At 64.1% G+C, this 55,718-nt stretch carries 53 protein-coding genes and 1 pseudogene (1 of these 54 running past the window's edge); 31 read left to right on the top strand and 23 right to left on the bottom strand.

Annotated features, from left to right (window positions below; translation table 11 throughout):
- Positions 1–439, bottom strand: partial view of a PQQ-dependent sugar dehydrogenase gene (locus tag ACK41V_RS00270; protein ID WP_409776446.1) — the 5' portion only. Its footprint begins 680 nt before the window's first position; only the first 439 of its 1,119 coding nucleotides appear in the window; the start codon lies at positions 437–439; its stop codon lies off the left edge, out of view.
- Positions 440–697: 258 nt separating this feature from the next.
- Between ACK41V_RS00270 and ACK41V_RS00265 the strand changes: the two genes are divergently transcribed.
- Positions 698–1,288 (top strand): C40 family peptidase, encoded by a 591-nt coding sequence (locus ACK41V_RS00265; RefSeq protein WP_409776136.1) that lies wholly within the window; start codon positions 698–700, stop codon positions 1,286–1,288.
- 38 nt (positions 1,289–1,326) lie between these two features.
- Here ACK41V_RS00265 and ACK41V_RS00260 read toward each other — a convergent pair whose 3' ends face one another.
- Entirely contained in the window at positions 1,327–1,707 is a 381-nt protein-coding gene (locus tag ACK41V_RS00260) for a hypothetical protein (protein ID WP_409776133.1), read from the bottom strand.
- Between the two features lie 150 nt (positions 1,708–1,857).
- Between ACK41V_RS00260 and ACK41V_RS00255 the strand changes: the two genes are divergently transcribed.
- The 3 genes from ACK41V_RS00255 to ACK41V_RS00245 all read left to right on the top strand — a co-directional run bounded on the left by ACK41V_RS00255 (position 1,858) and on the right by ACK41V_RS00245 (position 3,540).
- The gene (locus ACK41V_RS00255; protein ID WP_409776130.1) at positions 1,858–2,538 is read left to right on the top strand and encodes an adenylate/guanylate cyclase domain-containing protein; all 681 of its coding nucleotides are present in this window, start codon (positions 1,858–1,860) and stop codon (positions 2,536–2,538) included.
- Between the two features lie 148 nt (positions 2,539–2,686).
- On the top strand, positions 2,687–2,935 hold the full coding sequence (locus ACK41V_RS00250; protein WP_409776127.1) for a GlsB/YeaQ/YmgE family stress response membrane protein: 249 nt from the start codon (positions 2,687–2,689) through the stop codon (positions 2,933–2,935).
- 68 nt (positions 2,936–3,003) lie between these two features.
- Positions 3,004–3,540, top strand: a complete 537-nt coding sequence (locus tag ACK41V_RS00245) for a hypothetical protein (RefSeq protein ID WP_409776124.1) — start codon at positions 3,004–3,006, stop codon at positions 3,538–3,540.
- A gap of 104 nt (positions 3,541–3,644) precedes the next feature.
- On the opposite strand, the gene ACK41V_RS00240 is transcribed toward ACK41V_RS00245, so the two are convergent.
- From ACK41V_RS00240 to coxB, 4 genes are read right to left on the bottom strand one after another with little or no spacing between them, the layout of a single operon-like run.
- Positions 3,645–4,484, bottom strand: a complete 840-nt coding sequence (locus ACK41V_RS00240) for a cytochrome c oxidase assembly protein (protein WP_409776121.1) — start codon at positions 4,482–4,484, stop codon at positions 3,645–3,647.
- Positions 4,475–4,834, bottom strand: coding sequence for a hypothetical protein (locus tag ACK41V_RS00235; protein ID WP_409776119.1), 360 nt, complete (start codon positions 4,832–4,834; stop codon positions 4,475–4,477). Before ACK41V_RS00235 ends, ACK41V_RS00240 begins: the two co-directional genes overlap by 10 nt.
- Entirely contained in the window at positions 4,831–7,341 is a 2,511-nt protein-coding gene (gene ctaD, locus ACK41V_RS00230; RefSeq protein WP_409776118.1) for a cytochrome c oxidase subunit I, read from the bottom strand. Before ctaD ends, ACK41V_RS00235 begins: the two co-directional genes overlap by 4 nt.
- A gap of 59 nt (positions 7,342–7,400) precedes the next feature.
- Positions 7,401–8,111, bottom strand: a complete 711-nt coding sequence (coxB, locus tag ACK41V_RS00225; protein WP_409776116.1) for a cytochrome c oxidase subunit II — start codon at positions 8,109–8,111, stop codon at positions 7,401–7,403.
- 33 nt (positions 8,112–8,144) lie between these two features.
- Here coxB and ACK41V_RS00220 point away from each other — a divergent pair, with 33 nt between their 5' ends.
- Positions 8,145–8,609, top strand: coding sequence for a DUF2231 domain-containing protein (locus tag ACK41V_RS00220; protein ID WP_409776113.1), 465 nt, complete (start codon positions 8,145–8,147; stop codon positions 8,607–8,609).
- Positions 8,610–8,671: 62 nt separating this feature from the next.
- Here ACK41V_RS00220 and ACK41V_RS00215 read toward each other — a convergent pair whose 3' ends face one another.
- From ACK41V_RS00215 to ACK41V_RS00205, 3 genes are all read right to left on the bottom strand, one after another.
- Positions 8,672–9,085 (bottom strand): CopD family protein, encoded by a 414-nt coding sequence (locus tag ACK41V_RS00215; RefSeq protein ID WP_409776110.1) that lies wholly within the window; start codon positions 9,083–9,085, stop codon positions 8,672–8,674.
- A 190-nt stretch (positions 9,086–9,275) separates the two neighbouring features.
- Positions 9,276–10,301 (bottom strand): Bug family tripartite tricarboxylate transporter substrate binding protein, encoded by a 1,026-nt coding sequence (locus ACK41V_RS00210; protein WP_409776107.1) that lies wholly within the window; start codon positions 10,299–10,301, stop codon positions 9,276–9,278.
- 78 nt (positions 10,302–10,379) lie between these two features.
- Positions 10,380–10,853: a DUF3237 domain-containing protein gene (locus ACK41V_RS00205; protein ID WP_409776104.1), complete on the bottom strand. Its 474-nt coding sequence runs from the start codon at positions 10,851–10,853 to the stop codon at positions 10,380–10,382.
- A gap of 161 nt (positions 10,854–11,014) precedes the next feature.
- Here ACK41V_RS00205 and ACK41V_RS00200 point away from each other — a divergent pair, with 161 nt between their 5' ends.
- The 6 genes from ACK41V_RS00200 (at position 11,015) to alkB (ending at position 18,538) form a co-directional block, all read left to right on the top strand.
- Positions 11,015–11,905: a helix-turn-helix transcriptional regulator gene (locus ACK41V_RS00200; protein ID WP_409776101.1), complete on the top strand. Its 891-nt coding sequence runs from the start codon at positions 11,015–11,017 to the stop codon at positions 11,903–11,905.
- A 45-nt stretch (positions 11,906–11,950) separates the two neighbouring features.
- Positions 11,951–12,685 carry a hypothetical protein gene (locus tag ACK41V_RS00195; RefSeq protein WP_409776098.1) on the top strand — a complete coding sequence of 245 codons (735 nt, stop codon included), beginning with the start codon at positions 11,951–11,953 and terminating at the stop codon, positions 12,683–12,685.
- Between the two features lie 84 nt (positions 12,686–12,769).
- Positions 12,770–15,595, top strand: coding sequence for a DEAD/DEAH box helicase (locus ACK41V_RS00190; RefSeq protein WP_409776096.1), 2,826 nt, complete (start codon positions 12,770–12,772; stop codon positions 15,593–15,595).
- 245 nt (positions 15,596–15,840) lie between these two features.
- Positions 15,841–16,974 carry a bifunctional DNA-binding transcriptional regulator/O6-methylguanine-DNA methyltransferase Ada gene (ada, locus tag ACK41V_RS00185; protein ID WP_409776443.1) on the top strand — a complete coding sequence of 378 codons (1,134 nt, stop codon included), beginning with the start codon at positions 15,841–15,843 and terminating at the stop codon, positions 16,972–16,974.
- A complete protein-coding gene (locus ACK41V_RS00180) occupies positions 16,971–17,726 on the top strand; it encodes a 2OG-Fe(II) oxygenase (RefSeq protein WP_409776093.1) in 756 nt (251 codons plus the stop codon). Before ada ends, ACK41V_RS00180 begins: the two co-directional genes overlap by 4 nt.
- Positions 17,727–17,884: 158 nt before the next feature.
- Positions 17,885–18,538, top strand: a complete 654-nt coding sequence (gene alkB / locus ACK41V_RS00175; RefSeq protein ID WP_409776090.1) for a DNA oxidative demethylase AlkB — start codon at positions 17,885–17,887, stop codon at positions 18,536–18,538.
- A 167-nt stretch (positions 18,539–18,705) separates the two neighbouring features.
- On the opposite strand, the gene ACK41V_RS00170 is transcribed toward alkB, so the two are convergent.
- On the bottom strand, positions 18,706–19,089 hold the full coding sequence (locus ACK41V_RS00170) for a hypothetical protein (protein WP_409776087.1): 384 nt from the start codon (positions 19,087–19,089) through the stop codon (positions 18,706–18,708).
- 194 nt (positions 19,090–19,283) lie between these two features.
- Here ACK41V_RS00170 and ACK41V_RS00165 point away from each other — a divergent pair, with 194 nt between their 5' ends.
- Positions 19,284–19,961, top strand: coding sequence for a response regulator transcription factor (locus ACK41V_RS00165; RefSeq protein ID WP_409776084.1), 678 nt, complete (start codon positions 19,284–19,286; stop codon positions 19,959–19,961).
- The gene (locus ACK41V_RS00160; protein ID WP_409776081.1) at positions 19,958–21,430 is read left to right on the top strand and encodes a sensor histidine kinase; all 1,473 of its coding nucleotides are present in this window, start codon (positions 19,958–19,960) and stop codon (positions 21,428–21,430) included. Before ACK41V_RS00165 ends, ACK41V_RS00160 begins: the two co-directional genes overlap by 4 nt.
- 8 nt (positions 21,431–21,438) lie before the next feature.
- Here the strand turns inward: ACK41V_RS00160 and ACK41V_RS00155 are convergent, their stop codons facing one another.
- Both ACK41V_RS00155 and ACK41V_RS00150 read right to left on the bottom strand, forming a co-directional pair.
- The gene (locus ACK41V_RS00155) at positions 21,439–23,202 is read right to left on the bottom strand and encodes a DUF3592 domain-containing protein (protein ID WP_409776078.1); all 1,764 of its coding nucleotides are present in this window, start codon (positions 23,200–23,202) and stop codon (positions 21,439–21,441) included.
- Between the two features lie 112 nt (positions 23,203–23,314).
- On the bottom strand, positions 23,315–25,666 hold the full coding sequence (locus ACK41V_RS00150; RefSeq protein ID WP_409776075.1) for a diguanylate cyclase: 2,352 nt from the start codon (positions 25,664–25,666) through the stop codon (positions 23,315–23,317).
- Between the two features lie 135 nt (positions 25,667–25,801).
- On the opposite strand from ACK41V_RS00150, the gene ACK41V_RS00145 reads away from it, so the two are divergent.
- The 3 genes from ACK41V_RS00145 (at position 25,802) to ACK41V_RS00135 (ending at position 28,014) form a co-directional block, all read left to right on the top strand.
- The gene (locus ACK41V_RS00145; protein WP_409776072.1) at positions 25,802–26,290 is read left to right on the top strand and encodes an EVE domain-containing protein; all 489 of its coding nucleotides are present in this window, start codon (positions 25,802–25,804) and stop codon (positions 26,288–26,290) included.
- Between the two features lie 138 nt (positions 26,291–26,428).
- Positions 26,429–27,220 carry a hypothetical protein gene (locus ACK41V_RS00140; RefSeq protein ID WP_409776069.1) on the top strand — a complete coding sequence of 264 codons (792 nt, stop codon included), beginning with the start codon at positions 26,429–26,431 and terminating at the stop codon, positions 27,218–27,220.
- A 290-nt stretch (positions 27,221–27,510) separates the two neighbouring features.
- Complete coding sequence (locus ACK41V_RS00135; protein WP_409776066.1) at positions 27,511–28,014, top strand: flavodoxin family protein; 504 nt, start codon at positions 27,511–27,513, stop codon at positions 28,012–28,014.
- Between the two features lie 40 nt (positions 28,015–28,054).
- On the opposite strand, the gene ACK41V_RS00130 is transcribed toward ACK41V_RS00135, so the two are convergent.
- A complete protein-coding gene (locus tag ACK41V_RS00130; protein ID WP_409776064.1) occupies positions 28,055–29,383 on the bottom strand; it encodes a patatin-like phospholipase family protein in 1,329 nt (442 codons plus the stop codon).
- 162 nt (positions 29,384–29,545) lie between these two features.
- Positions 29,546–30,226, bottom strand: coding sequence for a GntR family transcriptional regulator (locus ACK41V_RS00125; protein ID WP_409776061.1), 681 nt, complete (start codon positions 30,224–30,226; stop codon positions 29,546–29,548).
- A 112-nt stretch (positions 30,227–30,338) separates the two neighbouring features.
- On the opposite strand from ACK41V_RS00125, the gene ACK41V_RS00120 reads away from it, so the two are divergent.
- From ACK41V_RS00120 to ACK41V_RS00100, 5 genes are all read left to right on the top strand, one after another.
- Positions 30,339–31,253 carry a fumarylacetoacetate hydrolase family protein gene (locus ACK41V_RS00120; RefSeq protein WP_409776058.1) on the top strand — a complete coding sequence of 305 codons (915 nt, stop codon included), beginning with the start codon at positions 30,339–30,341 and terminating at the stop codon, positions 31,251–31,253.
- Positions 31,250–32,284 carry a TRAP transporter substrate-binding protein gene (locus tag ACK41V_RS00115; RefSeq protein WP_409776055.1) on the top strand — a complete coding sequence of 345 codons (1,035 nt, stop codon included), beginning with the start codon at positions 31,250–31,252 and terminating at the stop codon, positions 32,282–32,284. Before ACK41V_RS00120 ends, ACK41V_RS00115 begins: the two co-directional genes overlap by 4 nt.
- Before the next feature lie 101 nt (positions 32,285–32,385).
- Positions 32,386–33,819, top strand: coding sequence for an FAD-binding oxidoreductase (locus tag ACK41V_RS00110; protein ID WP_409776052.1), 1,434 nt, complete (start codon positions 32,386–32,388; stop codon positions 33,817–33,819).
- A 15-nt stretch (positions 33,820–33,834) separates the two neighbouring features.
- Positions 33,835–34,365, top strand: a complete 531-nt coding sequence (locus tag ACK41V_RS00105; RefSeq protein ID WP_409776049.1) for a TRAP transporter small permease — start codon at positions 33,835–33,837, stop codon at positions 34,363–34,365.
- The gene (locus ACK41V_RS00100; protein WP_409776046.1) at positions 34,362–35,642 is read left to right on the top strand and encodes a TRAP transporter large permease; all 1,281 of its coding nucleotides are present in this window, start codon (positions 34,362–34,364) and stop codon (positions 35,640–35,642) included. The genes ACK41V_RS00105 and ACK41V_RS00100 overlap by 4 nt, the downstream gene beginning before the upstream one ends.
- 18 nt (positions 35,643–35,660) lie before the next feature.
- Here ACK41V_RS00100 and ACK41V_RS00095 read toward each other — a convergent pair whose 3' ends face one another.
- The gene (locus tag ACK41V_RS00095) at positions 35,661–36,638 is read right to left on the bottom strand and encodes a class I SAM-dependent methyltransferase (RefSeq protein ID WP_409776042.1); all 978 of its coding nucleotides are present in this window, start codon (positions 36,636–36,638) and stop codon (positions 35,661–35,663) included.
- Positions 36,639–36,888: 250 nt separating this feature from the next.
- Between ACK41V_RS00095 and ACK41V_RS00090 the strand changes: the two genes are divergently transcribed.
- The gene (locus ACK41V_RS00090; RefSeq protein ID WP_409776040.1) at positions 36,889–37,140 is read left to right on the top strand and encodes a GlsB/YeaQ/YmgE family stress response membrane protein; all 252 of its coding nucleotides are present in this window, start codon (positions 36,889–36,891) and stop codon (positions 37,138–37,140) included.
- A gap of 251 nt (positions 37,141–37,391) precedes the next feature.
- Here the strand turns inward: ACK41V_RS00090 and ACK41V_RS00085 are convergent, their stop codons facing one another.
- The 3 genes from ACK41V_RS00085 to ACK41V_RS00075 all read right to left on the bottom strand — a co-directional run bounded on the left by ACK41V_RS00085 (position 37,392) and on the right by ACK41V_RS00075 (position 41,605).
- Positions 37,392–38,015, bottom strand: a complete 624-nt coding sequence (locus tag ACK41V_RS00085) for an NUDIX domain-containing protein (protein ID WP_409776037.1) — start codon at positions 38,013–38,015, stop codon at positions 37,392–37,394.
- Between the two features lie 261 nt (positions 38,016–38,276).
- Positions 38,277–39,800, bottom strand: a complete 1,524-nt coding sequence (locus ACK41V_RS00080; protein ID WP_409776034.1) for a sigma-54-dependent transcriptional regulator — start codon at positions 39,798–39,800, stop codon at positions 38,277–38,279.
- On the bottom strand, positions 39,752–41,605 hold the full coding sequence (locus ACK41V_RS00075; protein ID WP_409776031.1) for an ATP-binding protein: 1,854 nt from the start codon (positions 41,603–41,605) through the stop codon (positions 39,752–39,754). The genes ACK41V_RS00080 and ACK41V_RS00075 overlap by 49 nt, the downstream gene beginning before the upstream one ends.
- A gap of 235 nt (positions 41,606–41,840) precedes the next feature.
- Between ACK41V_RS00075 and ACK41V_RS00070 the strand changes: the two genes are divergently transcribed.
- Positions 41,841–42,608, top strand: coding sequence for a DUF4166 domain-containing protein (locus ACK41V_RS00070; RefSeq protein ID WP_409776028.1), 768 nt, complete (start codon positions 41,841–41,843; stop codon positions 42,606–42,608).
- Positions 42,609–42,617: 9 nt separating this feature from the next.
- Entirely contained in the window at positions 42,618–44,111 is a 1,494-nt protein-coding gene (locus tag ACK41V_RS00065) for a TIGR01777 family oxidoreductase (protein WP_409776025.1), read from the top strand.
- Between the two features lie 458 nt (positions 44,112–44,569).
- On the opposite strand, the gene ACK41V_RS00060 is transcribed toward ACK41V_RS00065, so the two are convergent.
- From ACK41V_RS00060 to ACK41V_RS00045, 4 genes and pseudogenes are all read right to left on the bottom strand, one after another.
- Positions 44,570–44,842: a DUF3850 domain-containing protein gene (locus tag ACK41V_RS00060; RefSeq protein ID WP_409776022.1), complete on the bottom strand. Its 273-nt coding sequence runs from the start codon at positions 44,840–44,842 to the stop codon at positions 44,570–44,572.
- A complete protein-coding gene (locus ACK41V_RS00055; protein ID WP_409776019.1) occupies positions 44,839–46,881 on the bottom strand; it encodes an NAD(P)-binding protein in 2,043 nt (680 codons plus the stop codon). Before ACK41V_RS00055 ends, ACK41V_RS00060 begins: the two co-directional genes overlap by 4 nt.
- A 124-nt stretch (positions 46,882–47,005) precedes the next feature.
- Complete coding sequence (locus ACK41V_RS00050) at positions 47,006–47,614, bottom strand: hypothetical protein (RefSeq protein WP_409776016.1); 609 nt, start codon at positions 47,612–47,614, stop codon at positions 47,006–47,008.
- A gap of 184 nt (positions 47,615–47,798) precedes the next feature.
- Positions 47,799–48,461 (bottom strand): annotated as a pseudogene (locus ACK41V_RS00045) (substrate-binding domain-containing protein); the annotation flags it as partial.
- Between the two features lie 29 nt (positions 48,462–48,490).
- Between ACK41V_RS00045 and ACK41V_RS00040 the strand changes: the two are divergent.
- Both ACK41V_RS00040 and ACK41V_RS00035 read left to right on the top strand, forming a co-directional pair.
- Positions 48,491–49,663: a DUF4332 domain-containing protein gene (locus tag ACK41V_RS00040; RefSeq protein ID WP_409776013.1), complete on the top strand. Its 1,173-nt coding sequence runs from the start codon at positions 48,491–48,493 to the stop codon at positions 49,661–49,663.
- Positions 49,660–50,145, top strand: coding sequence for a hypothetical protein (locus ACK41V_RS00035; protein ID WP_409776010.1), 486 nt, complete (start codon positions 49,660–49,662; stop codon positions 50,143–50,145). The genes ACK41V_RS00040 and ACK41V_RS00035 overlap by 4 nt, the downstream gene beginning before the upstream one ends.
- A gap of 136 nt (positions 50,146–50,281) precedes the next feature.
- Here the strand turns inward: ACK41V_RS00035 and ACK41V_RS00030 are convergent, their stop codons facing one another.
- Positions 50,282–51,388: a LacI family DNA-binding transcriptional regulator gene (locus tag ACK41V_RS00030; RefSeq protein WP_409776007.1), complete on the bottom strand. Its 1,107-nt coding sequence runs from the start codon at positions 51,386–51,388 to the stop codon at positions 50,282–50,284.
- 259 nt (positions 51,389–51,647) lie between these two features.
- On the opposite strand from ACK41V_RS00030, the gene ACK41V_RS00025 reads away from it, so the two are divergent.
- The 5 genes from ACK41V_RS00025 (at position 51,648) to ACK41V_RS00005 (ending at position 55,547) form a co-directional block, all read left to right on the top strand.
- Positions 51,648–52,331: an amino acid ABC transporter permease gene (locus ACK41V_RS00025; protein WP_228895255.1), complete on the top strand. Its 684-nt coding sequence runs from the start codon at positions 51,648–51,650 to the stop codon at positions 52,329–52,331.
- Positions 52,328–53,014, top strand: coding sequence for an amino acid ABC transporter permease (locus ACK41V_RS00020; protein ID WP_409776005.1), 687 nt, complete (start codon positions 52,328–52,330; stop codon positions 53,012–53,014). Before ACK41V_RS00025 ends, ACK41V_RS00020 begins: the two co-directional genes overlap by 4 nt.
- A gap of 14 nt (positions 53,015–53,028) precedes the next feature.
- Positions 53,029–53,841, top strand: coding sequence for an amino acid ABC transporter ATP-binding protein (locus tag ACK41V_RS00015; protein ID WP_409776002.1), 813 nt, complete (start codon positions 53,029–53,031; stop codon positions 53,839–53,841).
- Between the two features lie 273 nt (positions 53,842–54,114).
- Positions 54,115–54,912 (top strand): transporter substrate-binding domain-containing protein, encoded by a 798-nt coding sequence (locus tag ACK41V_RS00010; protein ID WP_409776000.1) that lies wholly within the window; start codon positions 54,115–54,117, stop codon positions 54,910–54,912.
- 92 nt (positions 54,913–55,004) lie between these two features.
- Positions 55,005–55,547 (top strand): VOC family protein, encoded by a 543-nt coding sequence (locus ACK41V_RS00005; protein ID WP_409775997.1) that lies wholly within the window; start codon positions 55,005–55,007, stop codon positions 55,545–55,547.
- Positions 55,548–55,718: the final 171 nt, after the last annotated feature.

Raw genomic sequence — 55,718 nt, 5'->3', positions numbered from 1 at the left:
TTTCGACCTTGGGGCGCTGGCTGAAGAGGATATGCACGTTTTGCAAGCTGCGCGCATCGGCCGACAACGTTGCCCGCGCAAGCGCCGTGCTGTTGCCACCACCACCACCACCACCGCCTGCCGAAGCAGCGGGTTCAGAAAAGCAAAAGAAGATGCGGCGGTTGCGCGCAAAGTCCGTATCGGTCACCACGTCCAGCAAACCGCCCTGCCCGCCCGTCGCCACCGCGGGCAGGCCTGTCAGCGCGGGGCCAACCTGCCCGCTGGCGCTGACGGTGCGCATGCGGCCCCCCCGTTCGGTAACCAGAAACTGGCCGTCCGGCAGAAAGGCCAGAGCCCAAGGGTTCACCAGCCCGGTCGCGACAGGAACGAGTGAAACGGGCGCTGAAGCCGTGTTTTGAGCCACGCTGTTTGCAGTGGCGCCAATCGCTACCAAAAACATAGCTACTTGCGCTTTATTGGTAAGCGCCAGAGGCCATTTTCTTGCAAATTTCATGACAAATATCTCCGCCAGATGAGGGGTAAAGACCCGTGGATTGACACCCACCCGCCGTGGGCAAAACTGTGCGCCTCACAGCAAGCAATGCACTTGCGCCCAGCCTGCCTGCAAGCCCGCAATGCGGTTTATCTGAAGCAAATCAACAGCTTGCAATCGCGCCGGTTTTTGGTAAGTGAGCGTAGCGTGTTACCCTTCGCCCCCATGTCCCGATGGTTTTGTGTCCTTTTACTGGCCTGTGCCACCGCCGCCCAAGCTGCGCCCCAGGCGTCGACGCCTGACGAGTTTGATCGTTTTGTCGCCGACAAAGGCTTGCTGACACGGCTGGAAGACGCCAGTCACAAAGTCGCCGACAAGGTGGCTGACAAAGCCCATACCGTGGCCGACCAAGCCTCCCATTTGGTGGTCAACGCCATGGGATTTCTGGGTGTTCCGTACAAGCGTGGCGGCAACAGCGCCGACACCGGGTTTGACTGCAGCGGCTTTGTGCGCGCCATCTACGAGCAGACCGTAGGCCTGTTGCTCCCCCGCCGCGCCGACCAGCAGGCTGCGGCCACCCAGGTCATCGACAAAAAAGAACTTCAACCCGGCGACCTCGTGTTCTTCAACACCATGCGCCGCAATTTCAGCCACGTGGGCATTTACGTGGGCGATGGCAAATTCATTCACGCCCCGCGCAGCGGCGCACAGATCCGTGTGGAAGACATGGGCGTGTCCTATTGGGCACGCCGTTTCAACGGCGCGCGCCGCGTAGCCGCTTCAGCGGGCGAAGACACGGCCTCGGCCAAGCAGTAAGCGGTCAGCAGGTCGCTCGGCCCGCTCCGCTCCTCGCATTACTTTCGGATCTCGTACACCGTCTCGGTGCTGCGGATTGGCCCACCCACCACGTTGACTGGCCCTGCCGAAGGGTCGCGGAGCATGGCTTTGGCCGCAGCCATGTCGGCTTGGTAGCGTGATCGTGCCTGGGACTCGCACGCTCTGCGCTCTGCCGTCACCATCGCGCGGCACTCTTCCAGACTCACTTTGAGCCCGCCACCGGCTTCGCGGATGGCGGATTGGTAGCGCTGCTGTGGCGTCACATCGGGCACTGTGCCCCGCTGCAGCGAGGCTTCTTCGCTCTGCGCCAGTGCAACAGAGGGCGCAACGGCCAAACCGCCCAAAGCCAGCGCTGCGGCGAACACGAGGGAACTGCGGCTAAAAATGATTTTTGTCATGGGGTGCCTTTTCGGGTCGCTTGCGGGAGTGTGAGCGGCTGCAGCTTCAGCGTGCAGCCAATCAATCGGCCGATGATGGTCCAGCTTGGGGCCATAAGCCGCAAGCAGCTGCCGCGCTACGATGTCAGATACCTCCCACAAGCCGCCGCCATGCACGCCCCTACGCCCATGCCCGCTGACGTGAACTCGACACACCCCGCCTCCAACGCCCACAACAAGGCGTTCTTGCGGCAATTGCTGTCGCAACGCAACCAGGCACCGTCGAACGCTGCGGCGATTGATACGGCCATCGCGCAGGCGTTTGTGCGGGATGTCGCGATTCTGGTGCTGGACATGTGCGGCTTCTCGCGCATCACGCAAAGCCACGGCATCATCCATTTTCTGGCGATGATCCATCAAATGGAGCAGGCCGCCTGCCCCGCCATCACGGGGAACGGGGGCGAAGTCATCAAGCAGGAAGCCGACAACCTGTTCGCAGTTTTCAGCACGCCGGAGCAAGCCCTCGATGCGGCCCTGGACACGCTGCGAGCGCTCGACGCCATGAACGCCGTGTTGCCACCCGAGCGCGTACTGAACGTGAGCGCGGGCATTGGCTTTGGGCCCACGCTGGTGATCGCCAACGAAGACCTTTTCGGCGCAGAAATGAACTGTGCGTGCAAGCTGGGCGAAGACATTGCGGTAGCGGGCGAAATTTTGCTGACCAGCGCCGCGTACGCCGCGCTGCCAGCGGGCAGGTATGCATGCGCGTCCAGCCGCTACCAGGTGTCGGGACTGACACTGGACTCACACCGGTTTGAACGGTGCCTGTACAACCGTCCTCTGGGCCCTTGAATTGAGCGCAGCTCAGTCGCACAGCGGCTGCAAAACCATCCGCCGCATCGGACTGCGGGACGCCTTCTAAGGGTTTTGTCTGACAGGGGCGTGACCCCTTGATCCGTAAAGTGACTTCATCGTCATCACTACAAAAAAGGGAAACAACATGCTGTCACTGTTGGGAATGTTATTAATCGGTCTGGTGGTGGGGTTCATCGCACGGGCCGTCAAACCCGGAGATGACAAACTGGGTTGGATCATGACCTCGCTGTTGGGTGTGGCGGGGTCTTTTCTTGCCAGCTACGTGGGCATGGCCATGGGCTGGTACCAACAAGGTGACGCAGCGGGCTGGATTGCATCGGTGATCGGCGCCATTGTTCTGCTGGTACTTTTCAGCCTGATCAAAAGCAAGTGAAACCCCGTAGAAACCAGCGTCGAAAGACCGCGGCAACGGGAGCAACGAGGTACAAAGGGTAAAAAACCATGGTTGAATCCACGCCTTCGTTTGCCGGGGAAAACGCCAGCCGCGCGTCCGACGACCACATTCATTCAGCCAGGCAACGCAGCAACCGCCTTCTGCATCGGCGGGCTTTGGTAGCGGCTGTCGCGAGCGCTGTGCCAGTGCCCGGTCTGGATTGGGCGGTAGACGCAGCCCTGCTGTCGCGATTGTTGCCACAGATCAGCGCGGAGTTTGGTCTGTCGGCCGAGCAAATCGACCGCCTGGATCCGGGCGCACGCGAGCGCGTGCAAAAAGCGGTGGGTCTGGTGGGATCGGTGCTGATTGGCAAACTCATCACGCGGGACGTGGTTTTGCGGCTCGCGCAAACGGTGGGAGTGAGGCTTACCACCAAGCAGATCGCCAAATACGTGCCCCTTGCGGGGCAGGCGGTGTCTGCGGCTTTGGGCTATGCCATCTTGCGGTATTTGGGCAACCAACACATACGGGATTGCGAGAGCGTGTGCCGGGCAGCGCGACTGCAACCACCCACCTCCTCGGCTGCCCGAACAACTGGGACGTAAACGCCCTCAGAAGGCTCCATCGAACGCGTCAAGGCGCCCGATGCGTCGACTCGGACCGGCTGCAAGCCAAAAATCGCAGCCCACACCGCCCCCGATCGCCCACATCACGGGGACTTGCTCGTGTGTTCAGGCTGCGTGAACTTTGGAGGCAACGCCGTGCTTCCCAGCCAGCCAAAACCCACCCGCACGGCAGCCAATAGATAGACGACGCCGCCAGGAATCCACATCACCAAACCCGCAAGCTGCTGGTCCCACAGCTCGCGCGACTCGCCCGCATACAGCACCACGGGCGCAAAGGTCAGCAGTGCACCCAACAGGCCGGTGTGCATGACCGTAAACAACAGTGCCAACGTGGCCTGAACGGCCCCAGTCGTTCCCGGCCGCAATACCGACCACCAAAAGAGCCATCCGGTAAGAAGAAAACTGGCGTGCTCCAGCACATGCCAGCCGTTGGACAACACTGCTGCCATGTAAGGCCCCGGTGCATGCCATATCCAGATGGCGGCTGCGTGAAGCAGCGCGCAGGCCATGGGGCGGCGCGTGAGCCGCTGAACCCCGCGCCAGACCACATCCACCGACGGGCCCGCACAAGCGCGCCACTGTGGCAAGGGGCGCGCAAGCACCGCCAAGGGCGCAACCACGGTGATCAGCAACATGTGCTGCACCATGTGCCAGGCCGTACTGCTGCCCGCCATGTCGTCGAAAGGCCCGAACAACGCCAAGCCCGCGACCAACATGGCAGTGTGAAAGAGCGCCCGTCGGAGGGGTTCAGGTCGCCTGCGAATGGCTCCGAACAAATAGCCGAACCATGCGGCGACAAACAGGATTTGCGAGGCCCAGATGGGTGCGTGCGCCCCTTCGCCGGTCAACACGTTGCCGTGCGCAGCGGCTGGGCCCGCAGCCACCTCCAAGATGCCGACCGCGAACAGGCGCGCTAAATGCACGGCGCCAGCACCAGCAAGGGCAGCGCCACCACTACGGTAGACACCGCAGCCACACCATGCAGCACTGCCGCCGCTGACGCAAAAAACCGCTGTCGCACCACGCCCTGCTCTGCCCCCGCCAAGGCAGCCGCTGCGCGTGCCGACCGCCGTGCGGCCACCAGAAACCCCGCAGCGAACAACACCGTCAGGGCCAGCAGGGCACCGTTCACCCAGTTCCACGGCCCCGCTTGCGCAGGGGGCGGAGCCACCGCGCAAGCAACCGCCGAGCCGCCGTAAACAAGACACAGCCACACAAACCAGAGCGTCAGCCCGGTGAGCAATTGCGCCGGATGACCCTGACCAACCCTCATGCAGCCCCCGCCCGGAAAGCCAGTGGCAGCAGCGCCATCACCAGCCATGCCACCACCGCAGCACCCGTGGTGAAACGCCACCACAGCGCAACCACCAACGGCTCGTAAGGCGCATGCACGCCCACGTAGCCCAATCGCACCCGCCATGCCTGGAGCCCAGCCAACACCGTTGCCACCGCCGCATGCACAAGCAGGAAATACAGCGTAAATGTCAGCACCGCATCGTGTGCCAGCCGTGTGGGTTCCAGCGGGGCCAGCGCCAGCAGCGCAACCAGCCCTGCACTGGCACACGCCCCGAAGGCTGCCGCCAGGCCCAGGCGCGCGGCCAGGCCCGCCGCGCAGGCGGCTTTCAAGCCCGCCACCGCACGTTGCATGCACCAGGTGCCTGCGCCCAATACCACCGCGATGGCAGCCAGCGGCCAAACACCCAGGGGCGACTGGGCAGGTGGCTCCCAATGGGGGGCCACAGTCCACAGATAGACCCAGCCAAAAAGCAGCGACGTGAACAGCGCCGCATCCGCCAGCAAGGTCAACCCCATGCCCCACAGGCCGGGCCCGTCAAAAGTGCGCGAGTGCAGCTGGAGGCCCGCTGGCAGGTCATGCGCCTCGCCCGCCGCGGCAGCGGGATGCGCGCCGTTTTCCCACGACCATCGCAACAACACCACCACAGCGGCCAACGCCGCCCCGGCGGCGAACCCATACGCTTTGAGCAGCAAGAGAATGCACAGCAACGCCAGACACAAGCCCGCAATCAGTGGCCACCAGGAATTGCCCGGCAGATGAATGACCTCGCGCGGGCGCCCGGTGACCGGGTCGCTGCCCAGCGTTTCCCGCCGACCGTGGTGCGCACGGGGCAAGGCGTGCTGCCCGGCTGCAATCGTGTGCGGCAGGTTGGGGTCATCCCACAGCGGATGTCGGGTAGACAGCGGGGGCTGGCTGGCAAAGTTGTAAGAGCGTGGGGGTGTTCCGGAGGCCCACTCCAGCGTGTCAGCGCCCCAGGGATTGAGGGGTGCACGACGGCCTAACTTGAAATGCAACACGACATCCAGGATGACGGTAGCCACCCCAAAGGCCATGACAAAGCTGAAGATGGACGACACGAGGTTGGGAAGGTCCCAGCCCAGCCCGGCCTCGTAGGTGTAGACACGCCTGGGCATGCCCAGCAGCCCCGTCCAGTGCATCACCAGAAAGGTGCCGTTGAACCCGATGAAGCTCAACCAGAAACCCACCTTGGACAAGCGATCAAAAGGCATGCGACCGCTGAAATGCGGCAGCCAGTAATAAACACCCGCCACCAGCGGAAACAGCATGCCGCCGATCAACACATAGTGAAAATGCGCGACCACAAAATGGGTGTCGTGGACCTGCCAGTCAAACGGCACAAAAGCCAGCATCACGCCGGTCAAACCGCCCGCCACAAAGATGAACAAAAAGCCCGCCACCCACAGCATGGGCACAGACCAGACGGGCCGCCCGGTCCACAGCGTGGCAATCCACGCAAAAACCTGTACGCCCGTCGGTATGGCCACCAGCATGCTCGCCAATGAAAAGAAAGCCATCGCCATCGCCGGGATGCCGACCGCGAACATGTGGTGCACCCACAGCCCAAAGCTGAGAAAACCAATGCTCACCAGCGAGATCACCACCCAGCGGTAGCCCACCAGCGGGCGCCGCGCAAACACCGGCACGATGGTCGACACAATGCCCGCGGCGGGGATAAAGATGATGTAGACCTCCGGGTGGCCGAACAACCAGAAAAGGTGCTGCCAGAGCACGGCGTCCCCGCCGCGCGTCGGGTCAAAGAATGCCCATCCTGCAGCACGCTCCAGCTCCAGCAGCATCGAGCCGAGGATGAGTGGTGGGAAGCCCGTGATGATCATCATCGAGGTGACCAGCATCGCCCAGGCAAAAATGGGCATCTGGTGCAAAGCCATGCCCGCCGCCCGTGTGCGAAGGATGGACACCGCGATCTCGATGCCGGCCGCCATGGTGGATATCTCCACAAACGTCACCCCCAAGAGCCAGAAATCAGAGTTAAGCCCCGGCGAGTAATGGCTGCTGGACAGCGGCGTGTACATGAACCAGCCCGCGTCCGGTGCCAGCCCAAAAAGCAGGCTGCTCGTAAAAATGATGCCGCCAAACACGTAGCACCAATAGCCAAACGCCGACAGCCGAGGAAAGACCAGATCACGCGCGCCGAGCATCTTGGGCAGCAGATAGGCGGCCAGCCCCTGCAGGATGGGCACGGCAAACAGAAACATCATCATCGTGCCGTGCATGGTGAAAGCCTGGTTGTAGGCTTCCGACCCCATGAAAGTCTGCCCCGGGCGGGCCAACTGGGCGCGCAGCAGCATGCCCAGCAGCCCAGCCAGAAGAAAGAACACCCCTCCGGTCAGCAAAAATCGCGCGGCAATGCTGCTGTGGTTGACCATGCTCAGCGCGCGCCAGCCCGTGGGGTTGCCCCAGACGGCTTCGAACTCTGCGTGCAGGGCCTCTGGGTCGCTCACCGGCGGGTGCGCGGTCGTTGGGGTTGAAGGCTTAGACGGCGTAGAAGGCGTTGGATGGGTCATTGCGAAGCTGCTGCAGCAGGAGCGGAGACGGGAGCGGGCTGGCGTGAAGCTGCGGAGGCGAGCCAGGCCTCGAATTCGGCGGCTTCCATGGCAATCACCGTCATGGTCATGTGCGCATGGTCCCGGCCGCAAAACTCGGCACATTGGCCGCGGTAGACACCGGGTTTGTCGGCCTGCAGGCGCACGCGAAAGGTCCGCCCCGGAACGGCATCCAGCTTGCCGCCCAGCCGCGGTACCCAAAACGAATGAATCACATCTGCGCTGCCGGTCAGCACATCCACTGGCCGTCCGGCAGGGATGCGCATCTCGTTGCGCAGCGTCACACCGCTGGCCGGATAGGTTAGCTCCCACCACCACTGGTGCCCGATGGCCTGAATCTCCAGCGGCGCGGGTGCGTCGCGCAGGCCACCTGGCAAGGGCAACTGGTGCAGACCTGCAGGGGACCCGAACGCCACCAGCGCGGCAATGCTCACACCCGGCAACACCAGGCCACCCCACACCAGCCAACGCCGCTCCGAGCGTGCCCCATCAGGCTGCAGGGCTGACGTTGACGCAGCGCCGCGGCGCATTGCCAGCAGCCACGCAGCCACCACCCCAATAAGCACCAGCACCGCCACGGCAAACATCCACCACCACACCGTTGCAATGGCTTGCGCAGAGGGACCGGCCGGGTCCAGCGTGGATTGCGGCCCTTTGCAGCCCGCCACCGACAACACAACCAGCGCAGGCAGAATGACTGAATGAACCCGACACCCGAGCCCATCCTGAGCCGCGCCGCCATTGCTGGGCACCCGCTTCACCCCATGATGATTCACTTCCCTGTGGCGGCACTGATCGGGCTGGTGGCGGCCGATGGCGGCTTTGTCTACACCGGTGATCCCTTCTGGGCGCGGGCGGGTGTCTGGCTGGCCGGGGTGGGCGCCCTGGGCGGCTGGGGCGCCAGTCTGGCGGGTTTGGTGGATCTGTTGACGGTCGGGCGCATCCGACGCCTCATCACGGCCTGGGGACATGCCTTGATCGCGGTCATGATGCTGTCGCTGGCTACGCTCAACTGGATGCTGCGGCTGGGGGATGACCCCGGCGCGCTTGTCATGCCCTGGGGCCTGGGGTTGTCGATACTCACCGCCGGTTTTATCGGGCTTGCCGCCTACCTGGGCGGGCGACTGGTGTACGAACACGCAGTCGGCGTCGACACCAGCGAATAAGGGACCTCGCGTGCGTTGCGTGTGTCGGGTGCGGTAAGAAAGCCGTTTCGCGCGCGTTCGCATCAGAACGGCTTTCTCAGCACCAGCCAGGCCACCAGCGCAATGGCGGCCATGCTGAACACAGTGACTGCTGTGCAAAGGCCCGCCAGGCGGGTTTCGCCCCGTTCAGCCTTCAGCACCAAAAGACCACAGCTGGCATGCGCCAGCACCAATAGCCCCACCACGGCAAGCTTGGCAATCAGCCAGAGCGTGAGCGGCCCCATGAACACAAAGATGGCCGTGCCCGATGCAATGGCGATCAGCGCAGCGGGCGTGACCACCAGCATGAACAGGCTGCGAAGCAGCCGCTGGTGCGCGTGCTCGAACACAGGGGCCTGCCGCGACCCCGTGGCCGATGCGATCAGTGTGGGCAGGTACAGCAGGGTGCCGCACCAAACGATGACCGCGCTGATGTGCAACAGCTTCAGCCACGGCATCCGCAGGCTCCCCTGTGCCCGCGGGCGCTTGTTGTTTGACAGTCGTTTGGGGTTTTCGTCACGGTCCGCACAAGCTCTTTCATCATGGAGGTGTGGTGCCTTGCGGCCGTGACGATGATAAAGACGGTAGTCCCCCTTCCCGTCAATTGGCGAATCTGTCTTACGCGGCAGTCAAACGGCTCATTTCCCGTTAATCCGCCTTGAACCCCGTGGCGGCCACTGCTTTGCCCCAGGTCACCGTGTCGGCCGCAATGATTCGGCTGAACTCCTGCTGGCTGGTGCCTGTCACCCGAAAGCCCGCTTCTTCCATCTTGGCCTTGCCCTCTGGCGACTGCACGGCTTTCAGGATGTCTGCATTGAGCCGCGCAATGATCTCGGGCGGGGTCTTGGCAGGGGCGACGATGCCAAACCACGACGAAAACTCCAGGTTGGCGTAGCCCTGCTCCTTGATGGTGGGCACATCGGGCAGCGTGGGCGTGCGTGTGGCGCCGGTAGCGCCCAGCGCAACCAGCTTGCCCGTCTTGACCTGGGGCGCGGCCAGGCCCACGCTGGCAAACACGCCGTGCACATCCCCGCTGAACAACCCGCCCAAGGCGTCGGCGGTGTTCTTGTAATGCACTGGTTCGGGCTTGAGCTTGACAGCATCCCCAAACATGAAGGCGCCAAAATGGCCCGGGGTGCCCGCCCCAAAGGTGGCCAAAAACAAGCCCTTTTGCTGCTGGGTCCATTCCACAAACTCTTTGACATTGCGCGCAGGCACTTTTTGCGGGTTGACCAGCAGCACAAAGTCCGACGTGACGACCTGGCTTACCGCGGCAAAGTCCTTGGCCGGGTCGTACGGCAGCTTGTTGTAGCTGCTGGGAGCAATGCTGAGTTGGCCGGTTTCGCCCAGCATGATGGTGTAGCCGTCTGGCACAGCCCGTGCGGCCTCGCCCGCAGCAATCAAGCCGCCTGCACCGGGTTTGTTGTCCACGATCACGCCCAGGTTGCCCCAACCTTCAGACAACTTTTGCGCCAGCAAGCGCGCGACGATGTCTGGCCCTGTGCCAGCCGGGAAGCCCACGATGATGCGGACCGGCTTGTTGGGGTAGGCCGCACCGCCAGCGGTCTGTGCCTGCGCGGCTGCCCACGGTGTGGCCAGGGTGGCGGCCACAGCGGCGGCCAGCAGGGCGCGGCGCCCGTGGGATGCGAAGGGGGCGTTGAAAAGAGGCTTCATGTTTGTCTCCGGGTGGTTGTTGTGAAGGAAATCAAGAAAGGGAGAAAAGAAAGCAGGCAGGCAGGCAGCGAGTCAAACTCAAGCCAGTTCAAAGAACCGCATGGCGACGGCGTCCGGGTAGCGCGCGCCGGAGCCCACAAACATGCGTTCTGCGATCCAGCCCAGCGATGGCGATGCGGTCTCAAAACTTGGGCTGCACCGGAAATAGATGTGCGCCGGGTCCACCGGCTCGCCGCGCACCAGCCGCGCGATCAGCTCCGGCTGCCCCGAGCGCACCGCCCGGTTCTGCACATAGATGAAATCACCGCCATCGGTTTCAAGCACGTAGCGCGCATCCAGCTCAGAAAGCCGGTCGTTCACGATGAGCTGAAAATCCGCCCCCCCGGGCAATACCCGGGCGCTCCAGCCATCGCCCGTGGCTGTGCCGCCGGTGATGGGGATCAGCCTGCGCAGTCCATGGGCGGTCTGGCCCACCTCCTGCGGCACGCCCACCTGCACGCGCAGGTCGGCAAAGAATTTCAGGCGGGGTTCGGGCAGTGAAGGGTCGGACATGGGAGGCAAGGCACCACAAAATTAGTTATGAAACTAGCGTAAATCCGGTTGCACCAGAGGCCTGTCATCCCAGAGGATGACAAGGCCATGAACCAGCGCTCCACCGCCCACCCCCTCGCTTGCCGCCACCGCTACCGGTACGGCGGCCCCCGGATTCACCCATGAGGCAATGGCTCCCCTCCGCTCGCCCCGCTTCCGGCCCGCAGTCCACCTCGGGCCCTGCGGGCCAGGCCTTGGCAGGCATGGTCCATCGGCTGGGCGAGCCCGGTTTTGCGCCGGGCCTGCTTGAAGACCTGGCGCCCGTGCTGCCCGCCGCGTCGTGGTCGGTGTACCGCACCGGCCAGCGCTGCAAACCCACGCTGTTCATGTCCGCCAGCCGGGGCGTGCCCGACACCACCCAAGACTGCTGGTGGGCGTACCTCTCGGGCCCGTACCGCAAGGACCGCACCTGGGGCCGGGCGTTTGACGACCACACCCCCATCGAACCCCTCACCCGCCTGTGCCACGTGACGGCGACCGAGGTCGAGGGCGAGCACCGCGCCCGCGTGTATGACGCGCATGGCGTGGCCGAGCGGGTCTCTGTGGTCGACTATGAAAGCGATGGCTCGGTGTTTGCGGTCAACTTCTACCGCCACCAGCACCAAAAGCCGTTTCGCGATGGCCAGATCGGTGACTTCGAGGCGGTTGCGCCCGTGTTGCTGGCGCTGGCCCGCAAACACATCCGCCTGGCGCGCCCGTTGGCCTGGCCGATGCACGACGGCGGACAGCAGGTGCTGCCCGCAGCCGACGACCGAGAGGCCGTTTTGCCCGCCCTGGCGGCCCTGCCCCAAGGCCTGCCCGCTCTGCGCGAACGCCTGCTGCGCCTGCACCACGACCTGACGGACCGTGAACTCGACGTGTGCGCCCGCGTGCTGCAAGGCATGACGCACGAAGGCATAGCCAGCGACCTGGGCCTGGGGGTGCCGACCGTCAAGACCTACCGCAACCGCGCCTTTGCGCGCATGGGCATTCACTTTCGCAACGAACTGTTTGCGAAGGTGCTGCGCGGGTAGGCTTCAGGGTTGCCATATCAAAAAAATGTTGGCTACCGAAACACCATGTCCAAGACAACCACTTCTACACCCACCCCCAAACCCTCCCGAATCGCCCCGCTGTGTATTGCGGCGCTGTCGGGCCTGACGATTGCATTGCCGGCCCACGCCGAAGCCCCCATGTCCACGGACGATGCCGGGACGCTTAGCCAAGGCACCATGAAACTCGAAACCGTGTTCAGCCGTGACCACAAAACCCACGGTGCGGCGCTGTTGTTCGGCGCCGGGGTTTGGCCCCAGCTGGAGATGGAAGTGTCACTGGCCAGAGCCAGAGACTCGCACCCCAGCCCGTCCACCACCTTGCAGGCACAGGGCCTGGGCGTGAAATGGGTGCCGTACCAGAACGAGCTGGGTTGGTCCCTGGGCGCACGGTGGGACCTGGGCAGATTGCAGGTGCGGGACCGGGTCACCCCCAGTCACTTCACCGAACGCGGCTACCACCTCACCGCCCTGGCCAGCTATCGGCGGGCCAACGATCAGGTGCTGCATCTGAACGCGGGCCACAAGACGGTTCATTCGCCGGGCGCCCGTCACCGCGCCGCCACTTGGGCTGCGGGCTACGAAGTGCCTTTGGCAGACGCCCTGCAGCTCACGATGGAAGTGGTGGGCGCACAAAGATCACGCCCCGACAAGGCGGTCGGCGTGCGCTACGCCATCAACGACCAGATCAAGGCCTCTGCTGCCATCGGCCGCGGCAACGGCCGGTCGTTTGGGCAAGTCGGCGCCGCCTGGGAGTTTTGAGGCGGGCCCTGGCCGATGGGTGGTCCGCAACCCCGCGAGGCACGCGCACCGGCGTTCGCGGCGCCACGGCACAATCTGCGGCCTATGCCCGCACCCGGTGACCGACCTTCAGAACCCCAGCCCCCCCGGTCCGACCGCGCAGCGCTGATCGCTGCATGGGTGCACGCCCTGCGCACGCGCGCCGATGCGTCCCGGCTCAAGGCACTGGCGCCCCTGACCGATGCCGAAGCCGCGCGCGTGATGGCTTTGCTGCGCGAAGAGACACCCCCACCCGACTCCGCCAAGCGCCCGGCAGCGGACACACCCGGCATCACCACCGGCCACTTTCGCCCGCGCATCACGCTGATGACCCTGGGCCGGGGCGATGGTCTGCTCGGTCTTAAACCGCAAGGCAAGATGGGCCCGCGCGGCGACAGCGTGACGCTGGCCCAGATCGACTGGACCTACCGCACCGACGATGGCGCCCACAACACCGTGGCTTGGCAAACGCCTGCGCCCACGTCCATCCTCAACTCCCGCCCGGCTCCGCTCCAAGACCTTTACGACACCGGTGGCCCCGTGGTGCGCATGCAGCGCGACCTGGCGGCCGAGTCCGACGCCATGGACCTGGTGTGGGACCTGGGCTTGCTGCCAGTGGACGCACGCTCGCTGCAGTGGCGCAACCGCGATGCCGCCGCCAGCCTGGGTCCGCTCTGGACCTTGGCGCAGGAGGCATTTTTTGGTGACTTCTGGGCCGAACAGGTGCCGCGTTTACAAGCCAAGGGCTGGAGCGTGGTGGTGCAGCCCGGCTTTGCGCACGAAAGCGTGCCGGTATCGCGCTGGAAGCTGCTGATTGCCCCGGACACAGGGGAATTGCTGGGCAAAGAGGTGGATGGGCCGCTTGGCCCCAAAGAGCGCCCCGTCCAAAAGCTGCAACTGCCTGAAAGAGAAGGCGCCTGGCTGCTCAGCCTGGGGATCGAGATCGACGGCGAAACGCTGGACCTGGCCCCCATGCTGGCCGACCTGCTGCGCCGCGACGCGCGCTGGCTCAACGCCCGGCAGATGGCGTGCATCGACGACATGGCCATCATCTCGCTGCGCGCCCCGGGTGGCAAGCGCATCGACGCACCCGCTGGGCCACTCAAGGCCATCGTGGGGGCTATGGTTGACCTGCTGACCGACCCGACCCGTAACCAGCGCAAGGACGGCGACCCGCTGCACCTGGGCGCGTGGGAGGCCCGCCGGATCGAAGCCCTGCGTGTCGGGCTGGTGTTGGCCCACCGCGTGGGCACGGTCAATGGCTGGAACAACGACTGGCAACTGCAGGGCGATCTGGGTCTGTCGCAACTCGCAAAGCGCCTGCGCACCATCGGCACGCCCCAGCCCGTGGCCGCACCGCAGGGCTTGCAGGTGCAACTGCGCCCCTACCAGCTCGAAGGCCTGGCCTGGCTGCAGTACCTGCGTGCCCAGGGCCTGGGCGGCATCCTGGCCGACGACATGGGCCTGGGGAAAACCGCGCAGGCCCTGGCCCATGTGCTGCTCGAAAAGGAGGCCGGTCGCCTGACCCGCCCCGCCTTGGTCGTGCTGCCCACCTCGCTGCTCTTCAACTGGCAGGCCGAGGCCGCGCGCATGGCCCCCGGCCTGCGGGTGCTGGCGCTGCACGGCGCCAGCCGGGGCCAGCGCTATCTGCAGATTGCCGACCACGATCTGGTGCTGACCACCTACCCGCTGCTGTGGCGCGACGTGGAGGCACTGGCCGCCGAGCCATTCCACCTGCTGATCCTGGACGAGGCCCAGATGGTGAAAAACGCGGGCAGCCGCAGCGCCCGCGCCTTGCGCAAGCTGCAGGCCCCGCACCTGCTGTGCCTGACGGGCACGCCGCTCGAAAACCACCTGGGCGAGCTGTGGGCGCAGTTCGACTTCTTGATGCCCGGTTTTCTGGGCGACGTGCGCAGCTTCAACGCCCGCTGGCGCAAACCCATCGAAGAAAACGGCGAAACCCTGCGCGCCCAGTTGCTGTCCCAGCGCGTGCGCCCCTTCATCCTGCGCCGCCGCAAGCAGGACGTGGCGACAGAACTGCCCCCACGCACCGAAGTCATTCAGCGCGTGCAATTGCAAGGCAAACAGCGCGAGCTGTACGAAGCCGTGCGCACCACGGCCGACAAGCATGTGCGCCGCGCGCTGGAGCGCCAAAGCTTCGAGGGCTCGCAGATCACCATCCTGGACGCACTGCTGAAACTGCGCCAGGTCTGCTGCGACCCGCGCCTCGTCAAAGGCACCACGAAAACAGCGCAAACGATGGAGCGCGCCAAGCTGGAGTTGCTGGCCGACATGCTGCCCGCGTTGGTCAATGAAGGCCGACGCGTGCTGGTGTTCTCGCAGTTCACCGAAATGCTGGGCCTGGCGGCCGAGCTGCTCGACACCTTGGCCCTGCCCTACCTCACCCTCACGGGCCAGACGCCGCCGCGCCAGCGCGGTGCGGTGGTGCGCCAGTTCCAGGCGCAGGACGAGACCAGCGCCTCCATCCTCCTCGTCAGCCTCAAGGCCGGCGGCCTGGGCCTGAATCTCACGGCCGCCGACACCGTGATCCACCTCGACCCGTGGTGGAACCCCGCCGTGGAAGAACAGGCCACCGCCCGTGCCCACCGCATCGGGCAGGACCAGCCGGTGTTTGTCTACAAACTGGTGGTGGAAGGCAGCATCGAAGAACGCATGCTGGAACTACAAGCCCGCAAGGCGGCACTGGCCCAGGGCGTGCTCGGCCACGACGCCGAGGGTGCCATCAAATTCAGTGAGGCCGACCTGCGCGCACTGCTGGCGCCACTCACCGAACCAGCCAACAACCCGCTGGGCATTCCGGGCGAAGACGCGCTGCGCTGGGGCGGCACAGGCAAACGGCGGCCTCGGCCGCTGCAGCCGCCCGAAGTTTGAGTGTTTTTGGCTTCTAGCGCTTATCTATCAAGCGCTAATAGCTATTAATTTAGTAGTGAACTGAGTCTGAGACCCTTGCCCCCGAAAAGCGCAGAATTCAAAAGCAAGCTTCGGAGTGCGCCCCACACCCTCCGTCCCTAGAGTGCATGGCATCGCAACCCCCTTGTGAGCCATGCACCATGAACCTGAACGCCATTCCCAGCAGCGCCAACGACCTGGCCCGCCCTTTCACCACCGTTGTTGCCATGCCCAACCGCGCCACACCGTCTGCAAAAGCCGCACAGGCCGCCACCACCCAGGCCGACCCACGCTGGGCAGCAGTGGCGGCGCGCAGTGCGGCGGCAGACGGCAGCTTCTGGTATTCGGTGCAGACCACGGGCGTGTACTGCCGCCCCAGTTGCGCGGCGCGCGCGCCCCGGCCCGAGAACGTGCGGTTTCATGCCAGCTGCGCAGAGGCGGAAGCCGCCGGATTTCGGCCCTGCCAGCGATGCAAGCCGCAGCAGCCCACAGCGCTGTCGCACCACACTGCCCTGGTTACCGAGGCCTGCCGCATCATCGAAGGCGCTGCGGCGGACGGCGTGCCCACCCTTGATGCACTGGCGGCACAAGTGGGCCTGAGCGCATCGCACCTGCACCGCGTCTTCAAGCAGGCCACGGGCCTCACGCCCAAGGCCTACGCGGCAGCCCAGCGCGCACATCGCCTGCGCAGTGCGCTCGGCAACGCGCCCACGGCCTCGGTGACGGACGCGATTTACAGCGCGGGCTACCAGTCCAGCAGCCGCTTTTACGAACAGTCGACCCAGGTGCTGGGCATGACGCCCAGCCGCTACCGCGCAGGCGGCGCGGCGCAAGACATCCGGTTTGCCATTGGCCAATGTTCGCTGGGCGCGATTCTGGTGGCGCAAAGCGACCGGGGCATCTGCGCGATCTTGCTGGGTGACGATGCCGACACCCTGGTGCGCGATCTGCAGGACCGGTTTGCGCAGGCGAACCTGATCGGCGGCGATGCCGCGTTTGAAACCTCGGTCGCACAGGTGGTGGCTTTTGTCGAGGCACCCGGCCTGGGGTTGAACCTGCCGCTGGACGTGCGCGGCACCGCGTTTCAGCAGCGGGTGTGGCAGGCGCTGCAAGCCATCCCTGCCGGGCAAACCGTCAGCTATGCCGAGGTGGCCCGGCGCATGGGCGCGCCCACCGCCGTGCGCGCCGTGGCGCAGGCCTGTGCGGCCAATGCGCTGGCGGTGGCCATCCCCTGCCACCGGGTGGTGAAAAGCGATGGCGCGCTGTCAGGCTACCGCTGGGGCGTGGAGCGCAAACGTGCGCTGCTCATGCGCGAATCCGTCGCAGACCTGGCGCCACAACCGGTGGAGAAAGCGGCATGAGTGCAGTCCCTCTGATGTCCCAACCTCCCCTGCAAACCACAGGCTGGGCGCAGCGCGCGGCGGCCATCGACTGGAGCGAAACCGCCGAGGCCCTGCGCCAGCAAGGCAATGCCGTTCTGCCGCAACTGCTCAGCACCACCGAATGCGCTGCGCTGGCCCAGCTGTACAGCGACGCGGATGGGAGCACCTTCCGCAGCCGCGTGGTCATGCAACGCCATGGCTTTGGACAGGGCGAATACCGCTACTTCAGCTACCCGCTGCCCAGCGTGGTAGCCGGGTTGCGTGAGGCGCTGTACCCCCACCTGGCCCCCATCGCCAACCAGTGGAACGCCGCCATGGGCATTGACGTGCGCTACCCCGCGCAGCATGCCGACTTCATCGCCCGCTGCCACGCCGCCGGCCAAGTTCGCCCCACCCCGTTGCTGCTGCAGTACGGCCCCGGCGACTACAACTGCTTGCACCAGGACCTGTACGGAGAGCACGTGTTTCCGCTGCAGGTCGCGGTGCTGCTGTCAGAGCCCGGGCGCGACTTCACGGGCGGTGAATTCGTGCTGACAGAACAGCGCCCCCGCATGCAGTCGCGGGCCGAGGTGGTGCCGCTGCAGCGCGGCGATGCCGTGGTGTTTGCCGTGCACCACCGTCCCGTGCAAGGTACGCGTGGGCCGTACCGCGTGCAGATGCGCCATGGCGTAAGCAGGCTGCGCAGCGGGCAGCGTCACACGCTGGGCGTGATCTTTCACGATGCTGAATAGGTGTTCACCCCCGGAGTCGCCTTCGGCGCCTTCACCCCTCTCTCGCTGCGCGGGAGGGGGACGCACCCGATGGCCTGGCAAAGCCAGTTCCACGGGTGCACTCGCTCAGATCGCGCCCACTGCCTCGACATGGGCGACCACGTTAGATGGATAGCGCCATGAACCTCGGTCTTTTTGATGACCTGCCTGTCACGCCCCAGCCGCCCGAGGTGCTGGAGCCTGGCGCCATGGTGTTGCGCGGCTTTGCGCGGGAAAAGGCGACGGACCTGCTGCAAGCGGTGCAGCAGATCACCGCCCCGGCGCCCTTCAGGCACCTCATCACCCCCGGCGGCCTGCGCATGTCGGTGGCCATGACCAACTGCGGTGCGCTGGGCTGGGTCAGCGACCGCAGCGGCTACCGTTACGACCCCATCGACCCCGACAGCGGCCAGCCCTGGCCAGCCATGCCGCCGCTGTTTCGTCAGCTGGCGCTCGACGCCGCTGCGGCAGCAGGCTTCCCCGGCTTTGCGCCCGATGCCTGCCTCATCAACTGCTACGCCCCCGGCACGCGGCTGTCGCTGCACCAGGACCGGGATGAGGGCAACTACGCGCACCCCATCGTGTCCGTGTCGCTGGGCATTCCGGCGGTCTTCCTGTGGGGTGGCGCCCAGCGGGCCGACAAGGCGCGGCGCATTGCGCTGATGCATGGCGACGTGGTGGTGTGGGGCGGCCCGGCTCGGTTGCGGTTTCATGGCGTGCTGCCGCTGCCCGAGGCCAACCACCCGCTGACGGGGGCGCACCGGATCAACCTCACGTTTCGCAAGGCGGGCTGACGGCGCGGACGCGCGGAGATCGATGCGCAGGCCGTTGGCCCCCGCGCATCAAAAACGAAGGACACAGCCACCAGAACCGTGTCCGATACCCCCAGCGAAAAAGCGATTTCTGCGCAGATTACTTGGTGGCAGAACCTGCCCCCTTCTTGCGCACCGGCTTCAATGCCTCATCGTTCGATCACATCGTTGTTGTTGCCATTGCGCGAGATGCGTGATTTGAAACCCACAGGCACATAGACAGTGTTGCCGCTACCGTCCAAATCGATGCGCTCCACTGTGGCGGTCTTGAGGACATAAATGCGGTTGTTAAGGCCCGCCACGCTCAGTCGCAGCACGGTGTTGCCCGCAGAGACCGTCACTTCGTTGCGCGCGCCCGTCACTTCCAGATCGTAGGGGCCGGTCTTATCGATGGTTTTGTCCATGCTGATGCCGTCCACGGTAACCACGTGCCCATCGTCCGAGCTGCCGCCGCAGGCCGACAGGGCTGACATGAACAGGGCGCACAGCAGATTGCGCGGCGTAAACAAGGTGATGGCGGTTTGCACGTTCATAGGGGCCCCGATAGTCAGAAATGAAGAAGCCCGTAGTCTGCAAAGACCTGCATGAAGCGCAGATGAAGTGCCTCCGTGCCGCTGCGCGCCAGATGAAGCTTTCATGAACACCTGCTTCGTTGGCCTCCACTGGGCGGCACAACCCGCTCCTAGAATCGCCGCCAGCATCCCCCACTTCACAACTCGACCGTCGCATGGCTAGCATCCTTCTCGTGGAAGACGATCTCCCCCTGGGCAACTCGCTGCAGCGCGTGCTCACCGTGGCGGGCCACCCTGTGGTGTGGCTGCGCACCTGCGCGGATGCACGCCGGTTTTTGCAAGAGCAGCCCTTTTCCCTGGTGCTGCTGGATATCGGTCTGCCCGACGAGACGGGGCTGGATTTGCTGGCCTGGCTGCGCGCACTGGGACAGACTACACCGGTGATGCTGCTCACCGCGCGCGACAGCGTGGGCGAACGCGTGCTGGGGTTGGACGCCGGGGCGGACGACTACCTGGGCAAGCCGTTTGCCATCGAAGAGCTGTTGTCGCGCGTCCGGGCGCTGCTGCGGCGCCACACGGGGCAGACCAGCAGCGTGTGGCAGATCGGCCCCATCTGCATCCACACCGCGCGGCGCAGGGTGCTGCTGCACGGGCAGGATGTGCACCTTTCCGCACGCGAGTACGACATTCTGCGTGCCCTGGCCGAAGAACCGGGACGCGTGCTCACCCGCGCACAGATAGAGGCCAGCTCCAGCCCGGCCGACACGCTGGACAGCAACGCCACCGACGTGCATGTTTACAAACTGCGGCGCAAGTTGGGCAACCACCTCATCAGCACCGTGCGCGGCGTGGGCTACGTCCTTGAGGCCCCGGCCACGGCCCCTGCACCATGAGCCCTGCCGCACCACACACTACCCTCCACGCCCCTCGCCCGCCCTCGCTGATCCGCCGCCTGATTGCCTGGCAGGCGCTGGCGCTGTTGGTGGCCTGGCTGGCCCTGGCCTCGGTGATGACCTGGGTGGCGCTGGAGCGCAGCCCCGAAGAGATCGACACCCGACTGCGCGACAGTGCCCGCATCCTGGCCGAAGCTGCCAGTGGGCCCGAGGCCACACTGCCCGCCCGCATGCAGACCGCGCAGGGGGCCTTGGCGCGCATCACCGACCGCGACGTGCTCGGCGTTGTCGGCCAAACCCACACCCAAGTATTGGACCCGCAGGGCCAGGTGCTGTACCGCAGCAGCGAAAACGTGCCCTGGCCGAAGACCGCCACGGAATCCGCCCCGACCTCGCCGGGCAACCCGCCCTGGCACGTGCACACTCAACCATCCAGCGACGGCAGCGTGACTGTGCAGGTGGCCGAGCCTGGCGCGGTACAGCTGGGGGCGCTGTTGCCGGTGTTGTGGCTGGTGCTCAAAAGCCAGCTCGGCGTGTTCCTGTGGCACGGGTTGGTGGTGTGGGTCACGGTACGCAGCGGGCTTGCGCCGCTGCGGCAATTGGCCCAACGCATCTCGCGCCGCCGCGCGGGCGACCTGGCGCCGGTACAGGTGGATCGGCTTTATGCCGAAACCGCGCCCGTGATCCAAGAGCTGAACGCCCTGCTCGCCCACGAAGCCCAGCGGCTGGAGGCCGAACGGCGCTTTCTGGCCGATGCGGCGCACGAACTGCGCACCCCCCTCGCCGCCATCAACGCCCAGGCCCACCAACTGCTGACCGAGCCCGACTCCGCCGCGCGGGCCGATGCCGCCCACGCGCTGCAACAAGGCATCACCCGCGCATCGCACCTGCTCACCCAGCTGCTGACCCTGGCCCGCGCCGACGCGGCCGCCCAGCCCGCCGCCCCTGCGGTGAACGACACGCTGGACGTAGCCGACCTGCTGCGCAACCGCGTGGCCCTGCTGGTGCCCCTTGCGCGGGCGAGACGTATCGAGCTGGGCCTGACGGCTCCCGAGCACTTGCCCGCCCGGCTGGACCGCGAAGGCCTGTGCTCCGTCATCGACAACCTGGTGGACAACGCGATCCGCTACGGCGTGGCGGGGGGCACCGTGGAAGTGACATTGGGCAGCGAGGGCACAACAACCGCTGGCCAAGTCCTGCTGCAGGTGCAGGACAACGGCCGGGGCATCGCCCCCGAACACCGCACCCGGGTGTGGGAGCGCTTCTACCGCATCCCCGGCACCAGCGAGCCTGGCACCGGCCTGGGCCTGGCCATCGTGCAGCGCGTAGTGCAGCGCATGGGCGGCACCCTGGGCTTCATCGACGGGCTGGGCGGACGCGGAGTGGGGTTGCGCTGCGTGCTGCCCCGCGATCCGCAGGCCGGTTCGCAGGCAAAGCCAAGCGCTGCGGCGGTGGAAGATTGGTACTAAAACGGGACCTACCGTCGATAGCCGCTTGCCGAAGCAATGGACGCCAGCAACTGATCGGCCGCCTCGCGCCCGCGCAGGCTGTCAGCGATGGCAATTTTTTTGCCGTTTTTCAGCTCCACCTGCACACGGCAGAAGGTCAGGTGGCGTGTGCCTGTCTGAGATGAATAACTCTCCTTGACGGCCAAACGCGCAATGTCACGGGCGGGCACGCGGTGCCAGGCCAGCTTGAGGCCCAGCAAGCGGCGCTCGGTCTGCAGGCCGTCGCGGTCCAGTTGCACGCGCAGGCTGTTGCACAGCGCATAAAAGCCCCACACCAGCATCGCGCCGCCCACGCCGCCGAACACCACTGGAAACAGCGCTGGCGCGCCCATGCGGCCCGCCATCACGCCAAAGCCGAGAAAGGCTCCGCCCATGCCCAGCCAAATCAGGTTCTGGCGCCACAGGCGTGCGTAGGGCAGATACAACCGCACGCCGCCAGGGATGGGCGTGAGGTCGCTCACTTCGTCTACCTGTGCGTCGCGCATCTGCTGCACCCGGGGGTGCTGCGCTGCGTCTGCCGCCAAGGTGTCGGACGTTTCACCCGTGGCGTACACCGGTACATCAAAGGTGCGCGCAAACGGCAGGGCCGGGTCGGCGCTTTCAATGTGCACGCGCCATGCGTGGTACTCGGTGTCTACCTCTTGGGACTGCGGCAGGCCGCTGGGCACGTTGAACCGAAAGCTCAGCTCCACGCCCTGCGCATGCGGCGCCACCTGCGCCACGCCATCGGTCTGCCACACCACGTTTTCACGCGACTCGGAGCCGCTTTTGCCAGCAGACCGCGTTTGGTAGTGCAACACGCAGCTCAGTGTCACGGCAAAGTGCAACCCGGCCTGGTAGGGCACGCCCAACGGCATCGAGGCGCCAAAGTGCCCGCCAATGGAGCCAGGAAAAGGGTCCAGCTGCAGGTGCACCTCGCCATAGCGCCGCGCATCCAGCGTGGCGCGCACGGCCCACACCAGCAGGCCCACGCCCACCAGCACAAACAGCGACACCGCGCCCAGGGCCGCGTAATTTTCGGTGCGCAGCATCTTGGGCCCACCACCGATGGCCGCGGGCAGCGCCAGCAGGTTCCACACCGTGGCAAAACCCCAGGCCACCCACACCTCCAGGCGCTTGTGCGACCGGATCTGGTTGTGTACCCACTCCGGCCGCGCCAGCCAGGGCTCTGCGCCGGTTTCGGGGCGCCGCGCAGCGTCCTTTTTGCGCGCGTGCCACACATAGGCCAGCAGGCCCACCCCCACCCCCCCCAACCCCAGCCCCAACACCAACCAAACCCCCAGGCCCCAGCGCAGGCTGCGGTCAATCACCGAATCCGACACATCCGAGGGGTTGACCCAGGCATGCACCGTCTTCCCCTCGCGCAGCGCGCGCTCCAGCCGCGTGCCTAGCTGCTGATTGAAATCGCCGATGTTGTCCGCGCCTTCGTTGATCGCCACCCGGCTGCCATGCACCTCCTGCCCCGCCACCTGAAACCGGTAGCTGGCCGTCACGCGGTAGGTGTTGGAGTTTTTGCTGCGGCTGGTGTGCAGCTTGGCCGACACCAGTGTGGCGTCCACGGGCTGCCAGGACTGCATGCGTGTCCAGTCGTACAGCGTGGGCAGCACGGCCAGCAGCAACGCGCCGATGCCGACACCGGCAAACGGCAGCGCAAACAGGGCAAGCACCCAGGTGCCTGCAGACCGTTTGCCGGTTTTCTTGCCTGGCTCAGCGCTGGCATCCGCTGTTGGCACGTGATTGCTTCTGTGGTTTTCCATCTGCTCTTACCGTTGCGCAGGTTTTCCCACGTCAACGCCCTCCTCTCTGATTCATTTTCAATGCACGGACGGTATACAAGCCGGCCTTTCAGCCGGGTTCATCGGAGGCGCCTGGCATCAGCACCAGATGAAACCGGTCCCGGCCCGATGCCTTGGCCACATACAAAGCGGCGTCCGCTTTTTCGAGCAGCGCTTTGGCGTCGGCGTCGTCTTTGGCAACGCCGGTCAAAACGCCGATGCTGGTGGTCACCCTCAGACTCAAAGTCTCGTCAAAACGCGCAGAACGGATGAGATCCACGATTTTTTCTGCCACCCCAACGGCAGCGTTGCGATCCGCAAGGTGCTCCATCACGATCACAAACTCATCGCCGCCCAGCCGGTACACAGAATCCGTCACGCGAACCGTTTTCTTCAGGCGGTCTGCAAACTCGATCAGAACGCCGTCTCCCACACCGTGGCCGTATTCATCATTGATTTGTTTGAAAAAGTCCACGTCCAGAAACATGATGGCCATGGCCACCCCGGTTCTCTGCGACCGCGCTATGGCCATGGGCAGGGCTTCTTGCAGTGCCGTTCGGTTGGGGAGCCGGGTCAAACCATCCTGCCGCGCCAGCTGCTCCAGCTTTTTTTCTATCGCCTTCGACTCAGTGACATCCAGGGTCAAAGAAAAAACACCCCGAACACTATTATCTTGATCCATGTCGGGCACATAAATCGTTCGCGTAAATCTCTGTTCGCCCTGAAAATTTAATTCTGCATCAAACTCCACACGGTTACCTGCCATGGCAGATTCAATCATCGGCGCCCTGTAAGAGTATCGGTCCGCCCCAATCACATTTTTTAAATGGGTCCCTATTATTTTCTCTGGCTGCACGCCTAACCAGGCACCCACAGTCGCATTGGCAAAGGCGATTCGATGGTTGCTGTCAAAATAGCTGATCAACGCAGGGGTATTATCAGTAATCGTTCGCAGAAAGCGTTGGCTGGTTTCCTGTTTATGCAGTGCGGCGGTGAGTGCGGTGGTATCAAAACTCATCGCAAAGACACCTTGGACTTTGCCATCCGGCCCGATGTCGGGAATATAGTGGGCCTGGTAAGTTTTTTTAACCTCTCCACGCATGGTGCTGCCCAGCCTTTCCACCACCACACTTTCGCCCGCCAAAGCCTTTGCCAGATGGGGCGCCACCTGCGCAAACAATTCACCACCCCGCACGGACTGCACGCTGCGCCCAATCAAATCGCCGCTGTCTGGGTACACATCCCGCACACGGGCGTTGATAAATGTGTAGCAATATTGGGGGTCCACATGCGAAACCAGCGCCGGTATGTTGTCGATGATGGTGCGTATTTGCAGCTCAGTGGCTTTTTGCTTGCGCATCAACTCGTCAAAGGTCTTGGCAAGCGCTCCAATTTCATCCGGGCGGTAAACGAGTGGGTTCAGATCTTTGGTTGCATCAATGTTTCGCATGCGCTCGTGCAGCGCACTGAGCGGCTGCAGTTGCCGCCGTATGACTGCCGCCGCCAACAGGCCCGCAATGACAGATAAAAGCAATGCGCCCCACCAGGCATTCTTTTCAATGGCATTCACAGGGGCGAACGCCTCCGATGCGGGAAAAAATGCGCCCAAAATCCAATCAGTCTCTTGGGTTCTTTTAAAGGCATACAGCCCCAAAACCCCTGCTCTTGTTGCCCCTGTGGTGGTGCCTTCATACCCTGCAATGGCCCGTGCAGTGACCACATTCGCACCGCCCTGCGCGTCTACATGCTGAAGGATTCTGGATTTATCCGGTAAATCAATAATAATTCCACGCGAATTCAAAATAAACAAATACCCTGTTTTTCCAAACTGCACCCCCTGCAAACCATCCAGAAAGCGTTGATCCTTCAAGTTGATGGCCCCATAAAGAAGGTAGCGCAATGACCCATCTTTATTCCACACCGGCTCCGTCATTGTGACTTGTGGCAAACCGCTGAATCTATTTTTATAGGGCTGTGAAATTAGCCCTTGACCCAGCCTCACCGATTCGGTGAAATATTCACGATCTGCCACATTGACTGCGCCAAATACCACAGCACCACTCAGATTGGCGACCACATTGCCCGCCGGATCAATAATCGACACATTGTCGAATAAATCTTTCAGAGACTGGAATTTTTCAATGTATTCCTGCAACTGCGTTGGCACGCCAGGCGGTGCGGACTCAAAACTGTCTGACAGCGTCTTGAGGAGGGTGCGGCGGCTTTGAAACTTGAGGTCAATAGCGTCCGATATGGCGGACAACCGTTGAAACAAGTCGTCCGTAATGGATTTTTCAAGCTGCTGCCGAACGTGGTGAAGCGCAATGGTGGCAATGGCAAAGGTTGCCAGCAGAACGACGGCAGCAACGCCCCAGCTCAGGCGCATCTTGAGGGTCGGGCGCGACTTCAAGTGAAATGACATAAGAAAAAAACGGCCCTCCACCGCAGGTACGACTCAGAAACTCCACAACCACAGAGGTGTACTACTGCAGGGCCTCCCTATCGGCTAGTGCTAACCCCAAAACGGCCGTTTCTCCGTCTTTGCCAGAATGCCGCCATGTCCATACCCGCCTCCCCCACACCCCGCTACTGGCTGATGAAGTCCGAGCCCGACGAATGCTCCATCGACGACACGCTGGCTGCGCCCAACGCCACGGTGCCCTGGACGGGTGTACGCAATTACCAGGCCCGCAACTTCATGCGCGACGACATGCAGGTGGGCGATGGCGTGTTGTTCTATCACTCCAGTTGCCCTGCGCCGGGCATTGCAGGTTTAGCCCGCGTGGCCAGCGGCACACGCGCTGACCCCACGCAATTTGACCCGAAGTCGCCGTATCACGACCCCAAATCACCGCCGGACGCGCCCCGCTGGCTGCTGCTGGACGTGCAGGCCGTGCGCAAGACGCGGCTGATGCCGCTGGCTGAATTGCGGGAGCGGCCCGAACTGGCGGACCTGCGCGTGCTGCAAAAAGGCAGCCGACTGTCCATCACGCCGGTGGACGCCGCGCATTGGGATCGCATCGTGGCTTTGCTGGACGGGGGTTGAGGCACTGCCCGGCGGCTGCCGTGCGCGGGCCACCGCGCGGCGTGCGCCTACCGCGGCCCGCGCGCCCCCCACCTATGATGACCCGCTGACCTCAACGCCCCAGGCGCCGCCCCGCGCCTCCTCTTCTCCCTCCTACCTATGCGCAACATCCTCGACTTAAGCTCCTGGCCCGCCTTGCTCTCCACGGTGATGGGGCTGTTGGTTGCAACCCTTGTCATGGTGGGCGTGCGGCTGGTGTTCATGCAGACCATGCAGCGCCGCCGGGAGCGCGAAAACCGACAGATCAACGAACGCCTGAAGACACTGATTGCGGCCTACAAAACACTGGGCGGGTCGTTCACCGGGCAACTGCAGGTCAGCCCCACACACATGCGGGAGTTGCGCGTTGCGGCCCAGCGCACGGCGCCGGGGCTGGATGTGACACCGGCCAGCGCTGCAGACGCTATCGACCCTGGCGATGCCATGGATGTGGACCCGGACACCCCCTTCTCCATCCCCAACAGCTCAGACCGCCAGCGCCGCATCCGTGACGCGGTGGAGGCCGCGCTGTCGGACGTGATCTTGCTGGGCACCGAAGAGCAGGTGCAACTGGCCGCCACGGCCGCCAACGAAATGGTGGCCGGGCGCAGCGTAGAAGTGGCGCAGCTGGTGGTGTCCCTGCGCCAGTTCATCCGCGCGGCGCTGGACCTGGAGCCCATTGCCACCAGCGTGGCGATTCCCAACCAGGGCCCTTTGCGGCCCGGCGGCAGCAGCGGTGGCGCGGCGGGCAAACGGGCTGGCGCCGCGGAGCGAGGTGCAGGTGCTGCAGGTGGGCGCGCGGGTGGGGGTGGAGGTGGCGGCATGGGTGCCATGGCCCTGGGCGCTGGGGTCGGAGTGGGTGCGGGCGCAGACCGTGTGGGTGGGGAGACACCCGGGAATGGACCTCCGTAAACGCGCCGAGGGCCTTGTGCACAGTCCGCGCAACCAGAATGGGGGCCGTCCAAATTTTTAGTCTTTTTGCCTGATGAGGCACCAGCCTCAGATAGACCGTTCGCCCTGAGCCTGTCGAGCGGTCGTTCGCAAAAAGCGCCTTGGCTTCGACAAGCTCAGCCCGAACGGTTTGGGGTAAATCCAAGGCGTGCAAATAATCAGGTGTTTTTGGCCTCTAGCGCTTATTGGTAAAGCGCTAGTAGCTATCAAAATCAAAGCAAACCCACCGCCCATCGGTTTCCTTCGTTCCCATGACCGCCACCAAAACCCTGCTGATCGTCTACCACTCCATGACCGGCGGCACCCGGCAGATGGCCGAGTCGGCGTGCGTCGGGGCCACTGCCGCTGAACCGGATTTGACCGTGCGCCTGCTGCACGCACCCCAGGCGCACGCTGCCGATGTGCTGGCGGCAGACGGCTACCTTTTTGCCACCCCCGAGAACCTGGCCGCCATCAGCGGGCTGATGAAAGACTTTTTTGACCGCAGCTACTACGGCGTGCTCGATCAGGTCAACGGTCGCCCGTACGCCAGCCTGGTCTGCGCGGGCAGTGACGGGCAGAACGCTGCGCGGCAGATCGCACGCATTGCCACCGGATGGCGCCTTAAACCCGTGGCCGAGCCTTTGATTGTTTGCACGCATGCACAGACACCCGAGGCCATTGGGGCGACCAAACACCTCAGTGAAGCGGACCTGCAGCGATGCCAGGACTTGGGCGCTGCGCTGGCCACCGGGCTGGCAATGGGTGTGTACTGAACCGGGTTCGCTGAAACACCATCGAGGCACAACCCCGGGCCTACTTGTCTGGCCACGCCTGCGCGTAGGCGCCCACCAGGTGCTGGCGGGTTTCCTTGTATTTGTTCCAGTCAAACCCCGCCAGAAACGCCCGCGCGGTTTCGGCGCCGCGTGTGAACAGGTCCAGCTTGCCCGGGTCGTTCATCTCAAAGTCGAGCCAGTCGTGGTCGGCGGTGTCGATGTAGGCCACCAGTTGTTTGAAATCTGGGTTCTTGCGCAGGAACTCGTAGTCCAGGCAATGGCGGGATGAGTTGAAGGTCTGGGTCACCAGCTTGGTCAGCTTGGTGATGGTGTGGCTGCGGTCGTCCCACTGCAACTTGACGCCCAGCGTGGGCCGCGTGGGCACCTTGCGGGTGTTGTGAAACGCGTCAATCGGAAAGTTGGACAGCACCCCGCCGTCGATAAAACACGCCTCGGGCGGCGGAAAAGCTGGCACGCGCGCGGGGTCCATGTCGCGGTTGTCCATACCCGCCAGCTCGCACCACAGCTTGCGGTGCGCGTCGTCCCGAATTTTGAGTGGCACCCGGTAGGGCTGGAAGAACACGGGGATGGACATGGAGCAGCGTGCGTAGTCCGCCGGGTTTACCGCACCAGCGTCGTCCCAGTACAGCGCGGCCATGCGGGGCAGTTCGACCTTGGTCTCGGTGGCAATGTCGGCGGTGACGATGCACAGGTAGTCCTTGGTGGGGTCGAGCGCCGGCAATGTGGGCTGGCCATCCAGCTGCGAGGCGGCGTGGAGACTGCCGGGGCGCAGGTGCCAGCCCAGGGGCGTGGCCGCCATGCGCTGGCGCAGTGCGCGGGTGGTGCGGATGCCGCTTTGGGCCAGCACGTCGATCAGCCAGGCATGAAAACGCTCGCCCCGGTTCAGGCCCTGCATCTCGTCCAGGTTGTCCAGGATCTGCATCGCCTTCCACAGCCCCTTGGCCAGGCCGGGACGCTGCAGCATCGTGTTGATGAAGTCACGGGCGTCGTCGTCGCGTTCGTCCTTGCCGTCCATGAAGCTGGCCATGGGGATGTTGGCCACCACCTCCAACAACCGGTCGGCCTTGGCTGCACTGGGCTCGTCCAGCGCCGCCAGCACCAGCGCGGTGATCGACCCTGCGGACGCGCCGCCCAACGCTGCAAAACGCAACCCGGCTTGCTCCAGCAGATAGATATAGCCCGCCAGGGCAATGCCCAACACACCGCCGCCTTCCATCACCAGGTCCACGTACTGGCGGCCTGCGGCGTCCAGGGTGTCGCTGTAGTGCTTGTGGTCCAGCTTGTTGGCTTTCATCCGGGCGACCACCGGGGCCGCTGCTGCATGGAAATCTGCGGCTTTCAGTGCCATGTCGTCCTCCCAATGCGTATAGGGTGCCTTCATCTGCGCGGCCAACCGGCACGGATGCTGCAGCACAAGCCAGGCCAATGCAAATGATGAATGGCGCGCAAGCGTGGCCGCGCCATGGCGGCGGCTGCCTGCTCTGCAGCCCGCAGAACCGTCAGGAAGCCCTCAATCCGCCTGCAGCAACGGCGACCGCAGAATGATCTGTGCCGTGGCAAACAGGTGCTGCTCCAGCGCAGCAAACGCGCTGGCCTGATCTTTGCGCAGCACGGCATCCATGATCTGGCGGTGCTCGTCGCGCACATCGCGTTCGTCGGTGCTCAGCGGCACCGACAGGCGGCGGTAACGCTCGCTTTGCTCATACAGCATGTGGCGCATGCGCAGCAGCCACTGGTTGGGGCAGGCGCTGACCAGCGCTTCGTGGAACTCGCCGTGGGCGTCGTTCCAGGGTTTGGCCGAGCGCGCTTCGATGTCCGAGGTTTGCGACTGCAGCCGCTCCATGCGGTGGGCGGCCGCCACGATGCGCGTCTCCCATTCCACATCGCCGTGCCGCATGGCCTGGCCCAGGCACAGGCATTCCATTTCGACCCGGGCGCGCGTCAGGTCCAGCAGTTCGTCTTTGCTGACTGGCGCCACGCGGTAGCCGCGGTGCGACTCGCCAATCACCATGCCCTCGGCCCCCAGGCGGGACAGTGCCTCGCGCACGGCACCCAGGCTCAGCTCAAACCGCTCTTCCAGGGACTTGATGTTCAGTTTGGCGCCCGGCGGCAACCGGCCGTCCAGGATTTCGGTGCGGATCAGGTCGCAGGCAGTTTCGGCCTGGGTGCGCTTGGGGAGGGTGGTCAGCATGGCATCTGGATTTTATGCGGGAATGTACCAAGACAAGAATAATAGATTATTTGATCAAATATATATCCATGCAGCCGGGGCATCTCCCTGCCGCCCCACACCAGGAGAACAGATGAAGTTGGTTCGTTTTCAATCACACGGGCATGCGGGCTGGGCCGTCTGCCATGCCACCACGGGAGCGTGGCACGGCACCACCGAGGGGCGGCCCGGCTACCCGGGCGACGTGGATGACCTGATCCGCCAGGGCCGCGCCGCGCTGGATGCCGCAGCCCTTGCCATGGCGCAGCAGCCAGTGGCGGACCTGGACGCGGTGCAGTTCCTGGCACCCGTGGCCCACCCCGCCAAGATCATCTGCGTGGGCCTGAACTACCGCGACCACACCGCCGAAAGCGGCTTTGTGCAGCCGCCCTACCCCACGCTGTTTGCGCGCTTCAACTCCAGCGTCACCGCGCACAACGCGCCCTTGCTGCACACCGAGCTGTCAGATTCGCTGGACTTTGAAGGAGAGCTGGTGGTGGTGATTGGCACTGGCGGCTACCGCATCAGCCGCGCCAACGCGCTGTCGCATGTGCTGGGCTATTCGGTGTTCAACGACGGCAGCGTGCGCGAATACCAGTTCAAGACCCCGCAATGGACAATGGGCAAAAACTTTGACGGCACCGGCGCCTTTGGCCCCTGCATGGTCACCGCCGACGAGCTGCCGCCCGGCGCCCGCGGCCTGCTGCTGGAAACACGCTTGAACGGCCAGACCGTGCAGTCCGCCAACACCAGCGACATGGTGTTCGACGTCGAATCGCTCATCGTCACCATCAGCGAGGCCATCACGCTCGAAGCGGGCGACCTGATCGTAGCGGGCACCCCGGCAGGTATCGGTCATGCGCGCGAGCCGCGCCTGTACATGAAACCCGGTGACATCTGCGAGGTGGAAATCGAACGCATCGGCCTGCTGCGCAACCGGGTGCAAAGCGCCGCCCCAGCCCCCCAAACCCTGGCCCCAGCCCAACCCCTAGAGGAGACAACATCATGAAGATGAAGACCACGCGACTGCACCGCTTTCTTTGCGCCGCCGTTCTGGGCGCCGCTGCCACGCTGGCGGTCACCACCACCGCCCACGCGCAGGACGTGAAAGCGCGCACCGCCCGCTTCGGCCATGGCCTGGCAGACGCCCACCCCGCGGGCCAGGCGGCCAAGCAATTCGCCGCCGACATGGACCAGGCAACCGGCGGCAAGATGAAGATCGCCGTCATCGCCAACCAGGCGCTGGGCCCTGACCCGCAGATGCTGGGCGCGCTGCAAGGCGGTGTGCAGGAGTTCTATACCGGCAGCGCGCTGGCGCTGCTCGGCCAGGTCAAAGAGCTGGGCTTTCAGGACGTGCCCTTCCTCTTCAACACCGAGGCCGAGGCGCATGCGGTGTTCGACGGCCCCGTGGGCCAGTACCTCAACAACAAGCTCAACGGCGTGGGCATCCACGTGCTGGGCTGGTGGGAGAACGGGTTTCGCCACATCACCAACTCGCGCCGCCCGGTCAACAAGATCGACGACCTCAAGGGCCTGAAGCTGCGCACGCAGCCCAACCCGCTCACGCTGGACGCCTTCAAGGCGATTGGCGCCAATGCGTCGCCCCTGCCGTGGTCCGAGCTGTTCGTAGCGCTGGAGACCAAGGCGTTTGACGGGCAGGAGAACCCGGTGGTGCTGATGTACACCCAGCGGTTTTATGAAGTGCAAAAGTACATGACGCTGTCGGGCCACGTGTATTCGCCGCTGATCTTTGCGGTGTCCAAGAAGTTCTGGGACAGCCTCACGCCCGATGAGCAGAAGATGATGAACGCCGCCGCCCGCAAGGCGACGGAGTTCCAACGCAAGTCCACCGCCGCCGAGGCGGGCACGGCCCTGCAGGGCATGAAGGACAAGGGCGTGCAGGTGACCCAGTTCTCTGAAGCCGATCTGCAGGCGATCCGCGACCGCGTGCCCCCAGCGATTGCGCCGCACCTCGAAAAGATCGGCCCTGAGTTCATGACCCTGGTGCGCACCGAAATCGCAAAGACACGCGCCAAATAGTCCGAGCGCCAGTCCCAGCGACACAACGCTTGTTCCACCTGCCGCGCTCGGGGTGAGCCTTCATCCTGCGCGCGGCTGCTTTTTCGACATCCTCCACTGCCATGAACGCCCGCCTGCCCCTGCCTTTGCCGCCTGCCTTTCTGGAATCGCTTGGCCAGCTTCTGGGCCAGCGCCTGTCCACCAGCCCCTCGGTGTGCGCGCACCATGGGCGAGATGAGTCCATCTTTGCCGCCATGCCACCCGATGCCGTGGCCTACGCCCGCAGCACCGACGAAGTGGTGGCCATCGTGCGGCTGTGCAAACAGCACCGCGTGCCGCTGGTGCCCTACGGCGCGGGCTCGTCACTCGAAGGCCACACCCTGGCCACCCAAGGCGGGCTGACGCTGAATCTGCAGCAAATGGACCAGGTCATCGCCATCCACGCCGACGACCAGTGCGCCACGGTGCAGCCGGGGGTCACGCGCAAGGCGCTCAATGCGGCGCTGCGTGACGAAGGGCTGTTCTTCCCCATCGACCCGGGGGCGGACGCCACCATTGGCGGCATGTGTGCCACCCGCGCCAGCGGCACCAACGCCGTGCGCTACGGCACCATGCGCGAGAACGTGTTGAACCTGACCGTGGTCACGGCCGACGGCGAGGTCATCACCACAGCACGCCGCGCCAAAAAGTCCGCCGCAGGCTACGACCTGACGCGACTATTCATAGGTTCTGAAGGCACGCTGGGCGTGATCGTTCAAGCCACCGTGCGCCTGTACCCGCTGCCAGAAAGCGTGATGGCGGCGGTCTGTGCGTTCCCAGACATCCACTCTGCCGTCGACGTGGTGACCCAGACCATTCAGCTGGGCGTGCCCATTGCCCGCTGCGAGTTTGTGGACAGCATGGCCATCCGCGCGCTCAACCACTACAGCAAGACCGGGCTGCCCGAACAGCCCCACCTGTTTTTTGAGTTCCACGGCAGCGAATCTGGCGTGCGCGAGCAAGTGGCCGTGGTGCAGGCCCTGGCGCAAGACGGCGGTGGCGCGCAGTTCCAGTGGTCTGGCACGCCCGAAGAGCGCACGCGGCTCTGGGAGGCGCGCCACAACGTCTACTTTGCGGCGCTGCAGCTGCGCCCTGGCTGCCGATCTGTTGTCACCGACGTGTGTGTGCCCATGTCCCGTCTGGCCGACTGCGTGACCCAGACAGCGAAAGACCTGCAGCAGTCCGGCATCCTGGCGCCCATGGTGGGCCATGTGGGGGACGGCAATTTTCATGTGCAGATGCTGGTGGACGCCAGCGTGCCTGCCGAGGTCGAAGGCGCCGAGGCGCTGAACGCCCGCCTGGTACAGCGCGCCTTGGCCATGGACGGCACCTGCACCGGCGAACATGGAGTGGGCCTGCACAAGCAGGGTTTCCTGGTCGATGAACTGGGCCCGGCCGCTGTGGCGGTGATGCGCCAGATCAAGCAGGCCATGGACCCGCACAACCTGCTGAACCCCGGCAAGATCTTCACGTTTGGCAGCCCTGCCAGCCAGCCCTCGGCCGTTGGTCACCCCTAACTACCCACAAAACACATGCCCCAACTTGGTTTGAAACGTCTCATCGACTGGTACTTCAAGGCGCTGGAGGTCATTCTGGTGCTGTGCCTGGGCGCCATGTGCGTCATGGTGTTCGGCAACGTGGTGCTGCGCCACGTGTTTGACTCGGGCATCAACATCTCTGAAGAGCTTTCGCGCTTTCTGTTCATCTGGCTGACCTTCCTCGGCGCCATCGTGGCCATGCGCGAGGGCGGGCACCTGGGCATGGACATGCTGGTGCACCGCCTGCGCGGCAAGGCGCTGTTTGCTACCGTGCTGCTGGCCCAGTGCCTGGTGCTGGCCTGCTGCGCGGTGTTTTTGTGGGGCATGCTGCGCCAGCACGCGCTGAACGTGGCCAACATCGGGCTGGTCACCGGCATATCGCTGGGGGTCGCTTATTCGGTGGCCTACCTGTGCGCCGCGTCCATCGGCGTCATGGCGCTGGTCAACATCGTGCGGCTGCTGCTGGGCCGCACCAGCGCCGCCGCACTGTCGGCTGTGGCCGTGCACGACGAAAGCGCCGCATGATCGTTGCCATCTTTGTGGTGTCGCTGCTGGCGGCCATGGCACTGGGCGTGCCGATTGCGTTTGCGCTGATGACCTGCAGCATGGCCATGATGGCCTACATGGGCATCTTTGATGCGCAGATCATGGCGCAGAACATGCTGTCCGGGGCAGACAGCTTTCCGCTCATCGCCATCCCGTTTTTTGTGCTGGCGGGCGAGCTGATGAACGCGGGCGGCATCTCGCGGCGCATCGTCAATGTGGCAGGTGCTTGGGTGGGCCACTTCAAGGGCGGCCTGGGCTATGTCGCCATCTTTGCGTGCGTGATCATGGCGTCGCTGTCGGGCTCGGCCATTGCCGACACCGCCGCCGTGGCTGCGCTGCTCATCCCCATGATGCGCAAGGCGGGCTACGACATCCCGCGGGCGTCGGGCCTCATTGCATCGGGCGGCATCATCGCGCCCGTCATTCCGCCGTCCATCGGGTTTGTGATGCTGGGCGTGGTGGGCAACATCTCCATCACCAAACTGTTCATGGCGGGCATCGTGCCCGGGCTGATGATGGCGCTGGCGCTGGTGGCCACCTGGGCGTACCAGGCCAAACGCGACCACATGCCCCGCGGCGACAAGATGCCCATGCGCGCGCGGCTGTCGGCTACCGTGGCGGGGTTTTGGGCGCTCATGCTGCCGCTGCTCATCGTGGGCGGGCTCAAGGCGGGGTACTTCACGCCCACCGAGGCAGCCGTGGTGGCCGTGTTCTACGCGCTGTTCATTGGGTTTGTGGTGTACCGCGAGCTGCGCATCAAACAGTTGTACGGCCTGCTGCTGACAGCCGCCAAAACGTCGGCGGTGGTCATGTTCCTCGTCGCCGCCGCGCAGGTATCGGCGTGGCTGATTGCGGCGGCCAACATCCCCATGGTGGTGGCCGACATGCTGCAGCCGCTGGCCAGCAACCCGGTGCTGCTGATGGCCGCCATCATGGCCATTGTGTTTGTGGTGGGCACCGCGCTGGACTTTGCGCCCACCATCCTCATCCTGGTGCCCGTGCTGATGCCCGTGGTGCGCATGGCGGGCATTGACCCGGTGTACTTTGGCGTGCTGTTCATCATGAACAACGCCATCGGCCTCATCACCCCTCCCGTGGGCACCGTGCTGAATGTGGTGTGCGGCGTGGCCAAAGAGCGGATGGAGCCAGTGATACGTGCTGTGCTGCCCTACCTGGCGGCGCAGATGACGGTACTGCTGCTGCTCGTCCTGTTCCCGCAGCTCGTGCTGGCGCCGCTGGCCTTCTTTACGCGCTGATATTTATCCGCTGGTTTTTTACCCGCTGATTGCAGCAGGCTCGTCCAGCAAAGGCGCGCGGTACACCAGCACTTTCAGCGCCCGCTCTTCATCTACATCGGCAAACACGGCCGAGTTGGCCACGCGCTCGACGAACGCCAGCTCGGGCGCCAGTTCGCGCATCTTGTCCTGCAAAAACGCCAGGCCCAGCTCGGGCGCGTTCAGGCACAGCAGCGCGTGGCCGCCGGGCGCCAGCAGGTCGGGCAGGCGGCGCATCAGGCGGGCGTAGTCCTTGGTGGCGACAAAGCTGCCCTTCTGGTAGCTGGGTGGGTCCACCACCACCAGGCCATACGGCCCGCTGCGGTTGATCTTGCCCCAGCTGCTGAAAATGTCGTGCGGCAAAAACGCTGCGCCCGTGGTGATGCCGTTGAGCTGGTGGTTTTGCTGCCCCACGCCGATGGCGCCGTGGCTCATGTCCACGTTGACCACCTGCCGGGCGCCCGCCCGCAGCGCCACCACCGAAAACGCGCAGGTGTAGGCAAACAGGTTGAGCACCTTGAGGCCATAGCGATCACCGCGGCGCGCCTCGGCAAAATCCCGCACCCAGCGCCGCCCCTCGGCCATGTCCAGAAACAGGCCGTGGTTCTGGCCGCGCAGCACATGCACGCGGTAGCGCGCGCCCGCCTCGGTCACCACATGCGGGTCGGGCACGGCGCCCGCCATCAGGCGCGTTTCGCTACGGCCTTCGATGCGCAGCGCCTCGCCCCGGTGCTGGAACACCCAGTTCAGCGGCTCGCCCGCCGGTGCGATCAGCGCCCAGCGCGCCTCCAAAGCAGCGCCGATGGCGGCCAGATCTTCATCGGTGGCGGGCGCAAAACTGGTCAACACAAACACCGGCGGGTACGCGTCCAGCGACCACTGCTCAGAACCCGGGTGCAGCCCGCCCCGTCCGTGAAAGACGCGCCTGGCGTCAGTGGGCAGCGGCATGGTGGCGATAGCGTCGAGCAGGGCTTGCATGGCAGGAACAGGGTGGGTCGAAAGAATTTTGGAACGAAAATGGTCGCTAGCGCTTTATACATAAGCGCTGATAGCTACTGAAACAATAGCGCCACCCATTATCGCGCCTACCGCGGAGTGGGTCAGCGTTGCGCGCAGGCAAGGGCCAAACCTCTGGATTGGGCATCGAAAACCGCGGCCAGAAAAGGAATTACAGTCGCTGGCGGGGCCACCTGCTCGGCCTGAACCTCTTTCACAAAAAAGGAATTCCATGCTTTCCATTCTCGGAACCATCGTTGTTGGCTTCATCGTCGGATTGATCGCGCGCGCCGTGAAGCCGGGCGACGACAAATTGGGGCTGATCATGACCACCGTTCTCGGCGTGGCCGGCGCCCTGGTGGCGCGTTATGTGGGTGTGGCCATGGGCTGGTATGCGCCCGGCGCACCCGTCGGCTGGATCGCATCGATCATCGGCGCCTTCGTGCTGCTGGTGATCTACGGGCTGATCAAGAAAAAAGCGTGATCACGTGGCAAGCGCTCTTGCCTGCAAGCAAGCAAGTAGACACAAATGCCTGATTAGGTGCAGGCCCCGGATAGACCGTTCGCCCTGACCCTGTCGAAGGGCTGCTCGCGAAAAGCGCCCTGGCTTCGACAAGCTCAGCCCGAACGGTTTGGGGCAACGCTGGGGCACGTAGCCAATCAAGCTAAAATGCCTTGTAGCGCTTATCAGACAAGCGTCTGATGCTATTAAAAACGAAGCATTTCGGTGCATGATCAGCACCCCGCCGCGCCCTGCAGCATCAGCGCCACATGCTGCAGCAGCATCACCGTCTTGCCGTCCTCGATCACGCCGCTGCCAATGCCCGCCAGGGCTTCGGCCAGTGGCATCTCGATCACTTCGATGTCCTCACCCTCATGGGCCAGCCCGCCGCCGGTGCGGATGCGGTCTTGTGGTTCGTATTCGGCGATGAAGCAGTGGAGCTTTTCCGTCACCGAGCCAGGGCTCATGTAGGCCTCGAACACCTTGCGCGGTTGGCGCACGCGGTAGCCGGTTTCCTCCTCGGCTTCGCGGCGGATGCAGGTTTCGGGGTCGCCCCCATCCAGCAGGCCAGCGCAGGCCTCAACCAGCATGCCGTCGGCGCTGCCGTTGAGAAACGCGGGCAGCCTGAACTGCCGCGTGAGGATCACGGTGCGCCGGTGCGGGTCAAACAACAGCAGTGCCGCACCGTTGCCTCGGTCATAGGCTTCGCGGCTCAGCGTCTGCCACTCGCCGTCGCGGCGGCGCAGGTCAAAAGTCACCTTGCGCAGCGTGTACCAGTGGTCTGACAGCACATCCACGCCGTGCAGCCTGATCTGGTCTGTGCTGGACGGCACGGGGGTTGGCACAGGGCGGCTCATACGGCTGGCCCTGGTGCGGCCAGAGTCCGCCTTTTTGCGCCAGTGCGCGGTGGTTGAACGGCCCAACGGCCCGCTGGGGGCAATCCGGCTGCACGGCCAATCGCCGGTGAGCCGCGGCGGGCAATCAACATCCGCGGCACAAGGCCGCGAGGGGTTATGTCAAACATATCCTTGGTTCCTTTTTGCTAAGGCCTGCATCCGCGGCCACCTTTTACGGGGTGTCATCGCCAACCCACCGGCCTCAGCGACGGATCATTTGGATCACTTCAAGCCCAACCGCGTCAGCTTCTTGATCAACCCCACCCGCGAAATCCCCAGCCGCCGCGCCGCTTCAGACTGGTTGCCGCCCGCTGCGGCCAGGGTGTCGCGCACCATGCGCACTTCCAGCTCCATCAGCGCAGCGTCCAAAGGCCCGGTGCTGCCTGCAGGGGGCGATGGGTCTGGCTGGGTCTGCGCCATCGGGTCGGGCATGTCGCCACTCGCCAGTTGCAGCAGCTCCGCATCCACCTCGCGCTGGTCGGGCATCAGCAAGGCCCCGGCAGACTCCACCACGGCCTTCAACTCGCGCACGTTGCCCGGCCAGTCGCGCGCCATCAGCCACGCCAGGGCGCTGGGCGACAGGCTGGCACGGTGCGCCACGCGGTGCAAAAAGCGCGTGGCCAGCAGCGGGATGTCGGCGGGGCGCTCAGCCAGTGATGGGGTGCGCAGCACCACGCCCTTCAGGCGGTAGAACAGGTCTTCGCGGAAGGTGCCTTCGCGCACCATGGCCTCCAGGTCGCGGTGGGTGGCGGCCACCACGCGGGTGTCGGCACGCTTTTGCACGCGGCCACCCACGGGCACAAAAGAACCCTCTTGCAGAAAGCGCAGTAGCTTGACCTGCATGGGTGGCGGCATTTCGCCCACCTCGTCCAGAAACAGCGTGCCGCCGTGCGCGGCCTCCACCAAGCCGGGCTGGTCGCGGTAGGCGCCGGTAAAGCTGCCTTTCATGTGCCCAAAAAGCTCACTCTCCAGCAACTCGGCCGACAGCGCACCGCAGTGGATGGCCACAAACGGCTCTGCCCGGCGTGCGCTGCAGGCGTGCAAGGCGCGGGCCACCAGCTCTTTGCCGGTGCCCGTGGGGCCCAGCACCAGCACGCTGACATGCGTGGGCGCCACGCGGCGCACCAGCGCGCGCAGTTGCACCGTGGCCGCCGCCTGCCCCACCATGCCCAGGTCGTCCAGCGCCTGGCCTGCACGCAGGGTGGCCAGCTCTGCATCCAGCCGCGCCTTGCGCAGGCCGCGCGCCACCACAAACCGCAGCATGTCGGGGTCGATGGGCTTGGTCAGAAAGTCCCACGCGCCCAGCTCGGTGGCGCGCAGGGCCAGCGCATGGTCGCCGTGGCCGGTCAGCACCACCACGGGCACACGGGCAAAGCGCGGGATCAGCTCCAGCCCGATCTCCGGGTCCATGTGTGGGGGCATGGCCAGGTCCAGCAGCACCAGCTCGGGCGGCTGCTTGGCAAAGGCTGCCAGCGCCTGCTCGCCATCGCCCGCCAGGGTGACGGTGTGGCCCAGGTTGCGCAAAAAGGCGCCGCCCAGGCGCTGAAAGGCGGCCTCGTCGTCCACCAGCAGCACATGGCCGTTCTGGGGTTCGGCGGCTGCGGCAGGCTCTGGTGCGGGGTGGTCCGTCGCGATATCGGTCGCGATGTCGGTCGCAATGCCAGTCGCGATGTCTGTGGCGGGATTGGGCATGGCGGTCATGAAGATGTCGTCAACGGAAAACGGAGCGTGAAACACGTGCTCCACGGCGGGCGCTCGGTCAGCACCACCGACCCGCCGTGCGCGGCCATGATGCGCGCCACGATGGCCAGGCCCAGCCCGGTGCCGCCCGGGCTGCGCGATGCAAACGGCTCGAACAGGCGGCTGCGGATCTCCACCGGCACGCCGGGGCCCGCATCGCACACATGCAGCAGCACGGCATCTGCGGTGTACTCCGCGTCGATGTGGACATGGCTGTGCGTGGCGGCCTTGCTGGGCGTGGCGGGGTCGTCGGTGGCAGACGTGGCGATGCGGGCGTTTTCAAACAGGTTCGTCAGCACCTGGTCCACCCGGCGCGGGTCGGCCTGCAGCAGCAGGGGCTGGTCCAGCCCCGCGCCCAGGCTCACGTCGGGCAGGCGCAGGGCGGCGTTGCGCACGTGGGTGGCCAGGTCGATGGTGCTTGGGCTCAGCTTCCAGGGCTTGGCAAAGTCCAGCAGGTCGTGCGTGAGGTTGGAGATGCGGGCCACCTGCTCGGCCACCTCGCGCCGCGTGTCGCCCGGCGCGGCGGCCACGGCCATGGAGATGATGTTGAGCGGGTTGCGGATGTCGTGCGCCACCGTGGCCGCCAGGGTGCCCAGCTCGGCCAGGCGCGCCTGCAGTTGGCGGTCCCGCTCGCGCGCGGCGGCGTGTTGGGCCTGCTCCACGCGGGCGGCGGCCTCGGCCACCACGGTGCCAAACAGCTCGGCCACATGGCGCGGGCCGGGCGGTGCGGCGTCCCAGCCTTGCAGGGTGGCGTGCCAGCCTTCAACTTCGCCGTTGCTGCTGCGTGTGCAGACCAATTGCGGGGTGCTGCTGGCAGCCTGGGGTGGCTCGCCAATGTGCACCTCTACCTGGGTGCCAATGCGGTGGCTCAGCAGTGCAGCGGCCTGCTGCGCCAGGGCCTCTAGTGTCTCGGCGGGCAGCAGCGCGCTGCGCCAGGCGCTCAGGTCGGCAATGGACACGCGCCCGCCGGGGTACACCAGCCGCTCGGCCATGCGCCGCACCGGGCCGTTCAGCGCCAGCACGCTGGCCGCCACCGCCAGCCCGCCCAGCCAGCGCGACTCGAACGGCAGCAGCGGCGTCAGCGCCACCACCCCCGCCCCCAGCGCCAGCAACAGCGCCCACACCAGCGCCCTGCGCGCCCAGGCGTTGGCTACAAACACGCCGTACCGCAAGATGCCGTACACCAGAATCAGCGAATACAGCGGCAGGCCCAGCAGCGGAAACGGGTACACCGGCCAGCCCAGCACCGCAATGCCATAGCCCGTCAGGCACAACATGCCCCACAGGCACGACGCGGTAACGGCCGCAATCTGCCGAAACTTCTGCCCGTCGCCCTCCCTGCGCGCGCGCAGCAGCGCGTGCAGCAGCACCGACACCCCGCCAATGCCCAGAACGACCCACGCCATGCTGGCCACCCAGCCCACCGTGCCTGCCACGGCAATCCAGCCGATGTCGGGGTGCTGCGCAATGTGGCCCGGCACCATCACCATGGCCGCCAGCGTGGCCCCCCCGCCCAGGGCGTAAGCGGCAGCCAACCCGGCGCGGCCGATGTTTACGCGGCAGAACACCACGCAGAAATGAAAGAACAGCACCGAGGTGAACGGCGCTGTAGACAGCAAAAACATCATCACCCGCTCGGTCTCGGGCCCCAGCCAGTTGGGCAACTCGTTGCCCACCATCCACACCGAGATCCCCACCAAAAAAGCCGACAGCAGCCGCGCCCCCGCCACCCGGTCGGCAAAGGCCAGCAGCACGGCGGCCAGCACCAGGGTCTCCAGCAGCGCAAACCCGAGAACGGCGTGGATCAGCATGGGTGATGAATCTGTAAACGAAAGGGGATGAAAGGGGCCGCCAACTGGTTGCCAACCTGCCGCCGACCTGTTCCTGCGGTTGACGATTTGCCGACGGCAGACTGTAAACCAAGTATGCAGGTCCACGCGCGATTTCCAATGAAATCAACGACTTGCAACCTGCACAGAGGCTGGCCCGACTTTCGCAATAGAGAGTCACAAGAAGTGCAACCGCCACTTCCAGCAAAGGCCTCCGATGTTTGCCCTGTTCACCTCCACCGCTGCCAACCGCACTGCCCGCACCATCCCCGCCACCTCCGGGGCCACCGTAACGCAAGCGCGCCCGCTGGACCTGCCCGCCCTGGCCGGCCCAGCAGCCTGGGCCCGCCTGCCCCGCGCCGTGCAACGCCGTTTTGCCGCAGCGCACGCCGACGTCGCCTACGAGGGCGTGATGGAGCTGCGCTGCTCGCGCATCGGCCACATGTTTGCGGCGCTGGCAAGGTTTTGGGGCGGCCCGCTGACCCACCTCAACACCACCGGCCTGCCCGCCACCGTGCGCGTCAGCGACAACGGGCGCGGCGGTGTGGTGTGGGAGCGGTGCTTTCACAGCGGCAACGGTAGCCACAGCAACGGCAATGACACCGGCATCCACAGCGGCGACTGCACCGTGCGATCCACCAAGGAGCTGGGCACCGACGGCGGCCTGGTGGAGCGCACCGACGGCGGCCTGAGCATGTCGCTAGACGTGCTGGAAGAAGACGGCGCCCTGGTGTTTCGCAGCCACCGCTTCTTCTGGGTGCTGGGCCGCCTGCGCATCCCCGTGCCCGCCCTGCTCACCCCCGGCACCTGCCGCGTGGCGCACATCGACCTGGGTGCGGGCCAGTTCCGCTTCACGCTGAGCATGGTTCACCCCTGGTGGGGCGAGACGTTTCACCAATCCGGCGTGTTCACCGACCCCGTCGCCGACACGGACACGGCAACCGACGCCGATACAGACACCCACTTCAACGCCCCCTCTCTTTAAGACCACGCCATGAACACCCTCTTTCTGCTGCTTACCGTGCAAGCCGCCCTGGGCGCTTTTGACAACCTGTGGCACCACGAACTACAGGCCCGCCTGCCGCAGCGCACCTCGGCCCGGTATGAAATATCACTGCACGCCGCGCGCGAAGCCATCTACGGCGTCGTGTTCTTCGGCCTGGCCTGGTTTGAATGGCGCGGCGCCTTTGCAGCCGTGCTGGCGGCCCTGCTGGTCATCGAGCTGGGCATCACCCTGGCCGACTTTCTGGAAGAAGACCGCACCCGGCGCCTGCCGCCGTTCGAGCGCGTGCTGCACACCGTGCTGACCATCAGCTACGGCCTCTTCCTGGGCCTCATCGCCCCCGTACTGTGGGCCTGGGTGCAGCAACCCACCGCCATGGTGCTGGCCCCGCACGGCTGGGTGTCGTGGTTGTTCACGGCCTACGCCGTCGGCGTGTGGGCCTGGAGCGTGCGCAACACCCTGGCCGCCATCAAGCTCTACCGCACGGCCCCGCCTGCACCACACCGTGCCCTGCACACCCGTGGCCTCCAACCCCAGCCAGTCACCCTGGTCACCGGCGCCACCGGTTTTGTGGGCAGCGCCCTGGTGGCCGACCTGGTGCGCGACGGCCAAAGGGTGATCGTGTTGACCCGCGACGCCCTGCAGGCCCGCGCCAGCTTTGGCCCCGGCGTGTGGGTGGTGGACACCTTGGACGCCATCCCGTCTGAAACGACCATCGACGCAGTGGTCAACCTGGCAGGCGCCCGCGTGCTCGGCATGCCGTGGACGCAAGCGCGCAGACGCCAACTGCTGGCCAGCCGAGTCGACACCACCGTGGCAGTCGTCCAACTGATGCGGCGCCTGCAAAAGGCCCCGCGCGTGCTGGTCAGCGCATCGGCCGTGGGCTTCTACGGCGCATCACCCCACGCGTCAATGGAGCCCTTGGACGAAACCGCCCCACCCCGCCCAGGCGAGTTCCAGTCCGACCTGTGCGCCGCCATCGAACACGAGGCCCGGCGCGCCGAAGCCCTGGGCGTGCGCGTGGTGCGCATGCGGTTTGGTGTGGTGCTGGGGCACGGTGGTGGCGCCTACCCAATGCAAGCGCTGGCCGCCCGCCTGGGCTTGGGCGCCGTGCTGGGGCATGGGCTCCAGTCCGCACCGTGGATTCACCTGGAAGACGCTGTGGGCCTGGTGCGGTTTGCGATGGCGCACCAATATTTGCAAGGCCCCGTCAATGCCGTGGCGCCTGAGGCGATGACGCAGGCCGCGTTTGCGCGGGCGTTAGCCGCTTCGTTTGGGCGCCGTGTCTGGCTGCGCATGCCGGGGTTGTCTTTGCGAGCCGTGCTGGGGGAAATGTCCACGCTGCTGCTGGACGGGCAGAACGCCGTGCCGAGTGCCGCGCTGGCTCAGGGGTATCGCTTTGTGCATCTGCGGCTGAATGGCGCACTGGAAGACCTTGCAGAGATTGAAAGACCCGAAGCAGGTTTGGCCCGCGCGGAATATTAATCAGAACAGGCTATACGCTTATTGACAAAGCGCCCCTAGCTACAAATATAGTAGCAAATCCAGTTTAATCCAATGCCAGGAGCCCAAGGCGGGCATCAACTTAACCGCACAGCAACTTCGAGCACAAACGGGCTGGCAAGGAGCAATCGCGTGGCGGGATCAGAATACCGACTTTGCGCCGATTGATTTTGTGGGAATTCCGTAGCTGTACCAGCCGATGGAAACCACCCCCACCACCACCATTTTTTTCCTGATATTTTTGGTGTAGCCTGGATGTTTTACGGGTGTTCAGGGCCAACGTCGGCGCATATTGCGGCGCTATAGAACCAGCGGCAACCAACTCTTTTGACTTTGGCCGATCAGAGAACAAATCATGTAACGGTGTACGGCTAAGAACGGATCGCCTTTCAGACAAGTGCAGGCGATATTGTAAATAACTCCGGTCAATAAGAACTTCTCTAATCCGCCACTCGTTTGACGCTAAGAATGCAAAATTCGATGTTAAGTGCTTCTTCCGAAACTGCACAAGGCTCGATAGCAGAAGTCAATGAGGTTATTTTAACGAGGCATGATCTCCCCGTAAAATCGCCGCTGATTGGCTCAAACTCTTTGAGGTCCAGATAATCTCCAACGCAGTAACCACGGTCGTCACGCCGCAGTTCGTGAGTTCTTTCGCCAGATGCAATCGGGATGAAGAATTTGGGCCAACTTTTAACAATATGGGTTTTCATGATGCTGGCGATGCTTGTATAGGCGAGAAATCAGAATAATCAAAATTTAGTTGTAGTGGATTCTGCAGCCGTGGGGAATCTAATTCGTCTACTAAACTGATAATCCCCTTGACGGATGCTGGAAGATCTTTAGGTGGATCTATCGTATCTGCAAGCTCTGCTAAAGGGACATTCTTCACTCTGTCTACAGGACTATTCGCCAACCGATCGAGCGTTTGTATGAAAACACTCGCCATGCTGACAATATGACGCAGCGTCTGGTCATCAACAAAATAATCGCGATCAGTACTATCAATGTAGAGCACACCGAGCACTGGAGAAGGCAACGTATGAATTAAGGCTTTTTCGGGCTCCAGAAGAGGAATGGCAAGCACAAAGCTGACCTCTTTGGACATCTCTCGAGAGGCTTCTTTAAGACGAACCGATCCCATAGCTCGATTCAAATTTTCCGCAGAGACACCGGCAACCGATCTAACAATGCGGCGACATGCATATGCCTGTCCAATCGTGCCGTTGATTGCGGGAAAGGTACGACCAGCTGCGCTTACTGTCCCCCGTGCGTTAGCAGTACCCTCATAATCGCAAGCCTGTTGCAACAACTCCTCCCCGTTGAATACCATTGCGCGATGTAGTGTTACACGCAAACGCTTTTCTGGCGCGTGGTTTATCAATAGCGCACCAGCAACAGCAGCGCAAAATGCGGTTGCAAGCAGTTCAGTTGGGCCCGGCAAGTACTCTCGTCTCCAGTGGGCGCGTAGGTTATCGCCGATTCGGTCGGTATTTTTAGTGGGGCCTGGATAGTCGAAATAGCCACCGGGCCACCGCGCTTCGTCTGTTTGCGAGAAAGGATCTGGACGAGCACCACCACGACGTGTTTCAATTGCCTTGTAGAGCTTCTCTGAAAGCAGTTCTCTCAAGAGCGAATCGCGCAGAGTGCCATGTCGCCTGATAATTCTATTTTCGGAAATGTGATGCTGTGCGACCAATGCTTCTTCGGCCTGATTCGATGGAACGAATCCCCCGCACTTATACAAAAGAAAAACTAATAGCTTGTTCTGAAACGAAATCCGAGAGGTAGATGGATCGAACAACTGTGATAGCTTGCGCACCTCAAGTCGGAGAATTACGTCGGTATCACGTCGAAGGCGACGACGCAATTTGTCCAGCGCCATATCGAACTGGTCGCGTGTTGCGGGCTCATTCTCCATCAATTCAAAGTCTGCGAACAGTCCCGCCTTTTGTGGATTATCAGTATATACCTTATGAAGACGTTGAACGCAATCCAGCAGTGCCCCGTTCCCGACAAATACCTCATCAAGAATCCGATCTTGGCGATACTGAGAAATCCGCGCGCGTAACAAATCGATCATGGCGCCATCACCTTGGCCCGATACTAAGTAAGTACGCCTAGGTTCATCCAGGCTTGGCTGCCCATGCGTTTCATTTCGCCAGTATGATAAAACGCCGTCTTTTTCCAACCCAAATCCAACGGCTAGGATGACGTTATGAAAATTTTTCGATTTACCGATACTTGAGCTTTCTAGCCCCCCAAGGGTTGTTCCATCTGATGAGCAGCGCTTTTCTCCCACCCACTCAATCGTCAGGCAATTGTCGACTGTAGCCGACTCGTGAATTTGTAGGTGTCGAGCGTTGCAATAAAGGGTAATGTCATCATCAGATAATCCAATATTAGCATTGCGCCACTGCGAAAGTACCTGAACCACGACATCAGATGCTCGCGACGCAGTCCAGTTCAATACAGGAAGCATGGCCACGCTGGACTGGCTTCCCGTCCTAGGCCAATCATATATTCGGGGATGAAGCCAACGAGAATCGCTCCCTTGTTGTAGAGACAATAAGGTGTCTCGCTGCTCAAACAGCGTAATATGAGCATTTACCTTTTTCTTCAGAAGTGCAGCGGCCAGCGTCAAGCCAGCAAATCCCGCACCAACGATGGCAATGTTCTTTTTTTCTTCTCGAGGATCTTCGCCAGGTGTAATTGCCTCTATCAATTCTGATTCCACTAACGACCACGCCATGTTCAGAGCTCGTGTCTGTTGACTGAAGACAGTCACCCCCACATCGAAAGTTCCAATCAAGTGAAGACACGTGCCCTCAACGCGAAAAGTCTTTATCAGCTCGCTGCCTGCACGTTTGCTTGTGTTATTCAAAACAAAATCCCTCACGTATATTCAGCCAGCGGGTCAAATCCGATGATGAAAAATCATCGTCAACGATCAAAGTACGATCAGAAGGTAACTTTTCCGCGATTGCTTCAAGCTTTTCGCAGGCAGTTTGAACGAAAGGTTTAAAGCTCGCTTCGCTCTTCCGGCTGCGTCTTTCAAGCCTCTCAATAATTGTGTCAGGGCTCTGGCGCAGAAACAGGTATGCCTCAGGAAGGCCCACGCGAAGCATCAGCGCTTCATTGACCGCCTTATAGGCGTCAAGATCGACATCAAGTCGCAGAGATGCCCACAATAGATCTGTAGGGAACGACCAATCGCAAATGGCCACTCCCGTTTCTGGAGCGGTTGTCACTAGATGAGCATGCTGAATCAGAAATGACAGGTCGTATCCCAAGTAGCCAAGCGATCGAATTGCTCGCTCATCGCCCCAAAACGGATTGCGGTCGTGTTCCTCGCCAAGCACATGGTCATCAGACTCTGCGATGCGCTTGGCAAGCGTAGTCTTCCCCGCCCCAAATACGGCGAGGATTTCAACACGAGCTTTCGACAGAGCGCGTTCAGATTCAGGAACAGAAAGGGTAAGCATGCGGCGAATCCAAAGATAGGGGTGTATTTTCTCCTGCCAACCGGCCTATCGACCGTTGCGGTTCAATATCCAAGGAAGGATGCCCGGGAGTTCGTTTCTGGCTTTGTAAGCCAATTTCGGGCGATACGGCCACATGAACAATCACATCACGGCGATCTTGTTGATTTCTAGCCAGACGCCCCCCTTACGGCAAATTCTCCCGAAAAATCACCTGACTCCGCGTCGTCTCCACCCCACTCGTCGGCTCCCGCCCATCCCGCACATTGGCAAAGATCCGCACGCAGTTCATCACCGCGCCCTGCGGGTTCTGCGTGATGACGGCGTCCATCGTCCCGTCGATCAGCAGCGCCCGCGTATCCGGCGTGAGGCCGTGGCCGATGAACACGATCTTGCGGTCTGCGCCCGCCTCTTTCAGCGCCCGGCCAATGCCTTCGGCCCCGCCGCCGATGTTGTAGATGCCCGCTAAATCATCGTGCTGCTCTAGCAGCGCGCGGGCCTGGCGGTAGTCGCGTTCGGCGTCGTCCTGGCCTTCGCGCACGCCAACCACCTGCACCAGGGGAAACTGTTCTTCAAACAGGTGCAAAAAGCCCGCCTCGCGCTCTTCGTGGGCGCGGTAGCGAAGTGAGCCGACGATCATCGCCACATGCGCCTTGCGGCTGTGGGCCAGTGGGCCCATGAAGCGGGCGATCAGGTAGGCGGCGGTGCGGCCCGCTGCGCGGTTGTCCAGGCCCACGTAGGCCACGCGGCGCGAGTTGGATAAATCGGAGATCAGCGTGACGGTGGGCACGCCCTGCTCTGCCAGCTGGGCCACGGCCTCGCGCACCACCGGGTGTACGATGCCGTCGGCATCTTCAACAAGACGAGGGAGCAGAACCCATGGCCACCAGAAACACGCCCCTGCCCGACGGCGACGCAGCGCAAAGCAGTGAAGACGAAGTCAGTGGCATCGAGGGCGGCGCAGCCCCGGTCATCGACCTTCTAGGCATTGGCGCTGTGGCGGCTAGGGCGCTGGCCCGCATCAAGGTGCTGACCACCGACGACCTGCTGCGCGCGCGCAGCGACCAGCTGGCCCACGCGCTGCAGGGGATCGCCACACCCACCCAAACGCTGAAATGGCGCTATGCCGCCAGCCTGGTGCAGGTGCGCGGGGTCGGCCCCCATGTGGCGGACCTGCTGGTGCGCCACAACGTCTTCACGCCAGACGAGCTGGGCCGCCAAACCTGGAGCCAATTGCAGACGCTGCTGGCGCACCTGCCAAGCAGCCGTGCCGTGACAGCCGACCAGGCCGGCGCCATGCTGCGGGACGCGACCGTGCTGTCCCTCACCGGCCGACTGGCAGGTACGGTGCGCGACGCGCAGGGCAAACCGGTGCGCAACGCCGTGGTAGCCCTGGGCGGCCTGCGCCAAACCACCAACACGCTCGGCCGCTTCGACCTGCGCCGTGTGCCGCTCGGCCGGGGGTTGCCGCTGGAGATTTCGCACGCCCGGCACCAGACGCTGCTGGTGCCATCGCCCACCCTGCAAACCGACCCGCTGGCCGGCGGGGTGCAGATCTTCACCCTGCAACCGGCGGCAGCGCGGCCCGAGACGCCTGCTGCCCTGTCGGAATGGGCAGGGGACACGCTGCCCGTGCCGTGCGGCCAGCCGGTGCGTGAACGCATGGGCCGCGTGAGCGACCTGCGCGAAGGCGACCTGCTGCGGCTGAACGCGGTGTACGCCAACGGTAGCGACGTCAAGCTGGTGTCGCGCTTCAAGACCTTTGAGGCCGGCGTGTTCTGGGTACATGTGTACCGGGTGTCGGCCAGCCACTTGCCCGCCCGGTCGCCGTTGCGCCAGCACTTCCGATGGCGCGGCGGCAGCTTCGCGCCGGTGGACGTTGACCTAGACGCCTTCCACCGCGAGAGCCTGCGGCGCCGCATGCTGCGCCATTTCGCCAGCCAGCCTCTTCCCGCCACCGCGGCGGGCCGCAAAAAAGCGCTGGAGGCACGCCTAGAGCACCTGGCAAAAACCGGCGCCTTCCAGGGCCGCCATCATCCGGAGTCCGTATGACCCAGTACCGTTTTGTGAGCAACGGCGGCTGTGCCCGCTGCGAAGCCATGGAAGGCATCTACGCCTCGCCGCCCGAGCGCCCGCACCCTTTTTGCCGCTGCACCATCGAAACGGTGGGCGAAGACGGCAAGAACACCGACCTGAGCGCACCGACCAACGGCCAGCCCGGCAACTGGGACCGCACCGGCCCCAGCTGGGCTTGGGAGCGCGACGGCAGCTTCTCGTCGGAAGACAACAACGGAGACAGCTACGCCGAAACCTACCTGATGGACGGCTTCCTGTTCGTGACCTGCTGCGATGGCTCCTCCACCGGCGAACCGCACCGCCTGGAGGTCACCGTCGACCTGCGCCAGGGCGACTCGCGCGAAGCGCAAGACGCGCTGTTGGAAGTTGCGTTGCAGGACGCCGAGTCCGAACTGGCGCAGCGTGCACTCGAACTGTACGAACAGGACTGCGAGCCGTGCAATCCGCGGGTTTCGTGACGCTCACTGCGCCGCAATCGCTAGAAAAGCCCGTCACGCAGGCCAGTAATACGTGAGGGCGTCCTTCAGCAGCTTGGCGCGGATGCTCTCCTCAAACTGGTCGCGCGCCCGAACCGCGCGTCCGTAGTCACCTCCCCTACGGCAAATTCTCCCGAAAAATCACCTGACTCCGCGTCGTCTCCACCCCGCTCGTAGGCTCCCGCCCATCCCGCAGGTTCGCAAAGATCCGCACGCAGTTCATTACCGCGCCCTGCGGGTTCTGGGTGATCACCGCGTCCATCGTCCCGTCGATCAGAAGCGCACGCGTATCCGGCGTGAGGCCGTGGCCGATGAACACGATCTTGCGGTCTGCACCGGCTTCTTTCAGCGCACGCCCGATGCCTTCGGCCCCGCCGCCGATGTTGTAGATGCCCGCCAGGTCGTCGTGCTGCTCCAGCAGCGCGCGGGCCTGGCGGTAGTTGCGTTCGGCGTCGTCTTGGCCTTCGCGCACGCCCACCACCTGCACCAGGGGGAACTGTTCTTCAAACAGGTGCAAAAAGCCCGCCTCGCGCTCCTCATGCGCGCGGTAGCGCAGTGATCCAACAATCATCGCCACATGCGCCTTGCGGCTGTGCGCCAGCGGGCCCATGAAGCGGGCGATCAGGTACGCGGCGGTGCGGCCTGCGGCGCGGTTGTCCAGGCCCACGTAGGCCACGCGGCGTGAGTTGGACAAGTCCGAGATCAGCGTGACGGTGGGCACGCCCTGCTCTGCCAGTTGGGCCACGGCCTCGCGCACCACGGGGTGCTCCAGTGCCATGAAGGCGATGCCGTCGCAGCGCTTGCCGTAGTGCAGCAGCGCTTTGGCCAAAGCGTCGGGGTTAAAGCTTTCGATGTACGCCGCCTGGCAGCGCACGTTGAACGGTGCCCAGTGGTCTTGCGCATAGCCGATGACGTCGCCCAGCATTTGCAGAAAGCGGTTGCTGCCCTCGGGGATCAGCACCATCAGGCGCAGGGGCTGGGGTTGCAGCGCTGCGTGCAGCTCGGCCTGCGGCAGGTAGCCCAGGGTGGCAGCGGCCTGCAGCACCCGCTGCGCGGTGGCGTTGCGCACGCCCGACCGCTGGTTCAGCACCCTGTCGACCGTGGCGGTGGAGACGCCGGACAAGCGGGCGATGTCTGGGATGCGCGGGCTGCGGGGACTGCCATGGGGTTGGGCAGGCGCTGGCGTGGGTGAAGAAATGGGTGCTGGGGCGAGTGGTTGGGCCATGATTAAATTCAATCAAAAACCATCATCTAGTTTGCTGGTATTTGATGGATTCCGCGGATAGTATCACTGGGCGTTCGATGCTGAAAGGCATCAGAAACCATCAGTACAAACCCTAGGTTGCAGCGGCCAAGACCGATTGCGCAGGAGACAAGACATGCCTGATACCCCAACTCGCGCCGCGTGCCGCGCCCCGGGCTTGCCCGTGCCGTTCGTGACCAGGCGCACCGCCTGCGTGCGCTGAAGCATCGCCGCCGCGTCCATGCAATACGAGTTCGACTTTGCCAGCGTGCTGGCCAACTGGCCCCAGTTTCTGGAAGGGGCCTGGATGACTATCCTGCTGTCCTTCCCGGCCACAGTGATTGGTTTTGTGGGCGGCACGCTGCTGGCCATTGGCCGGCGCGGCGACACGCGCTGGCTGGCCAAGGCCTGCGGTGCGTATGTAGAAGTGCTGCGCAACACGCCGCTTCTGGTGCAGGTGTTTCTGGTGTTCTTTGGCCTGGCCAGCCTGGGCTTCAAGGTGTCGGCGTTTGCGGCGGCGCTGCTGACGCTGGTGATCAACGTGGCGGCCTACACCTGCGAAATCATGCGGGCGGGCATGGATTCGATCCACAAGGGGCAGATTGAGGCGGCCGAGTGTCTGGGCCTCACGCGCCGGCAGGTGTATTGGCATGTGGTGCTGCGCCCGGCGATGGAGAAGGTGTACCCGGCGCTCACCAGCCAGTTTGTGCTGCTGATGCTGGCCTCGTCCATCACCTCGCAGATCTCGGTGGAGGAACTCACCGCCGTGGCGGCGCGGGTGCAGTCTGAGACCTTCCGCCCGTTTGAGGCTTACATCCTGGTGGCGGTGGCGTACCTGGCGCTGTCGCTGCTCATGCGGCTGGGGCTGTGGGTGTTTGGGCAGATCGTGTTCACGCGCCAACGCAAATTGGGGAGCGCCAAATGATTGACGGTGGCCTCAACTCATACCACCTGCAGTACCTGCTGTTCGGCGCGCTGTGGACCATCGGCCTGTCGCTGATTGCGTTTGTGGGCGGTGGCCTGGCCGGGGGCGTGATTGCGCTGTGCCGCGTCAGCCCGATCAAGGCGGTGCGCTGGGCGACGATTGCGTGGATTCAGATCATCCAGGGCACGCCGCTGCTGGTGGTGCTGTTCCTGTGCTACTTCGGCCTGTCCATTGCGGGCCTGGAGCTGCCCGCCATCGTGGCGGCCAGCATCGCGATGATTGTTTACGTCAGCGCCTATCTGGGCGAGATCTGGCGCGGCTGTATTGAATCGGTGCCGCGCACGCAGTGGGAGGCGGCGGAATGCCTGGCCCTGTCGCGCACGCAGCGCATGCGGCTGGTGGTGCTGCCGCAGGCGGTGCGCATTGCCACGCCGCCCACGGTGGGCTTCATGGTGCAGATCGTGAAGAACACATCGCTGGCGTCCATCGTGGGGTTCATCGAGCTGGTGCGTGCGGGGCAGCTCATCAACAACTCCATCTTTCAGCCATTTACCGTGTACCTGCTGATCGCCATCGTCTACTTTGCGATGTGCTACCCGCTGTCCGTCTGGAGCCGCAAGCTGGAGCAGCGCCAGCAGTTTGGAAACCGTGGCGCAGCCACTGTGCCTGTGACCACCGCATGAAACGAGAAGACACCATGAACCTCGCCCAAGACGCCGCTGTGCAACCTGTTGCGCACGCTGCTTTGTCTGCACAACAACCACAGCAGCAAGGACTGCAACAGCAACCGGTGGTTGAACTGAAAGACGTGCACAAAAGCTTTGGCAGCAACCAGGTGCTCAAGGGCGTGTCGTTTGCCATTCCCAAGGGCCAGGTGGTGGCCATCATCGGCAAGAGTGGATCGGGCAAGAGCACGGCGCTGCGCTGCATTGACCGGCTGGAGATCATCGACAGCGGCACCATCAACGTCTGCGGCCACGCGGTGCACGACCCCGCCATCGACCTGCGCCAGTTGCGCCAGGACGTGGGCATCGTGTTCCAGAGCTACAACCTCTTCCCGCACCTGACGGTGGAGCAGAACGTGACCCTGGCCCCCAAGGCCGTGAAGAACCTGCCCGCCGCCAAGGCGCGCGAGATTGCCGCGCGCACGCTGCAGCAGGTGGGCCTGGCCGACAAGGCGCAGGCCTACCCCGAGCAGCTTTCGGGCGGGCAGCAGCAGCGCGTGGCCATTGCCCGGTCGCTGGCGATGGAGCCGCAGGTGATGCTGTTTGACGAGGTGACATCGGCGCTAGACCCGCAACTGACCGGCGAGGTGCTGCGCGTGATCGAAGCGCTGGCCCAGGGCGGCATGACCATGGTGCTGGTCACGCACGAGATGGAGTTTGCCGCCCGCGTGGCCGACACCATCATCTACATGCACGAAGGCAAGGTGTGGGAGACGGGCCCGGGCGCGATGCTCAAAAACCCGCAGACCGCCGAGCTGCGCGACTTTCTTTCTCACGGGCTTTGATTGCTGATGCGCCGCATATCGAGACGACATGAACCCACTAGAACCGATCACGCTGAGCCTGTCGGAGCGCCGCGCGAGGCTTCGACAGGCTCAGCCTGAACGGGTGTTTCAGGTTCAAAGATGCCGAATCAATCAACGCGACGTTTGCCCTGAGCCTGTCGAAGGGCTTCGACAAGCTCAGCCTGAACGGATATTTGAAATTTCAACGGGCCTAGTCACCAGCGCCCAAACCCCTTTCGATTCGATAGCCAAAAACCACCAGGAGACAACACCATGACCACTTCCCTCACCTTCCTCCGCCGCACCCTGCTGGCCATCAGCGCTGCCGCCCTGTGCGTGCCTGCCATGGCCGAGCTGGCCGACATCAAGTCCGCCGGCAAGCTGCGCGTGGGCATTGACTTTGGCGCGCCGTTCTACGGCTACGTGGACGAAAAGATGAAGCCCGTGGGCTCGGACGTGGAAGCCGCCGAGCTGCTGGCCAAGGACCTGGGCCTGACGCTGGAGATCGTGAACACCACCAACTCCTCGCGCATCCCTAATCTGCTGTCCAACAAGGTCGACCTGATCATCTCGTCGCTGTCGATCACGCCCGAACGCCAGAAGGCGGTGGATTTCTCCATCCCCTACGGCGCCATCCAGGCTGCGGTGGGTGCGCCCAAGAGCCTGAAGCTCACCAGCATTGAAGACCTGGCCGGCAAGACCGTGGCCGTGACCCGCGGCGGCCCGCAAGACAAGATCGTGACCGAACGCGCACCGCAGGCCAAGGTGGTGCGGTTTGATGACGAATCGGCCTCCATCACCTCCGCCGCCACTGGTCAGGCGGACATCGTGGCCATCACGCCACCCATCATCGCGGCCATCGCCAAGAAGAACCCGTCGCGCGACTTTGAGACCAAGTTCATCCTGCAGTCGTACCAACTGGGCGTGGCCATGCGCAAAGGCCAGCCCGAGCTGATGGCCGCCGTGAACGGCTGGATCAAGACCAACCTGGCCAACGGCAAGTTGAACGACATCCATGTGAAGTACGCGGGCGTGCCGATCCCCAAAGAAATCATCGACGGCGCGAAGTAAGTAAATAAAGCAAGCCTGCAACCTGGGCGGCGCCTGATGGGCCCCGCCCGGCTGCGCCCTGCCCTGACGCATCACCAACAAAGGAAATTCTTATGAGCCGTCATTTCGGCGCCATCCGCCAACTTGGCTATGTGGTCCACGACATCGAAGCCGCCATGGACTACTGGAGCAAGACCCTGGGCGTGGGCCCGTGGTTTTACAACCCCAAGGTCCCGATCAAAAACTACGTCTACAAGGGCGAGCCCTACGAGCCGCACAACTCGGTGGCGCTGGCCAACTCGGGTTATGTGCAGGTCGAGCTGATCCAGACACGCAACGACGTGCCGTCGATGTACCGCGACTTTCTGCAGGCCGGGCGGACCGGGCTGCAGCACGTGGCGTATTGGACGAGCGACTACGACGCCGACCTGGCGCGGCTGACGGCCGAGGGTTTCAAGACGGTGATGAGCGGCGAGGTGGGCGAAAAGGGCCGGTTTGTGTACTTCGACACCGAGTACCACCCCGGCACCGTGATCGAGCTGTCGGAAGTGGCGGGCCCCAAGGGCCGCATGTTCGACCTGATCCGTTCGGAGTCGGAAATGTGGGATGGCACGACCGACCCGGTGCGGCCGTTTCCTGATCTGTCGAAGATCTGATTTTTACGCCCATTGAGTCTGATTAGGTACGCATCTCAGATAAGACCGACAGCCTGTGCACCCGCAGCGGCGCCGGGGGTTACCCCCTCTCCCCTCGCGGGGGAGGGTTGGGGAGAGGGGGCGGCACCCGCACCGCGCCCGTTGCACCCCCACACCCCGGCCCACGCCCCC

It is taken from the genome of Acidovorax sp. (assembly GCF_046291265.1).
In the GTDB taxonomy this organism is placed as follows: domain Bacteria; phylum Pseudomonadota; class Gammaproteobacteria; order Burkholderiales; family Burkholderiaceae_C; genus Acidovorax.
This window is presented reverse-complemented; position numbering and strand designations above follow the sequence as displayed.

Bases quoted from the DNA above. Each gene is read 5' to 3' on its own strand.
- ACK41V_RS00265 (WP_409776136.1), top strand. From the start codon at position 698: ATGTCCCGATGGTTTTGTGTCCTTTTACTGGCCTGTGCCACCGCCGCC.
- ACK41V_RS00260 (WP_409776133.1), bottom strand. From the start codon at position 1,707: ATGACAAAAATCATTTTTAGCCGCAGTTCCCTCGTGTTCGCCGCAGCG.
- ACK41V_RS00255 (WP_409776130.1), top strand. From the start codon at position 1,858: ATGCACGCCCCTACGCCCATGCCCGCTGACGTGAACTCGACACACCCC.
- ACK41V_RS00250 (WP_409776127.1), top strand. From the start codon at position 2,687: ATGCTGTCACTGTTGGGAATGTTATTAATCGGTCTGGTGGTGGGGTTC.
- ACK41V_RS00245 (WP_409776124.1), top strand. From the start codon at position 3,004: ATGGTTGAATCCACGCCTTCGTTTGCCGGGGAAAACGCCAGCCGCGCG.
- ACK41V_RS00235 (WP_409776119.1), bottom strand. From the start codon at position 4,834: ATGAGGGTTGGTCAGGGTCATCCGGCGCAATTGCTCACCGGGCTGACG.
- ACK41V_RS00220 (WP_409776113.1), top strand. From the start codon at position 8,145: ATGAACCCGACACCCGAGCCCATCCTGAGCCGCGCCGCCATTGCTGGG.
- ACK41V_RS00215 (WP_409776110.1), bottom strand. From the start codon at position 9,085: ATGCCGTGGCTGAAGCTGTTGCACATCAGCGCGGTCATCGTTTGGTGC.
- ACK41V_RS00210 (WP_409776107.1), bottom strand. From the start codon at position 10,301: ATGAAGCCTCTTTTCAACGCCCCCTTCGCATCCCACGGGCGCCGCGCC.
- ACK41V_RS00205 (WP_409776104.1), bottom strand. From the start codon at position 10,853: ATGTCCGACCCTTCACTGCCCGAACCCCGCCTGAAATTCTTTGCCGAC.
- ACK41V_RS00200 (WP_409776101.1), top strand. From the start codon at position 11,015: ATGAGGCAATGGCTCCCCTCCGCTCGCCCCGCTTCCGGCCCGCAGTCC.
- ACK41V_RS00195 (WP_409776098.1), top strand. From the start codon at position 11,951: ATGTCCAAGACAACCACTTCTACACCCACCCCCAAACCCTCCCGAATC.
- ACK41V_RS00190 (WP_409776096.1), top strand. From the start codon at position 12,770: ATGCCCGCACCCGGTGACCGACCTTCAGAACCCCAGCCCCCCCGGTCC.
- ada (WP_409776443.1), top strand. From the start codon at position 15,841: ATGCCCAACCGCGCCACACCGTCTGCAAAAGCCGCACAGGCCGCCACC.
- ACK41V_RS00180 (WP_409776093.1), top strand. From the start codon at position 16,971: ATGAGTGCAGTCCCTCTGATGTCCCAACCTCCCCTGCAAACCACAGGC.
- alkB (WP_409776090.1), top strand. From the start codon at position 17,885: ATGAACCTCGGTCTTTTTGATGACCTGCCTGTCACGCCCCAGCCGCCC.
- ACK41V_RS00170 (WP_409776087.1), bottom strand. From the start codon at position 19,089: ATGAACGTGCAAACCGCCATCACCTTGTTTACGCCGCGCAATCTGCTG.
- ACK41V_RS00165 (WP_409776084.1), top strand. From the start codon at position 19,284: ATGGCTAGCATCCTTCTCGTGGAAGACGATCTCCCCCTGGGCAACTCG.
- ACK41V_RS00160 (WP_409776081.1), top strand. From the start codon at position 19,958: ATGAGCCCTGCCGCACCACACACTACCCTCCACGCCCCTCGCCCGCCC.
- ACK41V_RS00150 (WP_409776075.1), bottom strand. From the start codon at position 25,666: ATGTCATTTCACTTGAAGTCGCGCCCGACCCTCAAGATGCGCCTGAGC.
- ACK41V_RS00145 (WP_409776072.1), top strand. From the start codon at position 25,802: ATGTCCATACCCGCCTCCCCCACACCCCGCTACTGGCTGATGAAGTCC.
- ACK41V_RS00140 (WP_409776069.1), top strand. From the start codon at position 26,429: ATGCGCAACATCCTCGACTTAAGCTCCTGGCCCGCCTTGCTCTCCACG.
- ACK41V_RS00135 (WP_409776066.1), top strand. From the start codon at position 27,511: ATGACCGCCACCAAAACCCTGCTGATCGTCTACCACTCCATGACCGGC.
- ACK41V_RS00130 (WP_409776064.1), bottom strand. From the start codon at position 29,383: ATGGCACTGAAAGCCGCAGATTTCCATGCAGCAGCGGCCCCGGTGGTC.
- ACK41V_RS00125 (WP_409776061.1), bottom strand. From the start codon at position 30,226: ATGCTGACCACCCTCCCCAAGCGCACCCAGGCCGAAACTGCCTGCGAC.
- ACK41V_RS00120 (WP_409776058.1), top strand. From the start codon at position 30,339: ATGAAGTTGGTTCGTTTTCAATCACACGGGCATGCGGGCTGGGCCGTC.
- ACK41V_RS00115 (WP_409776055.1), top strand. From the start codon at position 31,250: ATGAAGATGAAGACCACGCGACTGCACCGCTTTCTTTGCGCCGCCGTT.
- ACK41V_RS00110 (WP_409776052.1), top strand. From the start codon at position 32,386: ATGAACGCCCGCCTGCCCCTGCCTTTGCCGCCTGCCTTTCTGGAATCG.
- ACK41V_RS00105 (WP_409776049.1), top strand. From the start codon at position 33,835: ATGCCCCAACTTGGTTTGAAACGTCTCATCGACTGGTACTTCAAGGCG.
- ACK41V_RS00100 (WP_409776046.1), top strand. From the start codon at position 34,362: ATGATCGTTGCCATCTTTGTGGTGTCGCTGCTGGCGGCCATGGCACTG.
- ACK41V_RS00095 (WP_409776042.1), bottom strand. From the start codon at position 36,638: ATGCAAGCCCTGCTCGACGCTATCGCCACCATGCCGCTGCCCACTGAC.
- ACK41V_RS00090 (WP_409776040.1), top strand. From the start codon at position 36,889: ATGCTTTCCATTCTCGGAACCATCGTTGTTGGCTTCATCGTCGGATTG.
- ACK41V_RS00085 (WP_409776037.1), bottom strand. From the start codon at position 38,015: ATGAGCCGCCCTGTGCCAACCCCCGTGCCGTCCAGCACAGACCAGATC.
- ACK41V_RS00075 (WP_409776031.1), bottom strand. From the start codon at position 41,605: ATGCTGATCCACGCCGTTCTCGGGTTTGCGCTGCTGGAGACCCTGGTG.
- ACK41V_RS00070 (WP_409776028.1), top strand. From the start codon at position 41,841: ATGTTTGCCCTGTTCACCTCCACCGCTGCCAACCGCACTGCCCGCACC.
- ACK41V_RS00065 (WP_409776025.1), top strand. From the start codon at position 42,618: ATGAACACCCTCTTTCTGCTGCTTACCGTGCAAGCCGCCCTGGGCGCT.
- ACK41V_RS00060 (WP_409776022.1), bottom strand. From the start codon at position 44,842: ATGAAAACCCATATTGTTAAAAGTTGGCCCAAATTCTTCATCCCGATT.
- ACK41V_RS00055 (WP_409776019.1), bottom strand. From the start codon at position 46,881: ATGGCGTGGTCGTTAGTGGAATCAGAATTGATAGAGGCAATTACACCT.
- ACK41V_RS00050 (WP_409776016.1), bottom strand. From the start codon at position 47,614: ATGCTTACCCTTTCTGTTCCTGAATCTGAACGCGCTCTGTCGAAAGCT.
- ACK41V_RS00040 (WP_409776013.1), top strand. From the start codon at position 48,491: ATGGCCACCAGAAACACGCCCCTGCCCGACGGCGACGCAGCGCAAAGC.
- ACK41V_RS00035 (WP_409776010.1), top strand. From the start codon at position 49,660: ATGACCCAGTACCGTTTTGTGAGCAACGGCGGCTGTGCCCGCTGCGAA.
- ACK41V_RS00030 (WP_409776007.1), bottom strand. From the start codon at position 51,388: ATGGCCCAACCACTCGCCCCAGCACCCATTTCTTCACCCACGCCAGCG.
- ACK41V_RS00025 (WP_228895255.1), top strand. From the start codon at position 51,648: ATGCAATACGAGTTCGACTTTGCCAGCGTGCTGGCCAACTGGCCCCAG.
- ACK41V_RS00020 (WP_409776005.1), top strand. From the start codon at position 52,328: ATGATTGACGGTGGCCTCAACTCATACCACCTGCAGTACCTGCTGTTC.
- ACK41V_RS00015 (WP_409776002.1), top strand. From the start codon at position 53,029: ATGAACCTCGCCCAAGACGCCGCTGTGCAACCTGTTGCGCACGCTGCT.
- ACK41V_RS00010 (WP_409776000.1), top strand. From the start codon at position 54,115: ATGACCACTTCCCTCACCTTCCTCCGCCGCACCCTGCTGGCCATCAGC.
- ACK41V_RS00005 (WP_409775997.1), top strand. From the start codon at position 55,005: ATGAGCCGTCATTTCGGCGCCATCCGCCAACTTGGCTATGTGGTCCAC.